Raw genomic sequence first — 57,671 nt, 5'->3', positions numbered from 1 at the left:
TGGAAAATCCTTGTTACCCATAAGCCGCCTTATTTCACCAATCCTTTTGGTGGAAATGCCATCATGAAAGAAAAGCTTCCGCCAGTTGTCGATGAATTAGGAATTGATATCGTATTCTCCGGCCATGATCATTCCTATGGCAGAACGAAAAAATTGAAGGCAGGCAAAGAAGACCCGAACGGAACGGTTTATGTAGTCGCCGGTACAACAGGTAAGAAACACTACGATGCCGTGGCAGATGAGAATTTTGACTATGTCAATATGGAAAACATTGCTGTTTCCATGCAAGCCAAGGTAGACAAAGATCAAATCACCTTCACCACTATTACTTCTGATGGTGAAACCTTTGATCAATTTACCGTCATCAATCCTGATTATCACGAAGAAGAAGAGGTTGAATAAGGAGAAAATAGAAAGAGTGCCAGACACCATCGGGTGGTGCCTGGCACTCTTTTCATTATTTCTATAAACTTCGTGCGGCGACAGTCACCGCTCGAACTTTTCCGTCCTGCCCTGCTGCGAAGAGAATGTTTCCTAATGAAGCAGGAGTAGAATAGGTATACCCTGTGGAGAAGTGGTATCGGTCAACGACTGAACCATCTTTTGGATTTAGTCCTATAAACCATACCATTTGCAAAAACAGGAGATGCGTTAAATATCCTTTGTTGTGTTGTAATCATCCAGCGCACTACACCGGTTGCAGGTTCAACCGCAAATACTTTGCCCCATTCATCGGCAAGAATTAAAAGTGGCTCTGGTTGTGATAGAATCAGCGGGCTTGAGTAAAGGAAGCCACCCTTAAGCCGCCAAACTTCTGCACCGGTCGCGCAATCCAGAGCATAAGCATTTGTTACATCTCCAACCAACACTAACTGGCGGTCATATGGACCCTTTGGTAAAACCGCTGCCTTGGATGCCCATGGGCTGTAAAGCAGTGTACGGTAAGGGGCAGCTTTAATTGCCAATGGTTTGGTCCAAATGGCCTTCCCAGTTGCCACATCCAACACCCGGACTTTGCCGTCCCCAGCACCGATAAATGCAAAGCGCCCGTTTATTCCTTCCTATAAGTAGATAGTGTGTTTCGGGCGTATAGACATTAGAGGAAATTTAAAAACGTGTATAGGCTTTAAGTCTATACACGTTTGTTATGGTGGAAAGTTTTAATTACTCAATCTTTATGCTAAACAAAACATCATTGAAGGAATCACCGGGACAATTCTGATTGGTTTTGGTATTAGACTATTTCTTGAAAAAAGCTCATAATTAGGTCATTCGACTTTTAATTTAATTTAAAATGTGCCAGGCACCCCTAAAAATAGGAGCTACCTGGCACTTTCATAATGTCCAATTTCTAGCCGGGATATTTTATTTAGTATGATTCTTATCAAACGACATTCAAATTAGGAATGTCGTTTTTTTTAAATCCTAATCATTAAGCCTTGTTTAACAAAACTGTCACAGGAAAGTGGTTGGTTAAAATTTTTGTTAATTGGATGGTTTTTTGTGGGTATATAAATACTATAATGAATTTATTTAGAAAATCGATGTCCTTAAAGGATAATCTATTGTTGAAGGGGGATACTGTGTTAGTTATTCTCCCATTTCTAAATAGGTTAAGAATATTCGTCTAAGAGGTGTAACATGAGTGTTTTGTATGTTTTAGTTATTATTATTTTATTAATTTCAATTGTTTCAACACTATTAATCACAGGAAAAAGTGATGAAAACTATAGCAGTTCCACAAAAAGAAATACCACAAATTTAACGTTAATTTATGTTGTGATCATTATCTTATCCTTAATTTCACTTGGAGTGTATATTAGATTTTTCGCATAAATCGCTATTGTTTTGTTACCTATTGACTTAATAATTCGATAGGTTATTTTTTATGGATTTTTCTATAGAAATAACTCAAGAGTAAAAATGTGAAATAGAAAAATAATAAAAGGTATCAATAGAAAAATAAAATCATAAGGGTGTAGTCAATGGACTGGAAACCAGATCGTAAAGCTAAAAAAGCTATCTATAAACAGCTTGCTGAATACATTGAAAATGGAATTGCAAATGGTACATTTCCGCCTGATAAACCATTACCATCAGAAAGATACTTAGCTAAGGAACTTCACGTAAACAGAAGTACAGTGGTTTCCGCCTACGATGAGTTAGAATCAAATGGACTGATTCAACGAAATAGAGGAAGCGGGACAACCATAAGCAAGGATATCTGGGGGATTACGAAGAAACGTATTCCGAGCTGGAACAGGTACATTGAAGCAGGATCATTTTTACCAAATTTACCTGTTACCCAAAGAATCCGAAAAGAAGCAGTCGAACATAAACTCATTAATTTAGCCAGTGGTGAACTATCCGAAGATCTTTTTCCCTTAGATTCTTTAAGACAGATAACGGCTTCTAGATCGTTTATCGGTAGCTTAGGATATGACCATCCACAAGGTAACCATATTCTTAGGGAGACCATTACAAAGCATGTAAAGCAATTTCGGAGAATTGAATCCGATCCTTCTTCGATATTAATTACATCTGGCGCCCAGCAGGCTTTACACCTAGTAGTACAGTGCCTGTTAAAGCCTGGAGATGCAGTGGCTTTAGAGGACCCTTCCTATTCGTATAATCTTCCGATTTTTAAATCAGCCGGAATACATCCATATTTTCTTTCAGTTGATAAGAATGGGATTAACCCAGATGAATTATTAACTTTACATAAAAAACATCGAATTAAAATGATATTCTTAAACCCTTCATTTCAAAATCCTACAGGGACCTTACTTCATGAAAAACAGAGGAAAGCGATATTAGAAATATCCTCTGAACATGGGATTCCTGTGGTGGAAGACGATCCATATAGTCTAACATCTTTTACGGGTGAAGAGGTTACAACATTAAAATCGATGGATATTCATGGCAACGTCTTATATATAAGCTCTTTATCAAAGATTGTTGCTTCAGGGTTAAGGATTGGCTGGATTATCGGACCAAAGCCAGTCATTGAAAGGCTATCCGACGCGAAACAACAAATTGACTTCGGGCATGCAAGCTTTACTCAATGGATTGCAAATGATTTTTTAGAATCGGAAAGTTTTCATTCACATATCAATCATTTGGTGAAGGAGTTAGAAAAACGAAGGGATCAAATTATCACTAGCCTTAATTTTTATCTAAAGGAACAAGTTGAATTTTCAATCCCTCAGGGAGGCATTCACTTATGGTGCCGGATAAAAAAAGACTTTAACGAAATGCAACTACTGGAGGAATCCATAAAAAGGGGAGTTATTTATGTCCCTGGTTCCACGATGGGATCCAAAAAGGGGTTTGTACGGTTTACATTCGCTAGGGAAGATGAGGAATCAATACATGAAGGAATTAAAAGGTTTGCAGAAGCTCTTAATTCTCTTTAACAACGATTCCTGCTTATATTTTCTTTGCCAAGAATCATGATTTAATCATGGTTCTTTTTATTTTGAAGTAAAATGGACGGTTAAAAAAGTGTCCAATTGGATGGTTATAAGATTTTAAAAACCTTTATTATGGAGAAGTGGATTTATTACTGCGTCCACTTAAATAGAAAAGTAATGATGATTGGTTTAACGTGTGAAATGATTCACAATTATTTTTTCACCATAGTAAGTGAGGTTTTTATCCTTTTAGAGAAGAACGTTTTGAACTAATTTACTTCGGTATCATTTATTTAGAAGCAAAGGGAGTAAGCCAAAATGTCTAATGCTGCAGAAACACTTGAAGGATGGTACTGCTTTAACGATTTTCGCAAAATAAATTGGAAGAGCTGGAGGTCCTTGAACGAGCATCAACGTCTAGAAATTCTTGAGGAAATAGTAGAGCTGTGGGACGAATGGACCGATAACGAAGAGAAAGGGAAAGGCAGTCATGCCCTCTTTCAAATTGTAGGGCATAAAGCAGATATCATGCTGATGTTCCTTCGTCCAACCTTAGAAGAATTATTTCGGATTGAACTAGCTTTCAATAAAACAAAATTTGCTGAGTATACAGAACAATCTACATCGTATATATCGGTAGTAGAACTTAGTAACTATCTACCTAAGGGGGAAGATCCATATAGTAAACCGGAAATAAGAACACGATTGTTTCCGAAAATTCCTACCACCGACTATATTTGTTTTTATCCCATGAATAAGCTTCGCAGCGGTAGTGATAATTGGTACATGTTATCAACCGAAGACCGTAATCAAATGATGCGAAGCCATAGCTTAATTGGAAGAAAGTACGCGGGGAAAGTAAAACAGATCATTTTAGGATCTGTCGGATTTGATGATTATGAATGGGGCGTAGCTCTATTTGCAGAGGACCCTATCCAATTTAAAAAACTTATTTATGAAATGCGTTTTGATGAAGTAAGTGCGAGATTTGGTGAGTTTGGTTCCTTTTTTATAGGAAAGTATGTGTCTAAACAACACTTTAATCATCTATTGCAACTTTGATTACGACTTCAATATGCAGATGAGAAAGGGTGTGTAAAAATTGGTTGACCAATTTGAAACTCCGTTATTTACAGCCTTAAAAAAACACGCAGAAACAAATCCGATCCAATTTCATATCCCAGGACATAAAAAAGGAAATGGAATGGATCCTGATTTTAGAGAATTCATTGGCGAAAATGCTCTATCAATCGACTTAATCAATATAGGACCTCTTGATGATTTGCACCTTCCTAAAGGAATTATAAAACAGGCGCAAGAGTTAGCTGCCAAAGCATTTGGTGCAGATTATACCTTCTTCTCTGTACAGGGTACTAGCGGGGCCATTATAGCCATGATTATGTCTGTTTGCGGACCTGGTGATAAAATACTGGTGCCTCGAAATGTTCATAAATCTATCATGAGTGCCATTGTTTTATCAGGAGCAATTCCTATCTTTATTCATCCTGAGGTTGATTCCTATTTTGGAATCTCACATGGAATTACACCAGATTCTATCGAACGGGCATTAGATTTTCATCCTGATACGAAAGCAGTTCTTGTTATTAATCCAACCTATTACGGTGTTTCGGGTGATTTGAAAAAAATAGTAAAAATTGCTCATTCCAGGGATACTCCTGTACTAGTAGACGAAGCCCATGGGGCACATATTCATTTTCATAGGGAATTGCCTTTATCTGCTATGGAGGCTGGTGCTGACATGGCTGCAACTAGTGTTCATAAGCTAGGAGGTTCCCTTACTCAAAGCTCAATATTGAATTTGAAGGGGAAACTTGTGTCTCCTAAAAGGGTACAATCTGTTTTAAGTATGTTAACAACAACCTCGACTTCTTATTTACTACTTTCATCTTTAGATGTGGCAAGAAAATCACTGGCAACTGAAGGACAAGCACTTCTAGAGGAAACGATTCGAAAAGCAGAAGAAACACGCTCGAAAATTAATGAAATTCCCCATCTTTATTGTTTGGGACGTGAAGTTTTGGAATCAAGCGCGGCAGTAGCAATGGATCCAACTAAGCTGCTAATCTCAGTAAAAGAGCTTGGTATCACAGGTTACGATGTGGAAAAATGGCTTCGTACTCGATTTAATATTGAAGTGGAATTATCTGATCTCTACAACATTCTCTGTATCGTCACTTCTGGTGATACGGAGGAAGATTTATTAACATTTATACAAGCCTTAACCGAACTATCCCAAGAATACAAAACACAGGTGGACAAGAATGTAGACAGCTCGGTTTTGTTGCCTGAGATTCCTTCGTTAGCATTGACACCGCGAGATGCTTTTTATGCGGAGACAGAAGTGATTCCTTTTAAAGAGTCAGCAGGAAGAATCATTGCAGAATTTGTAATGGTTTATCCACCTGGAATTCCTATTTTTATACCAGGAGAAATTATCACCCAGGATAATCTAGTATATACAAGGAAGAATGTTGAAGCTGGGCTTCCTGTACAAGGTGCTGAGGATATGGAACTAAAAAAAATACGTGTGATTATAGAACAGTTAGCCAATTAAATAAAAAAACGATAAGGCGGCGAATTAGATGAACTTAGCAAAATTAATCGATCATACATTACTTTCACCTGACACTAAAGAAAAAGATATCATTAATTTATGCCAAGAAGCAAAACAATATGGCTTTGCATCTGCAGTTGTAAATCCTGCATGGGTAAGCTTATCAGCAGAACTTTTGCGCGATTCGGATGTAAATGTCTGTACGGTTATAGGATTTCCATTAGGTGCGAACACGCCCGAAACAAAGGCATTTGAAACCAAAAATGCGATTGAAAACGGAGCCGTAGAAGTAGATACAGTGATAAATATTGGGGCATTGAAAGACAAAAACGATGCACTAGTTGAGGAAGATATACGATCAGTTGTGGAGGCTGCAAAAGGAAAGGCACTAGTAAAAGTTATTATTGAGGCATGTCTATTAACGAATGAAGAAAAAGTACGAGCATGCGAATTATCAGTAAAAGCTGGAGCAGACTATGTCAAGACTTCAACAGGTTTTTCTTTGCATGGAGCAACTGTTGAAGATGTTGCGATTATGAGAAAAGCAGTTGGACCAAATGTTGGAGTTAAGGCATCAGGAGGAGTTAAGAATAGTGAAGATATGAGAGCAATGGTAGACGCTGGAGCAACAAGAATTGGGACCAGCTCCGCTATAAAAATACTAGGTTAGTTGAATGATTGTTTAAAACTTTGTTATCTTCATTAAATTTTGTAGTAAAAGGTGGGGAATCATTTGTTTTTTGCATATTTATTTGTAACAGTTTATATTGTTGGAAGTACTTGGGCGACACAAGCTATCATGAAAGGTACCCAAAATGCTGATGAAGAATTTTTGAAGATTCATAATGTAAAATAAAGGATGAGAAGAAACATATAAGCTTTTTAATAACATACTAGCAGAGTAATTTAATAGTTATTTAGAGTAATTTCTTAAAAAGAAAACTGCTTAACTAGCTACCGATAGTAAAGCAGCTTTCTTTTTTTTCGATGTTTATGCTTTCCTTCATGGCGAGCTACTTACTTTTTATCAATTCTGATTTAATATAGGGGGAAAAAATTGATGAAGAAAATTGTTAAGATTATAACGTCGTTTTTCTTTGTTCTTCTGCTAACCAGCTGCGGAGAAGGAATAAAAGATCCTCTGAATTGGGAGCTAACCAACTTTTCGGCCATAACAGAAGAAGGAAAAAATATACGTTTAACCGATTTAAAGGGGAAGGTTTGGGTTGCAGATTTTATCTTTACCAATTGTGCCACCGTTTGTCCACCTATGACCGCTAATATGACCAAACTGCAAGGGATGTTAAAAGAAAAAGAATTAGATGTGGACATCGTCTCATTCAGCGTAGATCCAACCGTAGATACACCTAAGAAATTAAAGGAATATGTCATGAAATTTAATGGAGATATAACAAAATGGCATCTATTAACCGGATTTTCACAAGAATTTATTGAAGAATATGCTATGAAGAATTTCAAAACCATTGTAAAAAAACCAGACACAGATAACCAAGTCATCCATGGTACTTCTTTTTTTCTTATAGATCAAGATGGGAATGTCGTCAAAAGTTATGATGGAATGGATGTTCCTTATGACGATATGATTAAAGATATTGAGATTATTACTAAGTAATTAGATTCTGATGGTGTGGCGAAACTGTTGAAAATAATGTTGTCTTTTCGGGAAAGGATGGTTGAAAAAATAGATAATTGGATGGTTATTTTATCTGAAGTTTCTTTATTATAGATTAAAAGGTAATCTTAATGATTGCTTTCTAATTAAAGGTCTGTTCAGGAAGGAGTAGATTTGACAATTTTTATTACAGGGATAGGTAGGAGACCTTGCAAATTTTAGCTGCGAACTTGGGTATTAAGGAACAGTATATAAGATAATTAAAATGGTGGTATATATCTATGAAATCGTATCTTTCCTCCCGAATCGAACAAATAAGACCTTCTGGTATTCGTCGATTCTTTGATTTGGCTAATAGTATGGAAGGAATAATCTCATTAGGAGTTGGAGAACCGGATTTTACCACACCGTGGTCTATATGCCATGCTTCCATCCAATCTATTGAACAGGGATTTACTTCCTATACAGAAATAGAAGGTCAAATAGAACTACGTAAGGAAATATCGTCCTATATGAGTAACCGTTTTAAAGTTTCCTACTCACCTACTACAGAAATAATTGTTACGGTAGGAGGTAGTCAAGCATTAGACAGTTCATTGAGGGCTATTATAAATCCTGGTGACGAAGTGATGATAGTAGAACCAAGCTATGTTGCTTATAGGGCGTTGGTTTCAATGGCTGGGGGGAATCCTGTACCAATTGTTACTTCTTTTGAAAATGAGTTTAAACCTCAACCCGAACAAATTAAACAAGCGATTTCCCCAAGAACAAAGGCAATTATTCTTTGTTTTCCGAACAACCCTACAGGAAGTTTGTTGAACCAACAGGAATTAGAAGCAATAGCTGAAATTATCGTAGAACATGATTTGTTAGTTATTACTGATGAAATCTATGCTGAGTTGACATATGAAGACGACACCTTTTACTCGATAGCCTCTATTAAGCGAATGAGAGACCGGACCATTCTTGTATCCGGATTTTCAAAAGCTTTTGCAATGACTGGATGGAGATTAGGTTTTATATGTGCTCCAGAATGGTTAACGCAACCGATATTAAAGGTCCTTCAACACACAATCATTAGTGCTTCAACCATAACTCAATATGGAGCGATTGAGGCGTTAAAAAATGGACAAGAATATATAGTTGAGATGAGAAATTCCTATCGTAAACGTCGGAATTTTTTAGTAAAACAACTGAATGAAATGGGTTTACATTGTCATTTGCCAGAAGGGGCTTTCTACGTTTTTCCATCGATTCGCCAAACTGGGCTAACGTCAGAACAGTTTGCGGAAAAACTTTTAACTCGATATAAGGTAGCGGTTGTACCCGGAAATGCATTCGGTGATAGTGGAGAAGGGTATATACGCTGCTCTTATGCAACTTCAATGGAAAAACTGAAAGTGGCGATGGAAAGAATGAGAAAATTTGTTGGGGATGTAAAATAAGACCCTAAACCGATTTGAGAAAATCATTTGTATTAAATCCTAATAAATAGTTGTCCGTTCAAAAATATGTTTTATAAAGGAAGAGGAAGAATTATGGCTAATGACAAATTAGATCAATTAAGAACGAGAGTTGACGAATTAAACTTGGAGTTATTGACGCTCATGAATGAAAGGGCACGACTAGTTCAGAGAATTGGAGAGATTAAAGAGAATCAGGGGGTATTCCGTTACGATCCAGTCCGTGAAAGAACGATGCTCGATACCATTAAAGAAAATAATGATGGACCATTCGACAATTCAACAATCGATCATATTTTTAAGGAAATTTTTAAAGCTAGTTTGGATTTACAAAAAGATGATCATAAGAAAGTATTACTTGTTTCACGTAAGAAAAAGCCTGAAGACACTATTGTTACATTAAAAGATGAAGAAATTGGGGACGGAAAGACTCACTTTGTCTTTGGACCATGTTCAGTTGAGTCATATGACCAAGTAGCATTAGTTGCAAAATCGATGAAAGAAAAAGGTCTAAGGCTTCTTCGCGGTGGAGCCTATAAGCCTAGGACTTCTCCATACGATTTCCAAGGATTGGGTGTAGAAGGATTAAAAATATTAAAACGTGTTGCTGATGAGTTTGATTTGGCTGTTATTAGTGAAATTGTAAGTCCTGCAGATATTGAATTTGCTTTAGATTATATTGATGTGATTCAAATTGGCGCTCGGAATATGCAAAACTTTGAATTATTAAAAGCAGCAGGTGCAGTTAAAAAGCCTGTTTTATTAAAGAGGGGGTTTGCAGCAACAATTGAAGAATTTATCAATGCTGCAGAGTACATTATGGCTCAAGGTAATGATAAAATCATTCTTTGTGAGAGAGGCATTAGAACTTACGAAAAAGCTACAAGAAATACGCTTGATATTTCTGCCGTTCCTATTTTGAAACAAGAAACACATTTACCGGTTATGGTAGATGTTACTCACTCAACAGGTAGAAGAGATTTACTTCTACCAACAGCTAAGGCTGCGATTGCTATTGGAGCAGATGGCGTTATGGCTGAAGTTCATCCGGATCCTGCCGTTGCCCTATCAGATTCTCAACAGCAAATGGATCTTGATCAATTTAATAAATTCTATAATGAATTACTTGCATCTAACTTACTCATGGTATAGGAATGTTACCAATTTTTATTAACAATGAAGAAACGCAGAGCTCTTTGTTTTTGCGTTTTTTTTTGTTTATGGAAGCCTGTTTGTTTCTTGAAATTTTATAGTTGAATGAGGCTACTATGCTTGTTGGTATTGTAACGGTTAATCAATAAATGCTTAAAGAATAAAAATATTGATAAAATTGGATGGCTAAAATAGTATGGATTTGGATGGTATAATCTTTGGTCTTTCTATTATCATAGGAATAGGAGGAATCGAAGTATGGCTATATTTTATTTATTTGACTTTCGCTCACTGTGGAGCCCGTTTTTCTCCATGTATTTATTCTTGATATTATTTCTATATTACCTAATTACAGTGAAATATAGGAAATGTTTTAAACAGAGTGAACCTCTTTCAAAAAATCAGGCGGCCTTTTTCATAGGATTCATTCTTCTTTTGTATCTGATTAAAGGTTCGCCCATTGACTTGATGAGCCACATGATGCTGACGATGCACATGGTTCAAATGGCGTTCCTCGTATTAATTATACCCATTCTCTTTATTAAAGGGATACCTGACTGGTTATGGAAAACGGTGATAAACATCAAGCTGATAAAACCTTTGTTTCGTTTTTTTACTAAACCGTTGATCTCTATGCTTTTGTTTAATGTTTTATTTTCATTCTACCATATCCCGCTGATTCTAGATTTTTCAAAAACGAATAATTTCTATCATGCTCTCATGCATTCACTATTATTCTTTCTTGCCATTTTCCTGTTTTGGCCTGTACTAAATAATTTGAATGAATCCATAGCAATGTCAGGAATTCTTAAGACAGGATATATTTTTGCAAATGGTGCACTAATGCTGCCAGCTTGTGCGCTAATAATCTTTGCAGATAAACCCATATATCAGACTTATTCCAACCCTGAGACGTGGTTTAATGCATTGGCTTTATGCGCAACACCGTCATCATTATTAAGGCTCGAATCCGCCGGCCCGGAGCTGTTGAAAATCTTTAATCCATTAGGTCCTCTTCATGACCAACAGCTCGGTGGCATACTGATGAAGACGGTACAGGAAATTGTATATGGGGTCATTATAGCTATAATTTTTGCTGATTGGTACCGTAAGGACCAAAAGGAAGCACTAGAAGAAGAAAGAAAGGCGTACAATCTTAAAAATAATAACAAGGAAATCGCAAATCAATAAATATAAGGTGATAACAAGGACGCAAGGCTAAAAAGCTCTTGCGTTTTTTTTATGAGAAAAATTATTAAATAATAATAATAATAATAATATGTGATTTGAATCACTTATTCGAGGTTATATATTTTATATAATCACTATGTAAATAGTGTTAACTACAAAAAGGAGTGTTTTTCATGTTAGATAAAAAGGCAATTGATATTGTTAAATCCACAGTACCCGTATTAGAAAAGCATGGGGAAGCAATTACTACTCGCTTCTATCAATTAATGTTTGGTAACCATCCTGAATTACTCAATATTTTTAACCATGCAAACCAAAAACAGAGCAGACAACAAAAGGCGCTTGCAAGTGCCGTCTATGCAGCCGCAATGTATATTGATAACCTTGAAGCGATTCTTCCAGTGGTTAAGCAAATTGGGCAAAAACATAGAAGTCTTGGAATTAAACCAGAACATTATCCGATTGTCGGAAAGCATCTTTTATTAGCCATTAAGGATGTTTTGGGAGATGCAGCTACCGATGAAATCATGGATGCGTGGGGAAAGGCATACGGCGAAATTTCTAATGCATTTATCAGTTTAGAAGCTGAGATGTATAACGAGGCGTCTAGTCAGCTAGGTGGATGGGACGGTTTCCGCAGCTTTATTGTTGATCGTAAAGTAAAAGAAAGTGAAGTCATTACTTCTTTCTACTTAAAACCAGAAGACGCAAACGAGCTTGCTTCTTTTCTACCCGGTCAGTACATCAGTGTTAAAGTAGAAATGGAAGGGGAGGAATATACCCATATCCGTCAATATAGTTTATCTGATTCTCCAGGAAAAGACTATTACCGAATTAGTGTAAAGAGAGAAGCAGGTACATCCCAACCTGATGGAATCGTTTCTAACTATCTTCATGATAAGGTGAAAGAAGGGGACATTCTAAAGGTAAGTGCACCTGCAGGAGACTTTGTTCTTGATACTATCCGTAATACCCCTGTTGTATTGTTAAGTGGAGGTGTTGGTTTAACTCCAATGGTTAGTATGTTAAAAACAGTCGTTGATGTACAGCCAGAACGGAATGTTACCTTTATCCATGCATCTCAAAATGGTAAAGTTCATGCACTAAGGAAAGATGTAGACGCGGTGTCAGCGCTTGATAATGTTAATTCAGTTGTTTTTTACGATTCACCAACTGAAGAAGACCGGGTTAACAATCGATTTAATGTAGAAGGGTATGTAACACGGGATTGGCTTGAAAAAAATGTACCCGTTAAGGATGCCGACTTTTATTTCTGTGGTCCAGTGCCGTTTATGAAAGCAATCAATCGGTCCTTAAAGGAATTGGGAGTTAGAGAAGAACAAATCCATTTCGAATTTTTTGGTCCTATGGACAGCCTCGAAGAACAAGAAAAAGAAGAACTTGTTACTGTATAAGGTTTTGTAAAACATGTTATTCAAAGACCGGTTTCCAATGGGAATCGGTTTTTTGTTTGACTACTTGTCACGGAATATAGCACTAATTCGTTATATATATGAAGGTGAAGAAGTTTTAGGAGAGATATCACAAAACTATTTTTTTGAGGTGGAAGTATGGCAAAAATTACTGTAGGAACAGAAAATCAAAAACCCATTGAACTATATTTTGAGGATTATGGCAAAGGAAAGCCAATTGTATTAATTCACGGATGGCCGTTAAGTGGTCGATCTTGGGAATACCAAGTTCCTGCTCTCGTTGAGGCTGGATACAGAGTCATAACTTATGACCGTCGAGGGTTCGGGAACTCATCTCAGCCATGGAATGGTTACGATTATGATACATTCGCTACTGATTTACATCTGTTACTAGAGCATCTGGATCTCCAAAATGTGACATTGGTTGGATTTTCTATGGGGGGTGGAGAGGTAGCTCGCTATATTGGAATCTATGGAACAAATAGAGTAGAGAAGGCTGTATTTGCAGGAGCTGTACCACCATTTCTTTACAAGTCAGCAGATCATTCTGAGGGAGTATTAGATGATTTAGCAATTCAAAGATTTGAAGAAGGAGTAAAAAGTGATCGCCTAGCATTTCTTGATGAATTTACGCGAGTATTTTTTGCTGTTGGAGACAGAACTGACTTAGTCAGCGAACCATTCCGACTTTACAATAGGGATATTGCAGCAGGTGCATCACCTAAAGGGACACTAGATTGTATAGCTGCTTTCTGTAAAACGGATTTCAGAGAGGATTTAGCCAAATTTGATATACCTACCCTTGTTATTCATGGTGATTCGGATGCGGTTGTTCCATTTGAATATAGTGGTAAGCGAACACATGAAGCAATTCCAAATTCTAAGCTAGCTTTAATTAAGGCTGGTCCACATGGGTTCAATGTAACACATGCCAAAGAATTTAATGAAGCACTGCTATCATTTTTTAGGGCTAATTAAAAATGAATATTTTTCTTTTCAATTGATTGCTAGAAAGGAACGCAAATCATTTGAATCTGAAGTAAGCAAATGTAAGTCTATTAGAAATCAAATGATTCAAGTAAGTTACGAAGAATGTCACAAAGAGAATCATAGTTTCGTTATATATTTGAGTGCCATTAGTGATTGGAGTGAAAACAACAGTAGAGTAAAAGACAAGAATAAAATCAACTTTAGCTGCAATGGATATTTGTCTAATAGTATCATTGTTTTGCTCCGATTTTTAAAATATTAAATACGGTTGGAGAGTGAATTATGAAAAAAATAGTGATTATCGGTGGGGGATTTGCAGGTTTTTGGAGTGCAGCAGGGGCCATTCGCAGGGCGATTGAACTTGAAAAGGAGAATGAAGTAGAAGTTACCGTGGTAAGTAGAGATTCTTTCTTAAATATGCGCCCTAGAAATTATGAATCTGATTTGTCTCAAGTTCGTATACCATTCAATAGAATCCTTAAACCAATCGGGGTGAAAAATATTGAAGGCAACGTAGAAGGTATTGATTTCGATAACAAAACAGTGACCGTCTCAAGCACTTCTGATATTTTAACATTGCCATACGATAGGCTAGTTCTTGCTGCAGGGAGCATTTTGCAAAGACCCAATATCCCTGGTCTTAAAGAGCATGCTTTCTCTGTTGATACTTTCCAGGAGGCAAGTGAACTTCATCAACACTTAGATAATTTGGTATCAAAAAGATCTTTAGAAGGATGCTATACAGCCATCGTTGTTGGCGCTGGTTTTACTGGTCTAGAAGTCGCTACAGAAATGGTCTCCATTCTAAAAGGTGTTGCAGAAAAAAATGGGGATGACCCTTCTGCTGTTCGTATTCTATTAGTTGATCATTCTGACATTGCTGCGGAATTCAGCGAAGAAGCTCGTGCAGTAATTAAAGGTGCTCTATCTGATTTGGGTATCGAGTCATTCACAAAAGTAGCAGTACAAAGCATTTCAGAAGATGGTGTGGTACTAAGTAATGGTGAAAAACTTCCTGCGTTAACTACAATTTGGACAGCAGGAGTGAAAGCAAGTCCTCTAACCTCTCATTTCCCAGTGGAACGTGATAATTTCGGCAGGTTGCCTGTTGATCAATTTTTACGTGTAAAAGGTACTGAGGATGTGTTTGCTGCAGGTGACTGTATCAGAGTATTGACAGATGAAACTAATGCTGCGGTGATGTCATGCCAGCATGCCTCACCTCAAGGAAAATTTGTAGGTTATAATGTTGTAAGTGACTTGTTCGAAAAAGATTCATTACCTTACGCACAGCCTTACTATGTTACATGTCTTGATCTTGGAGAATGGGGAGGATTGGTTACAGATGGATGGGATAGAAAAGTAATGATGAAGGGAAAAGACGCCAAGGAAGTTAAAATAGACGTTAACACAAAATTTATCGCTCCTCCTTTGGATGATAAGGAAGAAATACTAAAAGAATCCCAACCAAATTATATAAATAAGCTTGAGGATTTTTTGCCTTACCGCTTTAGAGAAGCAACTGTTTAATTTACAAATAAATTAGACCTTTAAAACGACCCTTAAGTATAGTTAAATTAAATGATCACAAAAAATTTGCAATGAGGAGAGCCCTGCAAAATTGCCGTAATTTTAAAGAACCGTAGGGTTCTCCGGAGTTTAAGTGGTTGAGATTGGAATTAGGTTGCCTACAGAAGAAAAAAATGCAGATAGCCTCCCTTGGGACGCTATCTGCATTTTACTTACTTTCACTTAGGAGGAGGTTTCACAATAGAATTACGTCAGTTGGAGTATTTTTTGCAAATATGTAATAGTGGTAGTTTTACTAAAGCTTCGGAGGTTTTGGGTGTTTCACAACCAACTTTAAGTCAGCAAATACGTGTCTTAGAAGGTGAACTTAATATACCTTTATTTAATCGAATTGGAAGAGGCATCAAGATTACAGATGCTGGTAAGATACTATTTGATAAAAGTGAATCGATCATGCAGCTGCTTGATGAAGTACATAATGAATTCTTTGAATTAAGAGAAATGAAAAGAGGTTTCATTACCGTAGGAGGATTATTGGAGGACCTCAACTATCTAACACCTCAAATTACGCAGTTTCACCAGCTTTATCCTAACATCTTTGTAAAAATCATAGAGTCAGAAGATGTTGTAAACCAAATAGTTGAAAATAATATTGATATTGGTATTACACGTTGTACACAGGTTCCTGATACATTAACAATCACTCTTTTGTATAGTCAAGAGTTCGTTCTTGTTGTGGAAAAAAATCATCCTTTTGATAAAAAACCATTTGTTACCTTTCAAGAATTAGTAGGACTTAGTAGAATAATGGTTTCAAGCAGTTGTCGCGAGGTGATTGATTTATACATTAAAACTTTAGGATTATCATTATGTGAAGTAAGTATAGTAACCAAATCTTTGTTTTCTCTATTGAGTCTAGTACGTAATGGCTTTGGGGTTGCCATAGTACCAATCTCCATTGTTGACTTTATAAAGGAAGACACATTAAGCGTGGTTCGTATTGTTGATCCAATACCAAGTCAAGATATTAATCTTATTCACCGTGATGATAAAATTTTAAGTTATGCGGCGCGTGATTTTATTAATAGGTTAAAAGACACGGAAAAACATTAAAATAATAAATTACGTATAAAGATTGGTAAACCCTAAGTAGCTAGGAGCTGAATAAACTCCTGGCTTCTTAGCTTTCACAAATTCTTATGGTACAACTACATCCATTATTTCGGGATAAGAAGCCATGCATATAATCAAAAAAGACAAATTAATTTGTGAGATTAATTTGTCCAAAATCAGAAAGAATTCCTCCATCAATTGTTTGGGCGTGCAGGAAAAGGAAAAATCCCTAAGAGATACCGGGTCCGCCTTTTCTATATGTCTAATTTCCTTTTTCAATTCGGATGAAGAACGGAATCATGAGACTTAGAAATAGTATTCCGGACAATGATGCAAACGTAATCAAATGACCTCCAAATTTGACTAATTCGATTGATACAATTGGACCGATAGAGGCACCTATAAAAGCCATAAACATATGAAATGAAACAGCGGTACCACGGGAATGTCCGGCTAACTGTCCAATCAATGAGATTATAGTAGGAAGAGTCAAGGAAATACCGGTAACAAATATGACACTCATAATTAAAAGAAAATATAAATTTGAAGTGAACCCCTGGATTCCTAAACCAATACCAGATAGTGTTAAACCGGTCCATAAGATGTTTTTAAATCCAAATTTAGCAACCAGACGGCCTGTAAATGGAGAGATGAACATTCCAATAATACCAACAGCTCGAATCAATAGAATTTCCCGGTGGTTTAATCCAAAATCAGGACCACTTAGATAACTTTCGAGGGTTGTATAATAGCCAACTAGTGAAATAAAAAGCACTGTTGAAACAATATAGCAAATAGGCAGGCCATTTTGATTAAATATTGCTCCAATTTTAAAAAAAGAAGAGAAAAGCGTCCCTTCGGGCTTCTGGTTTGCATCCCTTGGTATATAATAGGCGATTAAAATAGCAGATATCAAATAAATCACAAATAAAATATAGTATGTATAAGACCAATCTAGTTTTAAAATTACGAAGCTACTAAAGATTTGGCCAACAATTGCGGCCATTAAAAATGCAGTACTAATAAATCCGATGATTGTTCCCCTTTTATTAGATGGGAAAATCTCCATTCCCAAAGCTAAAACAGAAGGAGGAAACATGGATGCCGCTAGTCCTTCGACAGCTTGAAGGATGACAAACGAAGCAAAACTACTGACACTCCCTATTAAAGGTGTTATAACTATAAGTAAAATCAGCCCGGTTATCATCAAGTGTTTTCTTCCGTATCGGTCGGACAAAATGCCAAAGATAAGACCTCCAATGGCAAAAGACAAAGAAAAAGCACTGCTTGTCCAAGCAGCCTGTGATAAGGTCACTTCAAAGGTTAGGGCAATTACTGGAACCAACGGAATGGTAAGATATAAAGAGGATACAACCACTAACGAACACCAGAAAAGGATTACCGTCATCATTGAATCATTCAAGTTGAACTCACTTTTCAAAAATTAACCCCCTTGCAAGTTTTTATACATGAGAAAAGGTAAGTCTGAAAAATCCTGACATACCCTTATCAAGTATCCAAAGTTAAAAATGATACTAATTAAGCAGCCTAAGTCCGTGGAATAACGGGCTTAGGCTGTTTTTTAAACCGTAAATAATAGAAATATCTATCGATTTACAGCATGCATTGTTGCTTCCATGACTTGGAATATATGTAGATATTTGAACATAGCAAATATATCCACTTATATGATGTTAGAATTTCTAATTTCCTTCGTGTCCACCAAACATAGTATGGGCATATAATACACCCGACCCGTAGGCTCCACCGTGGTCCATTACGATATCCATGACAGCATCGTAACTAGCTTGACGACTCCAATCACGCTGATATTCTAAAAGGACACTCTCCCATGTAACCGGAATGGCACCAGCTTGAATCATCCGTTGAATGGACATATTGTGCGCCTCAACAGATGTACCACCAGAGGCGTCTGTTACAATATAAACCTCGTAACCATCTTTAATTGCAGAAATTGTGGGGAGAGCCAGACACACTTCGGTCCACAAGGCTGCAATAACCAATTTCTTACGACCCGTCTTTTTTACAGCTTCCAAAAAGTTTTCATCTTCCCATGCATTCATGCTAGTACGGTCTATCGGTTTTTGTTCAGGGAAAACTTCTTGGACTTGTGGCTGTAGTGGGCCTGAGAATGTATCCGAAGCAACCGTAGTTAGTATAAGTGGTGCATTGAACACTTTCGCTGTTTTAGCTAATCCCACCGTGTTGTTGATAATAGTTTGTCGATCGTTGCTCTGTACCCCGAAAAGCATTTGAGGCTGATGATCAATAAGGATTACTACAGAGTTATCGGGAGTGAGCAAATCAGAATTGGCATGAAACATTTTAAATTCCTACTTTCGTTATATTAGATACAGCAGAATTCACAGATTATGACGTGCTGTTCTAATTTATAGTATTTGAATACCATTTCTTTAATCAATTGCAAATTTTCTATAATTCCCATAGGCGGAAACTATGATTCGTTTTACTATATATTTCATAGATTTTACCTATGCGTCCTATAGGAAAAACAATATTGATAGTTTCCTAACTATTTTATTAGACTTAAACAGGCGGAATGGTCAGCAAAAAAACTAATCACTTTAGGAGGTAGATAGTTAATGGGTTCTGTTTTTTTAGCTTTAGGTACAGGTATCATCATTGGCTTAATTTTTCAATCACTTCGTATTCCGTCTCCCGCTCCCCCTATGCTAGGGTTAATTGGTCTAGTTGGAATGTTCTTAGGGCAGCGGCTTGTTCCTTGGATTAAGTTATGGTTAAACCATCAATGATCGTTAACTGAACATTATTTTATAAGGAGGTAAATAGATTATGTCACTAGAAACAAACACCGTCGAGGCAGAAATATTGATTCACAATGCAAATATTGTGACTATGGACAAAGCAAATCCGATGGCTACAGCAGTTGCGATTAAGGGTGACCGTTTCTTAGCTGTGGGTAACGAATCTGAAGTAATGCAATACAAAGGATCATCAACTAAAGTGATCGATGCAAATCAACGACTTCTGATTCCTGGATTAAATGACTCCCACATTCATCTCATACGCGGGGGATTAAATTTTAACTTAGAGCTGCGTTGGGATGGAGTTCCATCAGTGGCTGATGCCTTGCGCAAGTTGAAACAACAAGTGGACCGAACTCCCGCACCTCATTGGGTTCGGGTAGTTGGCGGCTGGACTGAGTTTCAATTTCAGGAACGTCGAATGCCGACCTTGGAGGAAATTAATCGGATTGCTCCGGATACACCTGTATTTATTCTTAATTTATACCGTCAAGCATTCTTGAATAAGGCAGCTCTTCGTGCAGTTGGATATACAAAGGATACACCTAACCCTCCTGGAGGGGAGATTCAACGTGACAAAAAAGGCAATCCAACTGGAATGCTTATTGCTCGGCCAAATGCATCAATATTATATGCAACCTTAGCACGGGGACCAAAGTTGTCATTTCAGGACCAAATGAATTCAACACGTTTATTTATGAGGGAATTGAACCGGTTTGGTATCACGAGTGTAATAGACGCTGGCGGCGGTGCCCAGAATTACCCTGATGATTATCAGGTTTTTGAGGAATTGGATAAGCTTGGCGATATAACAGTCCGTACTGCGTATAACCTATTTACACAACATCCAGATCAGGAGTTAGACGACTTTAAAACATGGACGACCAGTACTAAACCATATACTGGTAGTCCTTACTATCGGCACAATGGTGCTGGTGAGATGCTTGTTTATAGCGCAGCGGATTTTGAGGATTTTGTCGAACCCCGCCCTGAACTGCCTGCCGTAATGGAATCGGATTTATTTAAGGTTACGGAGCATCTCGTACAGAATCGTTGGCCCTTCCGCCTACACGCAACGTATGGTGAATCAATCTCGCGATTCTTAGATGTTTTTGAAAAAGTGAACAAAGAGGTACCATTCAAAGATTTACGCTGGATATTGGACCACGCCGAAACAATTCGAGAACAGGACTTAGAACGTGTAGTTGAATTAGGAGGTTCGATAGCTGTACAAAATCGAATGGCATTCCAAGGAGAATATTTTGTGGATAGATATGGTTCTCAAGCTGCTGAAAATACTCCTCCTATAACAAAGATGCTTTCAGCTGGTTTGAATGTAGGTGTGGGTACAGATGCTACACGGGTGGCCAGCTACAACCCTTGGGTTTCCTTATACTGGCTGGTCACTGGAAAAACAGTTGGCGGGTTAAGTCTGTATCCAGCTTCTAATCGATTAGATCGACAACAAGCTCTTTCTATGTATACAGCTGGAAATGCATGGTTCTCCGCAGAGGAAGAATTAAAGGGACAAATCAAAGAAGGCCAATATGCAGACTTAAGCATACTTTCTGCTGATTTCTTCGATGTATCGGATGAAGAAATCAAACATATCGAGTCGGTATTAACAGTAGTCGGCGGAAAGATCGTCTATGGGTCTGTCGAATTTCAAAGACTATCGCCTCCAGCCCCGAAAGCTAGTCCTGACTGGTCACCGTATAATTACTTTGGGGGATATGATAATACTTCTATAATTGGAGGAAGTGGGTTAATGTCTCATAAGAGCCATCTGCATACCTGTAATCATCACCATCATCACGGCAGCGGGTTCTGTGATTTGGATTGCTTCGTCTTTTAATTCAAAATAGAAGTTTATTAGATTTATTATAACCATACAAAAGAGTTCAAATTAAAAACTAAACTAAAAAACAACCTCTCCATTTTTGGAGAGGTTGTTTTTTAACGACGCGTTGAACTCAAATCTTTCAAGTGAAAAAGTGAATTGTCACAAAAAGTATGTCAGATTCGTTATATATGAGAGTGTGATTAATGGATGGAGTGAAACAAAATAGGAAACCACATTTAGGGGATTTGTAAATAACATATTTTTTAAACTTGTACAAAATTAAACAAACAGGCTCATAAATGAACTTTTAGGAGAAGCCAATTTAATAAGAAAAAGGGGATATTACATGGTATATCAAGCTAATGAAAATCGATATGAAAGTATGAAATACAATCGAACTGGAAATTCCGGACTCTTACTTCCTGCAATTTCTTTAGGATTGTGGCATAACTTCGGAGGCGTTGATCCTTTTGAAAATGGTCGTGCTATGCTACGTAAGGCATTTGACTTAGGTATCACTCACTTTGATTTAGCAAATAACTATGGACCACCGGCAGGTTCTGCAGAAGAAATGTTAGGTTCCGTTTTAAAAAAGGACTTTGCTCCTTATCGGGATGAATTAATTATTTCAACTAAGGCTGGTTTCAAAATGTGGGATGGACCGTATGGAGATTGGGGGTCAAAGAAGTACCTTATTTCAAGTCTTGATCAAAGTCTAAAGCGTATGGGACTAGAATATGTGGATATTTATTATTCACATCGTCCAGATCCGAATACTCCACTTGAAGAAACCATGGGCGCTTTAGACCTTATCGTCCGTCAAGGAAAGGCATTATATGTGGGGCTATCTAATTACAATCCAGAACAAACGGCTCAGGCCATTAAAATCCTTGATAATCTCGGAACGCCCCTATTATTACATCAACCAAACTATTCAATGTTTAACCGTTGGATAGAAGATGGTTTACAGGATGTTTTAGAAGAAAATGGTGTTGGTTCTATTGCTTACATTCCATTAGCCCAAGGATTATTAACGAACAAATACCTAAATGGGATTCCGGCTGATTCGAGAGCCGCTAGTTCCACTAGTTTCTTAAGAAAAAATCAAGTAACGGAAGAATTTGTTAATAAAGCGAATCGACTAAATGATATCGCGGCAGAACGAGGACAGAGTCTTGCTCAAATGTCACTTGCATGGGTATTAAGAGGCGGACGTATAACGTCAGCGATTATTGGTGCTAGTAAAGTGAGTCAAATTGAAGAAAATGTTGGGGCATTAATGAATCTAGAGTTTTCAGATGAAGAATTGTTGAGAATTGAAGAGATATTAAATAGTAAGTTTGAGTAAAGTTATGAAAACCTACTTTCATTTTTTTATTTTGAAGGTAGGTTTTTGTTGCTAGAAAGTAGTTTACAAACTAATTAAATGACCAATATCTAACATGTAACTCTAATATAGAATTAATTAAAAAAGCTTAAACGGCTATCTCCTAGCCCTTTAAGCTTTTAAGTTATTTATAAGATAATGAAAGGTAATCATCCGCTGCTATTACAATCTCCATGGGCCACATTATTGCTCCGTTCTGATATATTTCATTTTATACGATCTCTTTGTGTGTTTTTTGTAATAAATTATTTCATATTCTTACATGTTTCAGCTTGTCAGGATTACGGACCATATAAATGTTGCGAATCATATTATTTTCGACATGAATCATCCCGACTGTGTGAATACCTTCGTTTGAACGAAGAATAAGAGCGGGTTGGCCGTTAATTTGACTGATTTCAATATGTGATATTCCCTCAATCATTGATGCCCGACGTACAGGGCCAAACAGAAACTCTGCAACATAATCTCGTGTTTCAATTGGTTCAACAGCCGCGGTTACTTTGCCACCACCATCTGAGACCAGTACAACATTTTGATCAAGCATAGATATGACCTGATTCAGGTTCCCTTGTTTGAGTGCTATTATAAAATCATGAACCAAATCTTGAGAAGCAGCTTCAGAATGAACTTCCTCTTCAGAATTAATCCCCATCTTTGCATTTGCACGGCTGAATAATTTGCGGCAATTCGCTTCGCTTTTTTCTATGAGTTCTGCTATCTCATGATATTCAAAGCTAAGTGCTTCACGAAGGACAAAAACGACACGTTCCGTTGGTGAAAGCTTTTCAAGTAGCACAAGTATCCCATAAGATAATTCATCGTCACGGATGACTGAGTCCATTGAATCTTCTTCAGAATTAGATAAGGGTTCAGGAAGCCATTCTCCAAAATATTGTTCTCGCTTCTTGCGAGCTGTTTTTTGTAAATCATAACATCGATTTGTTACCATTTTACAAAGATAAGCTTTAGGTTCACCCAACTTTTCCGGAGGTACGTCATATAATTTTAAAAAGACGTCATGGACAACATCTTCCGCATCTGAAACCGTTCCTGTCAGTTGGTAGGCGAGTTTAAACAGCAACTTTTTATATTTTTCGTACATTTCTTGCATATTTTCACTTCCATTCTCTTTCTACCATTCACTAATTCATAGCATGGGCTTCATATAAAACGAGCTGGGTAACAATTTTGTGACAAAATATAGTATTTTTTTCTTAAATAAATCTTTAACATATATATCATTTCCAACTACATTCCAAATATGTATATCTTAAAAATAATATGGAAAACGGTTAACAAGAGAGAGAATTTTAAAAACTCTTTAAATTCAACACCTTGTCACAGAATGAATCACTTTGTCGTTATATAGGTGTAGATGGAGAAGTAAAGGAAGCATTATTATAAAAGGTTAGCTGCTTCCAAAAGATCAACTAATACTTCATCTGAATTTAAAATCAAGGGGGATTGTAAATAGTAGGTAAACGTAGGGATAATCATTGAATAAGAACGAACCAATCTAATTCTAATTGGCTGCTTGTCACAGAATGGGACACTTAGTCGTTAAATATTTGAAGGCAAATGAAGGTGAAGATGACAGCGGATAAGGTACTTTTCATTCGGGAATAATCTTTACTGTTTGATCTTCTAGTTGTGTATTTACAGTTACATGTTCATACATTGATTACAATTAATAAGGAAAAGAGAGGTATACCAATTATGACTGAACGTATTAATTATATGAAAGAATCACCAGAATTTTTTAAAAAATTGATGGAACTTAGCATGCAAGAGAAGGAAAGTTCAATAGAAGAATCAATCCGTCATTTAGTGCACATCAGAGCTTCACAAATGAATGGATGTGGCTTTTGCTTAGATATGCACGTTAAAGAAGCTAAAATCCATGGTGAGAGAGAGCTTCGTCTTTACCACATCCCAATTTGGCGTGAATCAACACTATTTAGTCCACGTGAGCGTGCGGCACTAGCATGGACAGAAATTTTGACAAAGATGCCTGAGCATGGTGTACCTGATGACATTTATGACCGAGTTCGTGGTCAGTTTTCAGAAAAAGAGTTATCAGATCTTACCTTCTCAGTTATGACAATTAATGCTTGGAACCGTGTTAATGTTGCTTTCCAAACGGTACCAGGATCAGCTGACAAAGCGTATGGATTAACAAAAGCTGGCCTAAGCTAAGAGTTATATGAGCTAAATGTGAGTTTGATCTTCTAGTTGTGTATTTACAGTTACATGTTTATACATTGATTACAATTAATAAGGAAAAGAGAGGTATACCAATTATGACTGAACGTATTAATTATATGAAAGAATCACCAGAATTTTTTAAAAAATTGATGGAACTTAGCATGCAAGAGAAGGAAAGTTCAATAGAAGAATCAATCCGTCATTTAGTGCACATCAGAGCTTCACAAATGAATGGATGTGGCTTTTGCTTAGATATGCACGTTAAAGAAGCTAAAATCCATGGTGAAAGAGAGCTTCGTCTTTACCACATCCCAATTTGGCGTGAATCAACACTATTTAGTCCACGTGAGCGTGCGGCACTAGCATGGACAGAAATTTTGACAAAGATGCCTGAGCATGGTGTACCTGATGACATTTATGACCGAGTTCGTGGTCAGTTTTCAGAAAAAGAGCTATCAGATCTTACCTTCTCAGTTATGACAATTAATGCTTGGAACCGTGTTAATGTTGCTTTCCAAACGGTACCAGGATCAGCTGACAAAGCGTATGGATTAACAAAAGCTGGCCTAAGCTAAGAGTTATATGAGCCAAATGTGAAATGGATCATGAGGTAGTGGCATCATCGACTTCTCTTGGTGTCAACACGATTTCTGGTGAAGGGCTAGACTAAGAAATTTTCATAAATCAATAAAACAGAAAAACCGGTATCTTTAGGGATATGGGTTTTTCTGTTTTTTTGATATTTGAACGGAGCATATCTCAGAGGGAAAATTCAATAATTTTTCGGATGCTGTAATACGCACGTTGATATTAAAGGATGAAACCAAACTTTTACTAATAATTTAGATGGAATGACTGGATTGCAAAGCGTAGAGGATAACATTCTCTAGAATTTTTAAAAAACTCTTTTAATTAAACACCTTGTCACAGAATGAATCACTCAGTCGTTATATAGGTGTAGATGGAGAAGTAAAGGAAGCAGTTTACAAAAGGTTAGCTTCATCTATAAATCAACTAATACTTCATCTGAATTTAAACAATTATTAATCAAGGGGGATTGTAACTAGTAGTAAACGTAGGGATAATCATTCAAATCTTCTAGTTGTCTATTTACAGTTGCATGTTTATACATTGATTACAATTAATAAGGAAAAGAGAGGTATACCTATTATGACTGAACGTATTAATTACATGAAAGAATCACCAGAATTTTTTAAAAAGATAATGGAACTTAGCATGCAAGAGAAGAAAAGTTCAATTGAAGAATCAACCCTTCAGTTAGTTCACATCAAAGCTTCACAAATGAATGGATGTGGCTTTTGCTTAGATATGCACCTTAAAGAAGCTAAAATCCATGGTTGCTTTCAAAATGGTACCAGGATCAGCTGACGAAGCGTTTGGATTGACTAAAGCGGGCCTTAGCTAACCATTTGTAAGAGCTATGTCTAAGTATACTAATGAACTGTATCCTTAGGGTTCCTTCGCTTGGATAATCAGTTTTTGCAGCACTTTCTATGGCACTCGGTGTAGAACAGCTGGCAAACCGTTCGTTTGACGCCCGCTTTTGTACAGCCTATTTCCATAACAAAACCTCATCTCTAATTTGATAAAAACAGTAGTTATTGATGGTTGTAGATTAATTGGAATAAAACTTTGAACAAATCTTATTGAGCTAAAAAATCAAAGAAAAAGGTGATATGCTTTGTCAACAGTACTATATATAACAGCACATCCATTGAATGAAGAAAATTCCTATAGTCTAGCAGTAGGTAAAGAATTTATTGAGACTTATCGTGAAAATAATCCGAATGATGAAGTCGTTCATCTTGACCTGTTTAAAATGAATATTCCTCAAATTGATGCGGATGTACTTGGCGCTTGGGGTAAATTGCGTAAAGGAACTGCTTTTAATCAATTGTCTAGTGTTGAACAAGCTAAAGTGGGTCGTCTAGGTGAATTAGTTGATCAATTTGTTGGAGCGGATAAGTATGTATTTGTAAATCCAGTGTGGAACTTCTCATTTCCACCAGTTATGAAAGCCTATATTGACTCCATTTGTGTTGCAGGTAAAACCTTTAATTATACCCCTGGAACAGGACTAGTGGGTTTACTGAATAGTAAAAAGGCAGTTCATATTCAAGCAAGTGGAATGGTGTTGTCTCCGGGCACTGATTTTGCCGGAATGGAAATAAGTGATCGCCATCTAGGTGTCATTGTGAAGTTCCTAGGAATATCAAACTACGAAACTATCTTTGTTGAAGGTATAAATGCAGATCCTGATCTAGCTACTTCAATTAAAGAAAAAGCTATTAAAAAAGCAAAAGATGTTGCTAATAGATTTTAATAAATCTTAAAACCAACCCGTATTAAGAAAAAAATATTATACTTTGTCACAAAATTGCTCCTCAGCTCGTTTTATTCGTAACCTTGCTTACGGTAGGAATCCTGTGGGTTCTTTATAATCTCACAGCCAACTTTTTTTTCGAATGATTTGTGCAATACTTCACAAACGTATTAACCGTTGGAGATTCCACTGTTACTATAGGTAGGGTAGCCTCTTTAGCTCCTTATATTTAGGATATTACTATACGCAAAGGAGAATTAGAAATGTCAGAAACAATTACTCAAACAAAGCCTAAACAAGAAACACTATACTTGTCAGCAAATCCAGAACAACTTGATATCCTTGAACGGCTATTAAAACATGAGGTTCAGGAGTCCTTGACTACGTTAGTAGATCAGCTTCCAAAATTGACTGAACTTGTAAATATTTTGACTAAGTCATATGACTTTGCTCAATCTGTCGCTACTGATGAAGTACTAAAAAATGATACTGTTGGAGCGATACAAGAAATATTAGAACCTGTAACACACACAGTAAAAAAAATCGCATCAATTGCTATTGAAGCAAAAGATCGTGCAGAGGAAAGCAACGAAGTGTTAGGCCTTTTTGGTCTTTTAAAAATGTTAAAAGATCCACAAGTCCAGAAGCTATTCCGTTTTGTAAACACTTATCTACAAATTACTGCAGAACGAGATAATAAATAATACTAGTTAATATTCAAAAGTAAGAACGGAGGATTAACTATGTCTAAACATATCGTCATCTTAGGGTCGGGTTATGGCGGACTTCTAACTGCTTTAACCGCTCGCAAATATTTAAATAAAGCTGAAGCACAAATAACAGTGGTAAACAAATATCCAACTCACCAAATTATCACTGAACTGCACCGCCTTGCAGGGGGAACAATTGCTGAACAAGCTATTTCTATACCTTTAGAAAAACTTTTCAAAGGAAAAGATATTGATCTTAAAATTTCAGAGGTTGAATCTTTTTCAGTAGACAATAAACTAGTGAAGCTTGCCGATGGTTCTACTTTAACTTATGATGCCCTTGTTGTTGGTTTAGGAAGTCAAACTGCTTACTTCGGCATTCCAGGACTTGAAGAGAACAGCATGGTGTTAAAATCTGTTGCTGATGCAAACAACATTTACAATCATTTTGAAGATCGCATCCGTGAATATGCTCAAACGAAAAATGAAGCAGATGCAACAATTCTAATAGGCGGCGGTGGATTAACTGGTGTTGAATTAGTTGGTGAAATCGTTGATAATATACCTAAAGTTGCTAAAGGCTATGGTGTTGATCCTAAAGAATTGAAAATCATGCTCGTAGAAGCTGGTCCAAAAATTCTCCCAGTTTTACCTGATAAATTAATTAAAAGTGCAATGGCTAGTTTAGAAGCCCGCGGCGTTGAATTCTTAATAGGTCTTCCTGTAACAAATGTTAAAGGAAATGAAATCGGCTTAAAAGATGGCCGCAAAATCGTAGCAAATACTTTCATTTGGACAGGTGGAGTACAAGGCCTTCCTATAGTTGGAGAATCAGGTCTTGAAGTAGATCGTAACCGTGCAACTGTTAATAGTTTTCTTCAATCTAATTCACATAATGACGTATTTATTGTCGGTGACAGTGCTGTTGTCTTTCCTCCAGAAGGTGGTCGTCCATACGCACCTACTGCACAAAATGCTTGGCAAATGGGTGAACTTGTTGGTTACAATCTATTTGCATACTTACAAGACAAAACATTTGAAGAGTTTGCACCAATTAACTCAGGTACACTTGCAAGCTTAGGTCGTAAAGATGGTGTTGCTACTATTGGAGCCAACTCAATTCCACTTAAAGGGCTGCCAGCTACTCTAATGAAAGAAGCAAGTAACATACGTTATTTGTCACATATTAAAGGACTGTTCAGCTTAGCCTATTAAATCTTAATAATAAAATTGCTAAATAATGAATAAGTTTTTGTTTCATAGAGGTGATTCAAACACAAATTGCTTGATCAGCCACCACTAACGATGAACTTTTTGCGATTGTAGCCTATGCTAATTCCATTTGAAGTCAATAATGGAATTAGCAGGTTATAGTCGTTTTCTTTTTGGTAAAGATACCCCCGTGACTCGAACAGGTCAAATACATCTACGAGTACTTCTGATTGTTACTATAACATATGGTATTCGCTATAAATGGAAAACCCGTATCATGTATGATTAAATAAATTTTTATCATACATAACATTTCAACTACATTCCAAATATGTATACCTTTAAAATAATATGGAAAAACGGTTAACCTGATAATTAATAAAAAAGAAAGAGAATTTTTTAAAAACTCTTTTAATTGAACACCTTGTCACAGAATGAATCACTTGGTCGTTATATAGGTGTAGATGGAGAAGTAAAGGAAGTAGTATTACAAAAGGTTAGCTGCTTCCATAACATCAACTAATACTTCATCTGAATGTAAACAATTATTAATCAAGGGGGATTGTAAATAGTAGGTAAACGTAGGAATAATCATTGAATGGGAACGAACTAACCTAATTTTAATTGACTGCTTGTCACAGAATGAGTCACTTAGTCGTTATATATATGAAGTCAAATGTAGGTGAAGATGACAGCGGATAAGGTACTTCTAATTCGGGATAATCTTTACAGTTTGATCTTCTAGTTGTGAATTTACAGTTACATGTTTATACATTGATTACAATTAATAAGGAAAAGAGAGGTATACCAATTATGACTGAACGTATTAATTATATGAAAGAATCACCAGAATTTTTTAAAAAATTGATGGAACTTAGCATGCAAGAGAAGGAAAGTTCAATAGAAGAATCAATCCGTCATTTAGTGCACATCAGAGCTTCACAAATGAATGGATGTGGCTTTTGCTTAGATATGCACGTTAAAGAAGCTAAAATCCATGGTGAGAGAGAGCTTCGTCTTTACCACATCCCAATTTGGCGTGAATCAACACTATTTAGTCCACGTGAGCGTGCGGCACTAGCATGGACAGAGATTTTGACAAAAATGCCTGAGCAGGGTGTACCTGATGACATTTATGACCGTGTACGTGGTCAGTTTTCAGAAAAAGAGTTATCAGATCTTACCTTCTCAGTTATGGCAATTAATGCTTGGAACCGTGTTAATGTTGCTTTCCAAACAGTACCAGGATCAGCTGACAAAGCGTATGGATTAACAAAAGCTGGCCTAAGCTAAGATTTATAGGAGCAATGTGATGTGGACCATGACGTGGTGGCATCACCAACTTCTCTAAGTGTCAACACGATTTTCTGATGGAGGGCTAAACTAAGGGATTTTCATAAATCAATAAAACAGAAAAACCGGTATCTTTAAGGATATGGGTTTTTCTGTTTTTCTGATCATGAGTTCTATAAGCAAATATATCGAAGAGAACAAAGCATAACTCAGAGGAAAATTCAATAATTTTTCGGATGTTGTAATACGCACGTTCATATTAAAGGATGAACCCAAACTTTTACTAATATATTTAGATGGTTAACCACATAAAGTAAATTATTCAATTTATAGAAATACGGATACATATCTGTTGCTCTCATATTCCCAAGATACACATGGGAACGAAAGACTAAAAGTGCCAGTATGGCAATATCCAAAAGAATTGTGGTCGGATAAAAAGTTTCATTATGAAGAAGAAGAACAGGGGGAAATGTGAGAAAAAATAACTTGCAAAATTATAGAGTTGATGAAACAAGCGTATTAAGGTTGAGTAAAAACACTATACTAATTCAATGAACAAGGGTTTTAATCGAAGGTCTCTTTTGAATTTTAGTGATCTATCTTCTATATTAGAGCGCCATTCTTGATAAGAAGGCGTCCTTCTTTATCGGCCAGATTGTGGAATAAAACTTTATAAGGAAATTAGATATATTGTTAAAGTATGGAGAAGATTGTAAAGAATTGTACTAAAGCTAACGGAGCAGCTATATTAAATAAGAAGAGAATAAGGGAAAATCCGAGTCAAGCTGATTTATAAACATCTTGACTCGGATTTTATTGATGATTTTTTAGTTCTAATTAATAAAAGTACTACATCATCTTTCAATAGTTCTTTTTGCAGTTGTTTAATATTTATGTCTGCTGGATTTACTTTACTGTCTAAAGCAAGTGAAGCTGCTGTCCCGGCTGCTTGTCCAGTAGCCATAGCACTAGGAGTTAAACGTGTCGTAGCTAATGCCCCATGAGAAGCAGACATACATCTACCTACTACTAAAAGATTGGTAATCTTCTTAGGTACTAAACAGCAATAAGGAACATCAAAAGCTCCGTCACCCTTTACCTATCCAATCTCTATTCCTTTTCCACTAGGAGCGTAAATATCAATTTGGTATCCACTTCTAGCAATAACATCATCAAATTTTAAAGCCAATATCACATCCTCTTTTTGTAAGATATATTTACCTTCAATAATACGCGACTTGCGAATCTATTTGAGCACCTACACTTAAAATGGAAACTTGTTCAAATCCTGGTATCCATTCTTTTAAAAAGTCAGCAACCATTAAAACTTGCTTTCTACCTTCATATTCAGCTTTCGTTAAATCTTCCACTTTTGTAGCATCTAGTCCTTGAACTCTTGTCATATTGATAAGTACTTCATCTTCTGCAGGTCCTGTAGAAAATAACACTTGATCTCGATTGATAGTAAATTTGCTTGCTCCCACTCTTTATAGAAACCCTGAACAGCCGTCAATGGTAGATTGGGCAAGTCTTTAATTGGTGTTTTACTTAGGAAGTTATTTGGATTCTGTATCATATAATCTTTTACTTTACTTAGATTCACACCTCTCATTCGAAATTTCATTGTCATAGGTTGAGTTTTTTGATCTTCATCTCGTCCTTTGAGAGTAGGTGCCCCGGATAAATAAGCAATATCAGCATCACCTGTTGTGTCGATAAAAATGCTGCCTTGAATTTGATGACGGCCAAATTTTGACGAGATTTCAACGTGTTTTATCGTGTTGCCTTTTGTTTCAACATGTTCTACGAAATTGTGTACTAGAAGATTAACGCCAGCCTCTTCCAACATTTCTACAACAAGTATTTTATAAACTTCAGGATCATATGGAGTAACACTATAGACAAACCCACAAGTATCTCGTAAATGTCCCGGAGGAGCATTCAATCCTTTAATCTTTGAACAATTTCTCCATACCAAACAAGCCGAAAATCGGAAAATCAAAAGATTAAAAGATTAAAAGATTAAAAGAATAAAAGAGAAAGGGAGAGTAGCTGAGCCGGATGCTATTATTGTTTATTTTTGCTTTTTAGGTGGAGGAGGGGACAGTCCCCGAGAGCATTAACGCTTTAAAGTATTATAAGTGGTCTGACCCTGTTGGTGTAACGCTGCGCGTGGGTATGTTCGAAATGTATAATGGCAACATTATTATCAGATGTATAAAAAAGGAATGGGGATGTTATATTGATTCCAGTAGGAGTTTCAAGCAGACATATTCACTTAAAACCAGAACATGTTAAGGCATCGGTGCTGAATTAACTGTATTAAAAAATCTTTCCCAGCCTGGAGAATTTGCGGCAAACGAAACAGTAAAGGTAATAGGGTCAAAAGGAGAGTTTCCTACGGTAAGAGTTTTGGGGCCGGTAAATTTGGGAACGATAATGTAAGTGAGTACGTTTCGGGAGTGATAAAAATCTATAAGAAACAGGAACGTGTATTAGTTTGGTTGAGTTTTATTGTTGCATTTATTATAGGTCTATCGTTCATTGGACGGATTTTTTCGGGCTAGAGAAAGGTGATTGGCAAAATGGTAAATGAAGAAGCGGTATTTTTCAGCCGTGTCCTCACAGAATTAACATTATCGTTTCATATCATCTATGCAACCATTGGTGTTGGTATTCCATTGATGATCATGATTGCCCAATGGGTAGGGATAAAAAAACAGGATGAACACTATATCTTATTAGCCAGACGCTGGACCCGCGGCTATGTGATAACGGTTGCCGTCGGTGTGGTGACAGGCACCGCAATTGGCTTACAGCTTTCACTGCTTTGGCCGAGTTTTATGGAATTGGCGGGGAATATAATTGCTTTGCCGTTATTTATGGAAACCTTTGCGTTTTTCTTTGAAGCGATTTTTTTAGGTATCTATCTTTATACATGGGAACGATTTGAGAATCAGAAAAAGCATCTGCTTCTATTGATTCCTGTTGCAATTGGCGCTTCTTTTTCAGCTGTTTTTATCACGATTGTCAATGCATTTATGAATGCTCCCCAGGGGTTTGATTTGGTAAAGGGGCAGGTGGTCAATGTGAGTCCGATTGTGGCCATGTTTAATCCAGCAATGCCGACAAAAGTGGCCCATGTTCTTGGGACAGCCTATATGACTGCGGCTTTTGTTCTGGCGTCTATCGCCGCTTTTCGGCTTTTAAAGGGGTCTAACCATATCTATCACAAAAAAGCTTTGCATTTGACGATGAAATTAGGATTGGTTTTTTCGATTGCTACTGCCATTATTGGTGATTTCTCCGGAAAATATTTGGCAAAATACCAGCCAGAGAAATTAGCAGCAGCTGAATGGCATTTTGAAACACATGAGGGTGCACCACTGATTTTGTATGGTGTTCTTGATAATGGGGAAGTAGAGTATGCGCTTAAAATTCCGTTTGCCCTCAGTATTTTAGCTCATAGCAATCCTAATTCGGAAGTCATTGGACTTGATCAATTTAGGAAAGATGAAGTTCCGCCGCTCTATATCCATTACCTGTTTGACACCATGGTGACGATTGGAATGTGGATGACTCTGTTATCATGTGTTTATTTGATCGGAGTTTGGAAAAAGTGGAGTCTGGTCTCATCCAACTGGTTCCGCTGGCTGGTGGTTTTAGGGGGACCGCTATCAATCTTGGCCATTGAAGCAGGCTGGTGGCTGGATGAAGTAGGACGTCAGCCTTGGATTTTACGAGGAATTATGAAGACCAAAGATGCAGCTACAACGGCTGACGGGGTAGATTTAATGCTGGTCCTATTCTCTGGCCTATATCTTATCCTTGGAATTGCAAGTGTGGTCGTTCTAGCGCGGATGTTTAAAAAGAATACGGTTGAACAGGAATTGTCAGACCGTGCATCCGAAGGGAGGGTAACCTGATATGACGCTTGAAGTCATTGGAATATCAGTGTTATGGTTGTTTCTTTTTGGGTACGTAATCATTGCTTCGATTGATTTTGGAGCGGGATTCTTTAATGCCTATAGTATTGTCACCAATCGCCAGCATATCTTGACTAAAATCATTCAGCGGTATTTATCGCCTGTTTGGGAAGTCACGAATGTTTTCCTCGTGTTTTTCTTTGTTGGGATTGTTGGCTTTTTTCCAAAGTCAGCCTACTACTATGGAACCGTCCTGCTTGTACCTGCAAGCTTTGCCATCATTCTATTGGCGATCCGCGGGTCGTATTATGCGTTTACCACTTACGGTGGATTGAAACATAAACGCTATGCTGTCCTCTATGGACTTTCTGGATTGCTGATTCCAGCCTCTCTATCGATTGTGCTTACAATTTCTGAAGGAGGCTTCGTAACACTGGAAAATTCAGGGCCACTGATTGATTATGGGAAGTTGTTTATGAGCCCATTAAGCTGGAGTATTGTCGTATTAAGCCTATCAGCAGTGCTATACATTTCAGCAGTATTTTTAACCTGGTATGCCCATTATGCAAAAGATGAGCAGGCTGCTAATCTGATGCGTAAATATGCTCTCATTTGGGCAATTCCATCGATGATTACAGCTTCTGGGATTATCGTAGAGCTTGCTGGACATAATCCTGAGCATTACGAGCGATTAATCAATTTATGGTGGCTGTTTGCCTTGTCGGTTGTCTTTTTCGCAGGGACCACCTATTTGATTTGGAAGCGCCGAGGGTATGGTACGGCCGTTTGGCTGATGATTGGCCAATTTCTGCTTGCTTTTTTTGCCTATGGAGTCTCTCATTATCCTTATTTACTGTATCCCCATTTAACCATTTACGATGGTTTTACGAATAGATCTATGGCGATTTCATTGATTATCGTTTTTATTGCCAGTCTTGGATTACTCTTACCGTCCTTGTATTTGCTGCTAAAATTATTTTTGTTCAACAAAGAATATGTCCAAGGAAAACGAAACAATCATGTGTAAGGAGCGTCAGTAATGTTAGAAAAATTTCTTATCTTTTATGCCCCCTTATTAGTGGTCGTTCTTTCGATTGCAGTATCTTTCTGGTTAGCAGCAAAAGATCAATCGGTTGAAAAATAAAACGGAAGGAGAGCGCAGTCTTATTTTTAATCAAGTATTAACTTTTGCATTGGATATGCATATAGATACTGATGAAGCAAATGCGTCCGGATTAAAAACAGGATATGTCAATGATAACATTAATAATGATAACGATATAATGAAGATGTTGTGGTTGAAGTTGTTAATGATATATATATAGGCTGCCCTTGAGCAGCCTCCATTAGCATAAGAGCGCCAGTTAAAGTTTATTCCTCGTACCACCCTCGAAATTATCTTTTATCACATAATCCTCTTCTTAAGAAATAGTTTATATTCTTGTATATTATATCAATACCAGGATATTGAAGATTTATTAAATCGTTTGAGAAAGAAACTGGTCAAACGTAGAGGAGTGGATTCCGAAGAAAAGTACCGCCGGGATAAAAAGGTATACGTACATACAAAAGAAAATAACAGCTTGATAGACTCAGGTACTCTTACGCCTATGTTAAAAAGAATGCAGGACCAAGAATTAGACATTCGTGATGGTCTGGAGAGGATGAAAGAGCGGTTTTTGTTAGCTTGACTAACAAATGGTACTAAAAGCCATGCATACTTATAATCAAAAATAACGAAACAAAAAGAACCTATTTGCAGCCGCAGTGCAAATAGGTTCTTTTTTACTATTCTACTGTTGTTTCTAATGAAACCTCAATGTTCCCTCTTGTTGCTTTTGAATATGGGCAGAACTCATGAGCTTCTTTCACTAATTGTTCGGCTACTTCTTGAGAAACACCATTAATATGTGCATGTAGAACTACACCGATTTTAAACCCATCGTCCACTCCGTCTTTCAATAAACTTACTGCCGCTGTAACAGATGACTCAATTTTGTGTTGGTTTTTTCTGGCAATCAGATTTAAAGCCCCATCGAAACAAGCTGAGTAACCTGCTGCGAATAGTTGTTCAGGATTTGAGCCTTCTTTCTTGTTGTTTGGTGACGGCATAACAAGATTCAAATCAATGATTCCATCGTCTGATTTTACTCTTCCTTGACGTCCACCTTGTTTGCTCTTGATGTAAATAGCACTGACAAATAATCACCTCATAAATAATATTTCAAAAAAAAAAATATTTTTGGAAAGGAGATACAATTGAAAAAACATTTTTTTAGAAAAATATCTTTGAACTAACATATAATTATTAATCTATAAAATAAATTATTTGAAAGATACTAGAGAAATAAAGGGGTTTATTAGATTTAGTTATGTTGACTAGAAAAATTTAGGTAGGGAAAAGAACAATATGTATTTCCTTTTACTAGTTTACTCAGTTTTTCTATCTTTTTAAGTGGATGGTTTAAAAAATAATAAATTGGATGATTACATTTTTTATATTTTATTTATTATTACGAAGTAAGGATTATTCGTTTGATAGTCTATTATGGGATATTAAAACTTTTAATTCCTACTAAATAGATAGAGTTAATTGAGTTATTAATAATATATTAGGAGGAGTATATCTTGAAAAAACAGCTTTTGTTTATTGTGATGTTTTTAATGAACGTCAACATATTAGCAGGTTGCAGTGGAAAAGACAATCAGTCTGATGGCGTATTAAATAAGGAAAGTTTGATAATTGGTCTTGCAGCACCACTTTCGGGTGATTCCGCGGAATACGGTGATGCTTTCAAAAAAGGAGCGGAACTGGCTATTAAACTTGCGAACGATGCTGGTGGTATTGATGGGAAAAAAATTGATTTGGTAGTAGAAGATGACAAAGGTGATCCAAAGGAAGCGGTAAATATTGCAAATAAATTAGCAAGCGATAAATCGATTCTTGCTGTTATTGGTCATTTTAATAGTTCCGCTACATTAGCGGCTGCTCCCATTTACAATAAGAATAAAATAGTAGAAATCTCACCTTCGTCTAGTTCACCAAATGTGACGGATGCTGGGGATTATACATTTCGTGTCATAACAACTGATGCCTTTCAGGGTGAATATGTGGCTAAGTGGACGAAAGAAGAAAAGTTTAAGAATGTAGCCATTATTTATGAACAAACAGATTTTGGGTTAGGGTTATCTACTGTTTTTAAGAAATCTGCCAAAGAGAATGGACTTATCGTAGTGGCAAACGAATCATATGTGGCTGGCCAAACAAAGGACTTTTCGTCTATTTTAACAAAAGTGAAGGAAGCAAAACCGGATGTTATTTTTGTGGGGGGATTATATAACGAAGGTGCTTTAATTGCAAAACAAAGCAAGCAGTTCGGTTTAAATGTTCAAATTATGGGTGTGGACAGCTTTTACTCTGATGCCTTAATCAAAATGGGGGGTGAAGCTGTAGAAGGAGTCATGGCCCCTGGTTTCTTTAATCTAAATAGTGATAATGAAAAAACAATACAGTTTGTTAATGCCTATAAAGAAGCTTATAACGAAAATCCGGGAACCTATGCAGCCTACACCTTTGATGCCACATCCATTGTGTTAGAAGCGATAAAGAAAAATGGCGCAGAACGAGAAAAAATTAAAGAATTTATTGCTACATTGAAAGGCTATCAAGGTGCAACAGGGATTCATGATTTTGATGAAAATGGAGATGTATTAAAAGAACCTGAAAAATTAATTGTAAAAGATGGAAAATTCCAATTATACAAGTAGTAACTTTTCCGGGTAAGGACTTATTGCTTACCAGGAATTATTTGAGAGAGGAGGTGCTTTATGCTCGAACAACAAATTATAAATGGTTTAACAATTGGTTCCATTTATGCATTAATCGCTCTTGGCTATACAATGGTTTACGGAATATTAAAAATTGTAAACTTTGCTCACGGAGACATTTTTATGATTGGCAGCTTTTTTGGCTTATTTTTAATTCAATATGTAGAAGCTCCTTTTTATTTAATCCTTATCCTAGCATCTGTCTTAACAGCAGTACTTGGAATAATTATTGAAAGATTTGCATATCGACCACTCCGAATGGCAGATCGAATTGTACCATTAATTAGTGCAATGGGGGTATCGATTTTCTTATCAAACCTTGCACAAAAGATTTGGGGGGCTGGAACACATCCATACCCTGATTCATTTAAAACTCACACGTTCAAATGGGGTGGCGTCTCACTTTCTTCAATCCAATTGTTCATTTTGGTTTTATCGTTCCTTTTAATGGTAGGACTACAATTATTTGTAACGAAAACTAAGATTGGCACGGCAATGCGTGCTACATCGATGAGTATCACCAATGCTACCTTAATGGGGATTAATACAAATTTTATCATCATGCTGACGTTTGCCATTGGGGCAATATTGGCAGCAAATGCTGGGGTTTTGGTAGGAATGTATTATGATGCAGTTTATCCAACAATGGGTTATACATTAGGTTTAAAAGCCTTTACAGCAGCGGTATTAGGGGGAATTGGAAGTATTCCTGGGGCTGTATTGGGCGGACTTCTTCTAGGTGTAGTTGAAAACTTAGCGGCTGGGTATATTTCTTCACAATACCAAGATGTGATAGCTTTTTCCATTTTAATTTTAGTATTAGTGCTTAGACCAACTGGTATTCTTGGTAAGAAAGAAATAACTAAAGTGTAGGTGGGATTGTTTGAAAAATAAAAGATTTTTCTCATTTTTAATTGCTCTTTTTCTGTTAACGTTGCCGTTATGGCTGGTACAAATTAATGATTATTTTGTACATATTGTCATCATGATTGGTGTTTATGTAATGTTAACACTGAGTCTTAACATTATAGTTGGCTACGCAGGGCAGTTTGCTCTTGGCCATGCCGCATTTTATGGAATTGGTGCCTATGTTAGTGCTCTTTTAATGATCCGTTTGCATCTCTCTTTTTGGCTTGTTTTGTTAATATCTGCAATAGTTACCGCTTTTTTTGGCTTATTATTAGGCACTCCAGTCATGCGGCTAAAAGGTGACTATTTGGGAATTGTGACGCTTGGGTTCGGAGAAATTGTTCGGCTGATATTTGTAAACTGGGTGGATGTTACTAATGGGCCAATGGGAGTCCCTGGGATTCCTTCACCTGAGATTTTCGGATATACCTTCAGTAGCAAAATTGAATTTTATTACTTAGTGTTGATACTAACCGCATTTTCAATCTTTGTGATTAACAGGCTTGTCCATTCAGGAATAGGTCTTAATTTATTGACAATTAGAGAAGACGAGATTGCTGCGGAATCCGTTGGAATTCGCCCAACTAAATATAAATTACTTGCATTCACTATTGGGGCTTTTTTTGCAGGAATTGCAGGGTCATTTTGGGCAACCTATATTTCTTTTATTAGTCCTGAAACTTTTCAATATCTAGAATCGGTTACTATTCTTGCAATGGTTGTACTAGGGGGAATGGCAAGTGTGCCTGGGTCCATTCTGGGGGCTGTAATTTTAACCATCACTCCAGAAGTCCTTCGTTTTGTAAGTGATTATCGGATGATGTTTCTTGGTGTCGGTATCGTGTTAATGATGTCGTATAAGCCATCTGGGTTTTGGGGAGAAAACAAACGAAAACGCAACTTCTACGGTATAACAGGGAGGTAGGACACATGGAAGAGGTTTTAAAACTTGAGGGTGTATCGGTAAGGTTTGGAGGATTGACAGCTGTTCACCAAGTTGATCTAAGCGTGAGAAAGGGAGAAATAATAGCTTTAATTGGACCAAATGGAGCTGGGAAGACAACCCTTTTCAATTTACTTACCGGACTCTATCAACCTACTAGCGGCATCATTTATTACAAGCAACGTAAAATAAACCATTTAAAGCCTTTTCAGCGGGTTAAAATAGGAATTGCTAGGACATTCCAGAATATCCGTCTTATTAAAAGTTTTACCGTTCTGGAGAACGTATTAATTGCCCATCAGAGCTGCAATGCTGAAAAGGTATGGGAATCCATCTTCGTGACAAAAAAAGTCAAAAAAAAACGGATTGATGTGGTAAATGAATGCATAGAAATTCTTAAGATGGTGGGACTTGACCATAAGATTTATGAATATGCTCATCATCTGCCATATGGTGAACAACGTCTTCTTGAAATAGGTCGAGCGTTAGTGACAAATTGTCAGCTTCTTTTACTAGATGAACCTGCTGCGGGCATGAATTCAATAGAGAAGCAAAAATTGATAGAGATTATTAAATCATTATCCAATAGATTGAATATTGAAATTCTCTTAATTGAACATGATATGCGGCTTGTCATGAATATTGCAGATCGAATTGTGGTGTTAGACCACGGTGAAAAAATTGCAGAAGGTACTGGTTCCGAGGTTAGAAATAATCCTAAGGTTGTTAAGGCATATCTTGGAGAGGAGAAGGAATATGCTTAAAATTGAGGGATTATCTATTAACTATGGAGTAGTACCGGCAGTAAAAAATATTAGTATAGAAATCCTTCAGGGAGAAGTTGTGACTCTCATAGGAGCCAATGGTTCTGGTAAATCCACTACTCTCCGGGGAATTTCTGGAATTATAAACCCACGTAAAGGAAAAATTCTTTTTCAAGGAACCGATTTAACCAAAATGAACGCACATAAAATTGTAAAGATGGGTATTTCTCAGGTTCCTGAAGGCCGAGGGATCTTTACAGATCTAACAGTACTTGAAAATTTGCAAATGGGTGCATTCATACGAAAGGACAAGGATGGCATAAAAAAGGACATCGAAGAAATATTCCAACTTCTCCCTCATCTTAAAGAGCGAAAAAACCAACCTGCAGGGACGTTAAGCGGTGGGGAGCAACAAATGCTGGCTATTGGCCGTGCCATTATGACCAAACCTAAACTATTATTATTAGACGAACCCTCAATGGGCCTAGCTCCAATTATGGTTAAGGGAATTTTCGGAATAATAAAAAAGATAAACGAAGAGGGGACAACCGTCCTGCTTGTTGAACAGAATGCCAATATGGCGTTATCGATTGCTCATAGAGGCTATGTACTCGAAACAGGCAAAATAGTTGCGCAGGGAACAGTTGAACAGTTACAAAAAAACGATGTGATCAGAAAAATTTATTTAGGAATGGATTAGAGAAAGGGGAAAGAAGATGGATATTGAAAAAACACTGGACAAAGAAACCTTAAAGCCTGTTACTATGTATGAAACCACAGCAAAGCTATTGAATCATCTATTGAATGCGGTTAGTGCACGTTTCGGTGAAGAGGGCAGGAATGTGTTAATAGAAGGGGTTAAGGTGCTAACAGAGGAGCAGGGCGTAGAACTAGCTCAGAGTCTAAATATCCTTAAAGAAGAATTAGATCAAAGTAATGTCTTCTTTTATGAAACATTCTTAGATTCCAAACAAATTGAACTAACATTTAACAATTATACAAAAGCACAAGAAAGAGCTGGCATTGAATCTATAACGATGTTTTCTATTATGGCCAAGCTATTTGCACAGGTCTCCAAGGCAGTGGTTGATTGTTTTGGTGAAGAAGGGCGTGAAGTAATCATGGAAGCTGTCCGTACATTCGGAGAAGAACGAGGGCGAAATATTGCAAAACGTGCAGCAATGGCCGGGGAACCGAACGAGATAGACCACTATCTTTCCAATTATGATATGGGTAGAAGTGAACTATTTCAGTATGAGACATTATTCCATCCAAAAGAAATTGAACAAACATTTACGAAATGTGCTTTTGCAGAACAGTGGATAAAAGACGGAATGCAAGAGTATGGAATTCTATACTGTCAAATGATTGATCCGGCCATTGCGAAAGGGTTTAATCGTAATTTCGAGGTAGTGCACGATCAATATATTCTAAAAGAAGGAGTTTGCCATTTTCGTTTTCAAATGAAAAAAGAAGAGATTAAAAATTAAATCCTTGAAGTTTACTACAATGCATTAGAATGGTTAACATCTAAATGATACCTGCCGCTTGGATGTTTTATCGAATAATAAATTAGAGGTGATTCGGTGATAAATCAAGATAGAATTTGGGATCGTCTTTTTAAATTAAGCAAAATTGGTAAGCAAAAGGATGGAGGGATTACTCGTTTATCATTTACTAAACAGGAGAGAAAAGCAAAAGATTTAGTTATTTCTTTTATGAAGGAAGCAGGTCTCGCAATACGTGAAGATGAGGTAGGAAATTTGATTGGTAGAAAAGAAGGAAGAAACATTAACGACCCGGTGGTAATCATAGGTTCTCATCTTGATTCAGTACCAAATGGCGGGAATTTTGATGGTCCACTCGGTATCATTGCAGGTATTGAAGTTTTACAAACTATGAATGAGAAAGGAATAATCCCAGATCATCCCATTGAAGTGATTGCATTTACGGATGAAGAAGGTACACGGTTTGGACTAGGGATGATTGGCAGCCGAGGAATAGCTGGAACTCTTAATAATGAACAGTTGCAAAAAGAAGATGAACATGGCATTTCGATTTCTGAGGCAATGAAAAGAGTTGGACTGGATCCCAACAATATTTCCAGAGCTACAAGAGTCAAAGGGTCAATCAAAGCTTATATAGAACTGCATATTGAACAAGGGAAGGTTCTAGAATCAGAAAATTTACCGGTAGGAATTGTTTCGGGGATAGCCGGACCGTTATGGAATAAATGGACCTTAATGGGTGAAGCGGCTCATGCAGGGTCGACTCCAATGCAAATAAGAAAAGATCCTTTGGTTGCTGCAGCGATAATCCTTCAATTCATTGAAGAGGAAGTTAAAAAACACAAGAATGCTGTTGGAACAGTTGGGAAGATATTAGTTAAACCCGGGGGAGTTAACGTTATTCCAGGTCTAGTCGAATTTACATTTGATTTACGAGAAATAGATGAAAAAGTTCGTGATGAGATTGAACAAAATATTATTTCAAAAGCAAATAAAATATGCCAAGAACGTGGAATTGAGCTTTTCATTGAAGATTTGCAGCGTGTAGCCCCTGCTATCTGTTCTAAAGAAATTCAAGAAATAATTGAAAATTCTTGCCAGAAAAATGAAGTACACCCCTTCATATTGCCTAGCGGTGCGGGGCATGACGGAATGCAGTTACATCCTATATGTCCTATAGGAATGATATTTGTTCGTTCAAAAAACGGGATAAGTCATAACCCTGAAGAGTGGAGTTCAAAAGAGGACTGTGGAATAAGTGCAATTGTTTTGTATCATTCTATTTTACAACTATCTGATAAAAAAATTAACTTTATATGCTAACCTGATTGGTCAGTGTCCTTTTGTTAAATATATCTGGTTCTCAGTACATTAAGTTACAGGGTTAAACATCGAATTAATTGATGGTGTAGAATTAGTGAGAATGTCGCTTGATTCGATATGAGTAGAATGCACATTATATAGTAACATATGGAATACTGATTTACTGCTTTATTTCACTTTTTATTTCGCTATGCCTTCACGAAGCCATTATGATCTGAATTCAGTTCATTTAATCGTTAACAAATCGAGGGTAATGAGATCCTGTCGAATAAACGAGAATTCTTAAAAAAAATCGTATTAACTGATGGGGAATGGACTCATGTCGATTTAACGGATAAAAATATTTTTGTCACTGGAGATTTCTATCTAGTCTATGTACAGCCTGAGGCGTCAGTCACAGGTACAATGCCAGGTCTTAAAACTTGATCTAAATAGCCCTTTCCATGATCGTAATTGGGAGCTGGATAAAGGAACTTGGAAGCAAGATACGAATCCGGAAAATGGAAATATAATGATTCGCGCGGTCATCAACAATGAGATCTCAGCACCTGCAATTAAAACACAACAGGATAATACGTATACGAATCAAGCTAAGGTTCAAGTAAAGGGGACAGCGATTCCAACCATTCAAGTTCAAGGCAAATAAATTGTTGTCAATGTAAAATTAATTAAGATAGATTGAAATTTATCAGATAGTAGGAGTGACAGTTCACCATCCATACAAATGCGTGAACTGTCGCTTATCATAATTATCTCGGTATTGATAGACGGATCAGATCCAGTTTTTCTCGATAGACGTGGTGGAAAAGGGACTACGTTATATGTTTTTCCAATATTGTAATACATATAAAGAATGTAGCAGGAAATGTTAGTTGAAATTTATGAAGATATTTCGTCACAAAATTGCCCTTCAACCCGTTTTATTTGTAGAACCTCTTCGAAATTACATCTTAGAGAAGAATGGGAGTGGAAAAATCCAAGAATTGTAAAAGCAATAAAAGGATTGCTTTTTAAACTCGCATACTTATCATGATGATCTTGGGATAGAAAGACGGCTAGTACCATTCTATATAAAAATGAAACCTTCAAAGGGGTAAAAAATCTTGGAACTAAGACAATTAGAATACTTCATGGCCCTATGTGAAGAGCTGCATTTTACAAAGACGGCTGAAAAACTAAGAATTGGTCAACCTACCTTGAGCTATCAAATTAAAGCGCTAGAGGATGAACTGGGTGTTCGTTTATTTAATCGTTTAGGAAAAAAAATAACCATCGCGGAAGCTGGCGAAATCCTCCTGAAACATTGCAAAATAGTGTTCACAAATTTAAAATTTGCCACGGAACAAATAGAGGACCTCCGAAAGGTGAAAAAAGGGAAATTAGTGATTGGGGCACTTTCTGGTGACTTAAGTCTTATAGCCTCCAAGGTTTTGTTAGAGTTTCATTCTGAGTACCCTCACGTTCAGATCCAGTTTTTCTCCATAGATGACCCGGTAGAAAAGATAAAACATAACGAAATTGATTTGGCTCTAACCTTCATGCCAAGACCAGAAGAGTGTTCTATCCAAATTCCTTTATACGAGGATGATTTCTATTTAGTCGCGAGAACGGATCTTGCTTGGTCTGAGAGAGACGAAATTGAGTTTCGTGAGATTCAGGATATTCCGCTAATATTAAATCCAATAGGTCATTGTTTTAGGGAATTATTTGCTGATGCGTGTCTTTCTGCTGGGTTTGTCCTCGAGCCTATCATTGAATCAACCGATACAAAGGCGATATTGGATCTAGTCGAGGAAGGGGTAGGGGCTTCCATTATATCTGGTACACTCTTTTCGCTGGAAAATACAGGGGGGTTAAAGGCTATCAAAATAACGAATCCAGCTATCATCAGGGAAGTGTCTATTGTCCACCATAAACAAAAATATATTGGAACTGTCGCAAAGGGTTTTATCGAAATATTAGTGAATTTTATAAATGAGAATAAGGTATTAGAGGACAGCTATAAAGAAACACAGTTATCCAAAGCTTGACAATAGAATCCGGCAAAAAGTTTGGTTAAATAGTAAACTGTTAATCCATTAACATATACAGAATATATAATTCAAAACTGAGGGAAGAGGTATACAGGCATGAAAAAATTATTTGCAGCCACTGAATGTGCACCATTTTTTAAAACGGATGGTCTTGGTGACGTTGCCGGAGTACTTCCTAATGAACTTGTCAAACAAGGTGAAGAAGTACGAGTTATGTTGTCTTATTTCACACTGATGAAGGATGAATATAAGGAAGAGCCTACAGATATGCCACGACAAGTAAAATCGGTTAGATGTTTTTCATATCGATGAACATCATATAAATGAAAAGAGGTTGCTACTTGTGAAATTAACCAAAAAGAAGTTCCAAACAGATTTTAAAAATCGATTGCATGAAAAATTCGCAATTGAAACTGCGGATGCAAATGCACAGGAATTATTTGAATCTCTCGGTTCGGTAATTAAGAACTATATTTCTGAGGATTGGCGCGATGTACGTCGGTACCAGATGGAAAATCAAACCAAGACTGCCTATTACTTCTCGATCGAGTTCTTACCAGGAAAAATGCTTCGCAGTAATTTGCTAAACTTAGGGATTTTAGATGTTGTACGTGATGGATTATCAGAATTAGGTTTGGATTTTGATATGATTGCCGAAGCCGAAAAAGACATGGCACTCGGAAACGGTGGACTCGGTCGTCTCGCATCTTGTTTCATGGATTCTCTAGCATCGATAGGTCTCCTAGGATTTGGAAATGGTATCCGTTACAAATACGGTTTGTTTAAACAACAATTCATCAATGGTTATCAAGTAGAATTTCCAGATGATTGGCTCCGATGTGGAAATGTTTGGGAGGTCCGTAAAGCCCATGAAGCAGTTGAAGTAAAAATGGAAGGAAATGTATGGCTAAAAGAAGACGAAGCGACAGGAGATTTAACACCGGTTTATGAAAATCCTAGAGTTTTGTTAGCGGTACCATACGACACGGCGATGGTTGGTTATGAAAATGGACAAGTCAACAACCTTCGTCTGTGGGATGTAGAAATTCCAGAATCTGAAGAAAGAAAATACTATTCAATCAACCAGCGTCGTCAAATCCAAGATATTACTGGTGTGCTTTACCCTGATGATTCGACTTACGAAGGTCGCCAATTAAGACTTGTACAGGAATATTTCTTTACTTCAGCAGGGCTTCAAACGATTGTCAAACATTATTTGAAACTTGGAATCCCGCTTGATGAAATTCACACAAAAATTGCGGTACACATTAATGATACGCACCCAGCTTTAGCAGTTGCTGAGTTTATGCGTTTACTGATTGACGAGCATAAGATGGATTGGGACCATGCTTGGAATGCGACTGTTAAAACAATGTCATATACCAACCACACCATTCTTCAAGAGGCCTTAGAAAAATGGCCAGTGGATATGGTTAAATTCCTAATTCCACGCGTTTATCAAATCATTGAAGAAATCGACCGTCGTTATGTAGAAGAAATGAGTAAAGTTGCTGACCCTGAAATTGTAGGACGTACACGAATTATTCAATGGGGACAAGTGCATATGGCGTACTTAGCTATCATCGGTTCTCATTCAACAAATGGGGTTGCTAAAATCCACTCTGACTTGTTGAAAGATGTCGTGCTTCATGATTTCTATGTACTTTTCCCTGAGCGCTTTAATAATAAGACTAACGGGATTGCCTTGCGTCGTTGGTCCCAGATTGCAAACGAACCAATGTCTAAGGTATTGGATGAAACGATTGGTAAGGAATGGCGTGCAGATGCAAGCAAAATTAAACTTTTAGAAAGCTATGCAGACGATAAAATAGTTCAAGATAAACTTGCACATGCGAAACATCAAAACAAAGAGTGTCTTGCCGCATACATTAAAGAAGCTACTGGTGTTGTAGTGTCACCAAATGCGATTTTCGATGTACAAGTCAAGCGTCTTCATGCGTATAAGCGTCAGCTTTTAAATCTCTTACATATCATCAAGTTATATCTGGATTTGAAAGAAAATCCTGATTTAAATATTTCGCCACGCGTATTCATTTTTGGAGCAAAAGCAGCACCGAGCTACTACTATGCAAAATCGGTTATCAAGGTGATTAACGAAGTCGGTAACATAGTCAATAACGACAAAGCATTGAAAGATAAATTGAAGGTTGTCTTTTTACCGAACTATAACGTTTCACTCGCCGAAATTATTGTACCGGCAGCAGATGTTTCAGAGCAAATTTCACTAGCCTCTAAAGAAGCTTCTGGTACTTCAAACATGAAGTTTATGCTAAATGGTGCAGTGACAATCGCTACGCTCGACGGGGCCAATATTGAAATTAAAGATGCTGTTGGCGATGAAAATATCGTTATCTTTGGGATGGATAAAGATGACGTGTATGCCCACTATTATGCACATGATTATCATGCCTGGGATGTATATGATGCTGATCCAATCATTAAACGCGTGGTGAATGCACTTGTTGATGGAACGATTCCAAATATTATTCGTGAAGGTCAAGAAATCTTTGATGCGTTGATTAAATATAACGATGAATATTTCAATCTTCTAGATTTCCATGCATATGTTGCGGCGCAAGTAAAAATCGACACGTTATATAAAGATCAAAAAACATGGCGTAAGATGAGTTTGATGAACACCGCAAATGGTGGACAGTTCAGTTCTGATGATACGGTTAAAAAATATGCAGAAGAAATTTGGCATATCGTACCAGCTAAATAATCATTCACGGAACAAATAGGTCAAGGAAAGCAATGTTCAAGAAACTTGGGCATTCCACTTTTTCATAACTTTTGACCGTAAGTGAAAGGGGCAAAAGGCCTTGAATGAGAAAAAAGAAGTTGGAGAAAAAGCTGTAGATTTTGTGAAAGAAAGGATGGTAGTTGGACTAGGAACTGGCACCACTGTACATTATACAATTTCTAAGCTTGGAAAATTAGTTCAACAAGGATTTAATATTAAAGGAATCCCAACGTCCAAATAAACAGAAAAACTAGCAAAAGAAGTAGGTATTCCGCTTGTTTCCTTTAATGAGATTGATCATATTGATCTTGCCATAGATGGGGCGGATGAAGTGAATCCTGAATTAGACCTTATTAAAGGAGGTGGCGGAGCCCTTTTAAGAGAGAAAATAATCGCAAAAGCAGCAAATAATTTTATAGTAGTGGCTGACTCACAAAAAGTGGTGAATAAATTAGGATCTTTCCCTCTACCAGTTGAAGTGGTGCCATTTGGATTTGAAATGACAATGAAACATATACGCGAGCTTGGAGGCAGTCCAAAGTTACGACAAAAAAATGGGGTTCCTTTTATAACCGATAACGGTAACTATATTATTGATTGTGTTTTCTCAGGATTAAAGTTTACTGAATATTTTGGAAAATATATTAATATGATACCTGGTGTGGTCGATAATGGACTATTTATTGGAATGGCTGACATTGTCATTACATTGGATCGAGATAAGAATATTATCATTTATGAGCGGGGCAAGGATTGGAAAAGAACAGAAAAATGTACTTAGTTGTGAATTTAGTAATACTGTTCAGTGATTACAAACTTGTTTGACATTTAATATAGTGATAATTGTTATCAATTATTAGGAGGACTTAAATTGGAATCAATGACCTTTGTTTTATTTGGGGCAACAGGGGATTTGGCTAAAAGGAAAATTTTTCCTGCTCTTTATAATTTGTATTTAGATAAAAAATTGCCTCAACCTATATCTGTTATTGGACTTGGAAGAGGTAACCTATCTCATATTAATTTTCAAGAAAAAGTAAAAGAATCTATAATAACCTTTTCACGCCGTTTAGAACATGTAACTGCCGAAATGGGAGATTTCCTAAATGCTTTTCGGTATAACACTTTAGACGTTAACAATACAGGAGATTATCAAAAATTACTGCGGTTGGTTAAGCAAAGAGAAGAGGAACTGCAAATAAAGGAAAATCGAATGTTTTATCTTTCTGTGGCCCCAGAATTTTTTGACATTATCGCTTTAAATATCAGGGATAGTGGATTAGGAGCAACGAATGGTTGGAAACGTTTGATGATAGAAAAACCATTTGGTCATGATCTTCAATCTGCCCGACAACTTAATAATAAATTTAGTTCTGTATTTGAAGAAGAAGAGATATATCGAATTGACCACTACTTAGGTAAGCCAATGGTTCAGAATCTAGAGGCCCTAGAATTTTCAAACCCAGTCCTACAGTCAATTTGGAATAGAAAACATATCGCTAATGTTCAAATTACCGCGAGTGAAACGGTTGGGATTGAGACAAGAGCAGGTTATTACGATCAAGCAGGGGCAATACGCGATATGGTTCAAAACCATATGCTGCAAATCTTAATGATGACGGCCATGAATCTTCCTAAAAAATTCAATGCTTCTGAAATCCGGAATGAAAAAAGGAAGGTAATGGAATCTCTCCTCTCATTAAAAAAAGAAGATGTACATACCCACATTGTTCGTGGCCAGTATATTTCAGGTGAGATTAATGGTCAGAGGGTTCCAGGGTATAAGGATGAACCTGGAGTGGATCCCAATTCCAACACTGATACATTTGTAGCAGCTCGAATTTGGATTGATAATCCGTTTTGGTCTCGTGTCCCCTTCTATATTCGGACAGGAAAAAGAATGAGGGAAAAGTCTACTCGTATCGTAATCGAATTTAAAAATACTTTAGACCTACAGTATAACCAAAAAGTAGAGCCTAATTTATTTATCATCGAAATAAGCCCAAGCGAAAATGTCTCACTTCAATTGAACAGCAAGAACCCGATGAATAATGGAAATATTGAACCTGTTAGAATTGATTTTTCATGTGAGGATTCAGGAGGCAATGGCTCAGGAGTGCCTGAGGCTTATGAAAGGCTAATTTATGATGCTTTAATTGGAGATTCCACATTCTTTGCCCATTGGAAAGAAGTCGAATTATCGTGGGAATGGGTACAACCGATTCTTGATGCATTTGATGAAAATCTACTGCCATTACATGAATATTCATCGGGTTCCTATGGTCCGGATGCCGCAAATGCCCTGTTATTAGAAAATGGGTTTAAATGGTGGCAAGATGAAAAAATTCAAGAAAACAAAGAGAATGTACTTCTAAATTAAGGTATCAAGGAGAAATAGTAAAATGTCACAAAATATTGAGAACTTAGCAGTTTCGACCATTCGAACATTATCTATCGATGCCGTCAATGCGGCAAATTCAGGTCATCCTGGTCTCCCAATGGGTGCAGCACCAATGGCTTATGCCTTATGGGCCAACCATTTGAATCATAATCCTGGCAATCCAAAATGGTTTAACCGATCAAGGAATTTGAAAAGTTTGCTGCTGACTGGAAAACGGTATAAAAGCCATTAAAAGCATACGGCAAATGGAGTTAACGCCCTTACATAACAAAATTAACGGAAGAGGAGAACAACCATGTCAATTACTTTTGATTATTCTAAAGCGTTGTCTTTCATGCAACAGCATGAAGTGAGTTATTTAAGTGATTTTGTAAAAGCAGCACATAACATGCTACACGATAAAACTGGCCCAGGATCTGACTATCTTGGATGGGTGGATTTACCGCATACCTACGATAAAGAAGAATTTGCAAGAATCAAAGAGGCTGCTAGAAGAATTCGTAATAATTCAGAAGCTTTAATCGTAATAGGGATCGGCGGCTCTTATCTTGGCGCAAGAGCTGCGATTGAAGCTCTATCACATACGTTTCATAACCAAATGGATGACAAAACAGAAATTTATTTTGCTGGACAAAATATCAGTGCCACCTATATCTCACACTTATTTGATGTGTTGAAGGACAAGGATATTTCAGTGAATGTAATTTCAAAATCAGGTACAACAACAGAGCCTGCCATTGCGTTCCGTATTTTCCGGGATTATATGGAGGGGAAATATGGAAAAGAAGAAGCGAGAAAACGTATTTATGCTACAACTGATCGCGCTAAAGGAGCATTAAAAACTCTTGCCGATGAAGAAGGATATGAAACATTTGTAATTCCTGATGATGTTGGGGGAAGATACTCCGTATTAACAGCAGTAGGGTTACTACCAATCGCTACTGCAGGTCTGGATATTGATAAAATGATGGCAGGAGCTGCGGATGCAGCGGGTAAGTATAATAATCCCAACTTGACAGAAAACCATAGTTATCAGTATGCAGCAGTCAGAAATGCGCTTTATCGAAAAGGGAAATCAATTGAACTTCTGGTTAATTTTGAACCTTGCCTTCATTATGTTTCTGAATGGTGGAAACAGTTATTTGGTGAGAGTGAAGGAAAAGATCAAAAAGGTCTCTATCCTGCTTCTGTAGATTTCTCCACTGACCTCCATTCGATGGGACAATATGTCCAAGAAGGACATAGGGGACTTATTGAAACCGTTGTATCTGTAAAAGAACCTAAACTTGACATTACCATAGAGGAAGAGGCTTCTAATCTTGATGGTTTGAATTATTTAGTTGGAAAGACAATGGACTTTGTCAATAAGAATGCCGCACAAGGTACGGTTTTAGCGCATGTGGATGGAGGAGTTCCCAATTTAAAAGTGGAGATTGACAAATTAGACGAATATACTTTTGGTGGAATGATTTACTTCTTTGAAAAAGCGTGTGCTATTAGTGGTTTGTTGATGGGGGTAAATCCATTTGATCAGCCTGGAGTAGAGGCATATAAGAAAAACATGTTTGCTTTACTTGGAAAACCAGGATATGAAGCAGAAAAAGAGGCTTTGTTAGATCGTATTAAAAAATAAGAGTGTAATTGCAACTGGTGTTGCAACTGGTTTAGACGGACTGCCCTTCATCCGTAGAGTAAATGTTGTTAACACGTTTATTGTCAGAAAAGAAAAAGTTTTATCAGGAATATGATAATTTTGCACATATAATTGAAAATTGTAATATATATTTTCAATAAGCTGGCAATAGACTAATCATTAACTCTATAAAAAATTATTATTCTACTAAGGTAAACAATAACGTTAAAAGAGCCAATCACAACTTTTTGATTGGCTCTTTTAAATAGGACTGGTTACATTTGTGGAGAATACTTATGTATTAAATGAATCATTATATCTATAACAAAGAAACGTGAGGGGAGAAGAAGACAATTATTATGCCAGCGACTTAAACCGGAATAATACAAATGATAGAATTTTTATCATTGGATATGATGGAGCAATTCTTCATGCTAACATGATAGTTTAATTATATATATAACAAATGAAATATGAGGTCATAAAAATGAACTTAATAGAATCTAAAGTAATCCAAACAGAGTTTGAAACAGAAATATTTCTCGATGAAAGTTCCCATATTGAACTTAGCGATTTTCATTATCCTGATAATAACTATCCTATCTTTGAATTTTTTGTAGGTGTAGACTTCATTCGGATAAGGAATAATGAATTTTATGGAACGAAAAAAAGCTACTTTGGTATAAAAATTACTGACGATTTTCAATCTATATTTATATTTGAACCAAGTCAACAAAGCATTTTTGCTATCAAGAACGATCAGGAAATGGAAGCTGTAAAGGAATTAATTTATTATTTATTAAACGAATCTCCCCATTTTAGAAAATTGTTAATAAACAGGATCAATGAGATAAAAAAAACAAATATAGTTTGTACAAAAGAAATTAATGAATTAAAAGCTGAACTGGAATTATTAGAAAATTTAACTAAATCACGTTATGAAGATATTATCTTTATTACATACAAAAGAAAATAACAGCGAGATAGACTCAGGTACTCTTACGCCTATATTAAAAAGAATGCAGACCAAAAATTAGCGATTCGTGATGGTCTGGAGAGGATGAAAGAGCGGTTTTTGTTAACTTGACTAACAAAAGGTACTAAAAGCCATGCATACTTATATTCAAAAATAACGAAACAAAAAGAACCTATTTGCAGCCGCAGTGCAAATAGGTTCTTTTTTACTATTCTACTGTTGTTTCTAATGAAACCTCAATGTTCCCTCTTGTTGCTTTTGAATATGGGCAGAACTCATGAGCTTCTTTCACTAATTGTTCGGCTACTTCTTGAGAAACACCTTTAATATGTGCATGTAGAACTACACCGATTTTAAACCCGTCGTCTACACCGTCTTTCAATAAACTTACTGCCGCTGTAACAGATGACTCAATTTTGTGTTTGTTTTTTCTGGAAATCAGATTTAAAGCACCATCGAAACAAGCTGAGTAACCTGCTGCGAATAGTTGTTCAGGATTTGAGCCTTCTTTCTTGTTGTTTGGTGCCGGCATAACAAGATTCAAATCAATGATTCCATCGTCTGATTTTACTCTTCCTTGACGTCCACCTTGTGTTGTTGCTCTTGATGTAAATAGCACTGACATATAATCACCTCATAAATAATATTTCAAAATTAAAATTTTTTTGGAAAGGAGATACAAAAGCTCTTTCTAAATAAAAGTTAATATGCTTAAACGGCTATGTACTAGTCCTTTAAGCTATTAAGGTATTTGTAAGATAGTGGAAGGTGTTCAGCCCCTGCTATTACTATTCCATTGGGCTTACAATTGTTCCATTCAGATATATTTCATTAAATAGTATCTCTTTGAGTGTTTTATGTAAAAAATTATTTCATATTCCTACATGTTTCAGCTTGTTTGGGTCTTGGTAAAATATATGTTGGCAATCATTTTATTTTCGACATGAACCATCCCGACTGTGTGAATACCTCCATTGGAACGAAGAATAAGAGCGGGTTGTCCATGAGTTTGACTGATTTCAAAAACTGATTTTCCCTCAATCATTGCTGCCTGACGTACAGGGCCAAACAGAAACGTTTCAACATGATTTCGTGTTTCAATTGGTTCAACAGCGGCCAATACTTTGCCACCTCCATCTGAGACCAGTACAATAATTTGATCATAGATACGACTTGATTTTGTTTTCCTTGTTTGAGTGCTTTTATTAAATAGTTAACTATTTCTTGAGAAGCAGCTTCAGAATGAACTACCTCTTCAGAACTAATACCCATCTTTGCACTTGCACGGCTGTATATCTTGCGGCAATTGATATCGCTTTTTCCTATGATTTCTGCTATCTCATGATATTCAAAGCTAAGTGCTACACGAAGGACAAAAACGACGCGTTCCGGAGGTGTAAGCTTTTGAGCTAGCACAAGCATCCCGTAAGACAATTGATCATCACGGAGGACCGAGTCAATTGAATCTTCTTCGGAATTAAGAAGGGGCTCTGGAAACCATTCTCCAAAATATTGTTCGTGCTTCTTGCGAGCTGTTTTTTGTAAATCCCGACATCGATTCGTTACCATTTTACAAAGATAAGCTTTAGGTTCACCCAACTTCTCCGGCGGTACGTCATATAATTTTAAAAAAACGTCATGTACAACATCTTCCGCATCTGAAACGGATCCTGTCATTTGGTACGCGAGTTTAAACAACAACATTTTATATTTTTCGTACAGTTCTTGCATATTTTCACTTCCATTCTATTTCTACCATTCACTAATTCGTAGCAGGGGCTATGAATATAACGAGATAAGAGGCAATTTTGTGACAAATTTAAATATTCTTTTTCAAATAATTTGACGACTTGTCACAGGACGAAGCACTGATTTCTCGAGTATTCGGGGAGAAATAGACAAAAATTATGATAAGTATTATCATTGCCTCAGATTCGAGATAATTATATTCGAGGTTTCTTTATTAAAAGTTAGTACAAATTTAAGGATAATTAGTCACAAAGTTGCCCTTTAACTCGTTTTGTTTGTAGATCCTCTTCGATTATCCGGAACCCCGACAAGCTGAAGCATGTTAGGGTATGAGGTTTCACAAAAAAAGAACCCATTGGGGGTGGATGATAAGGCTTGTTAGATTAGTTACATATTATTTACTAGGGGTTATTTCAATTATTTGCGTGAGTGTTTTTACACAATATATTTCTACTATAGGAATACCCGAATCGCCTGAATATTTTGAGCAATTATACGACTTCTTCGTAAGCTTGTTCAAGCCAGAGTCATGGATTTATATAAAGGATGGTTCCGCCAGTGGTGCTCCGATGATGGAGATTATGTGGCCTGCCTTTATCTATTCGACGCAAATCCTGGTGGGTGCACTCGCATTAGGTTTCGGTGTTGCTATCTTCTTTGCCTTAGGATCAACTTTTTTACCTAAATTAGTGCTTCGTCCAATTAAAAGAATTCTCGATTTGCTAGAGTCGATTCCGGACATGATTGTAGCTACGCTCTTACAAGTATTGGCTATAGCCATATTCAAAGCAACCGGAATAACGATTTTTGAAGTGGCCAGTTTTAAGGAAAAGGCTAATTTAGCGCCGATTATTACATTGGCCATCCTGCCAGCAGTGTCGATGTTCAAAATATTGCAGGTTATGATTGAGGAAGAATTCTTGAAGGTGTATGTTACTTTTGTAAAAAGCAAAGGAATAAGCAAATTCAACATCTTGATTAAGCATATCATAAAAAAAATCATGCCGATTTCGTTTAATCATATGAAGATTATTATTTGGGGAGCACTATCCAGTCAATTTATTATTGAAAGGATTTTTAATGTTCACGGACTAACCTACTTCCTGCTTGATGCCTTTAAACCGATGATGGTTTTCGTCACCCTTATGCTGATTTTTACCCCCTTTTATTTTTTCTTTCAGCTAATTGATTTCTGGCTGAAGGAGGAGAAAACACTGTCTTACGAGACTAGAACAAGTGATTGGCGTCCCAGTAGTATAGCGGTAGGGATAAAGATGTCTAGAGAAAATATTGTTTTTACGATTAAATCTATTAATCTGTAATCTGCGAAAACTATCGCCATTACGTCCGATTCTAAACGTCCTCTTCACATTCGGGAGACACTTGAAAAATTGGAAATTTACAGTGGGAATCTTATTTTTTATTGTCACGATTGGCTACAGCATCATCTATTCCGTTACTACCGATAATCATGTCGACCAAGTCCGCCTCCATTATGCGGAAGACGGCGTAACGCTGATTAGCGCGATGCCGCATGCGCCGACAAAACCATTTTTCTTTGGCTCTGACAAACTTGGTTTCAGTCTTTTGGATCAATTAGTCATTGGCGCAAAATATACCTTAATTTTTGCCTTATTAATTGCTTTACTGCGTGTGGTCGGCGGACTGCTATTTGGGGTGATTTACGCTTTTCAACTCAAACCACGGACCCAGAATTGGCTTGGCAAGTTGATTGACTCTATTCACTTCCTGCCATTAAGTCTAATAGCCTACATTCTGCTGGCACCGATCTTACTGCCAGTGCTAGATGGATACGGCTATGTCTTTACCTTTACTTTTACAGAACGCATCCTTTTAGAAATGTTGATCTTAACGATTTTGGTGGTTCCATTAATCACTGTTTTATTAGGAAAAGAGATACAGCGCGTTATGGAAAATGAATTCATTGCAAGCGCAAAAGTATTAGGCGGAAGTAGATTCCATTTATTCTGTCGTCATGTTTTCCCGCACATCGGCCCACGATTAACCATCTTGTTTGGGCAGCAGTTTATTCAAGTTCTACTAATCTTTATTCATTTAGGGATTTTCAAATTTTTCTTTGGCGGGACAAAACGCTCCTTTGATCCAATGGAAGCCGATCCGCCAATGTCGATGACCAATGAATGGTCAGGATTAGTTGGTGAAATCGGCCGAATTGCTCTTAGCTCAGGACGATATTGGTATCTGTGGATTTTAGTTGCCTTTATGTTTGCGATCTTCGCAATGCAGCTGATTATTCAAGGTGTCAAAGAAGTCCAGCAAGAAAAGGTTGGGGTTTTATATAAAGTACCAAAAGCCTGTCGTAAAAAAGCTCCTTCAAAAACAAAAGAAGCGCAATCATACGAAATTTCAAAACAAAGCTTCAAAAGAATCGGACGGGGTTTTTAAAAGTATGGCTGTGGTAAAACTCATCCTTTATTGGAGAGAATCAGCAGGCTAGATTGACAATGCCAAAACGTAAAAACCGCTCATTTGAGCGGTCAGATTGTCGAGAAAGGTATCTTTCTCGGCAATTTTTATTTTTCTGCCTGCCCAAAGGCCTGTTGATTTCCGCTCCAGGTGCTTCGCTTTCCGC

Annotated in this window: 54 protein-coding genes and 5 pseudogenes (1 of these 59 running past the window's edge); 49 read left to right on the top strand and 10 right to left on the bottom strand. The window is 36.9% G+C overall.

The window, feature by feature from the left end:
- On the top strand, nt 1-402 hold the 3' portion of the coding sequence (locus tag ACIQAA_RS31230) for a phosphodiester glycosidase family protein (RefSeq protein WP_402627495.1). Its footprint begins 3,708 nt before the window's first position; 402 of the gene's 4,110 nt are visible here — the last part of the coding sequence; the start codon falls outside the window, past its left edge; the stop codon is at nt 400-402.
- Nucleotides 403-584: 182 nt separating this feature from the next.
- Here the strand turns inward: ACIQAA_RS31230 and ACIQAA_RS31225 are convergent, their stop codons facing one another.
- The gene (locus tag ACIQAA_RS31225; protein ID WP_402627512.1) at nt 585-1,034 is read right to left on the bottom strand and encodes an outer membrane protein assembly factor BamB family protein; all 450 of its coding nucleotides are present in this window, start codon (nt 1,032-1,034) and stop codon (nt 585-587) included.
- Nucleotides 1,035-1,641: 607 nt separating this feature from the next.
- On the opposite strand from ACIQAA_RS31225, the gene ACIQAA_RS31220 reads away from it, so the two are divergent.
- The 13 genes from ACIQAA_RS31220 (at nt 1,642) to ACIQAA_RS31160 (ending at nt 16,493) form a co-directional block, all read left to right on the top strand.
- Nucleotides 1,642-1,836 carry a hypothetical protein gene (locus ACIQAA_RS31220; RefSeq protein WP_402627492.1) on the top strand — a complete coding sequence of 65 codons (195 nt, stop codon included), beginning with the start codon at nt 1,642-1,644 and terminating at the stop codon, nt 1,834-1,836.
- Between the two features lie 149 nt (nt 1,837-1,985).
- Nucleotides 1,986-3,416 (top strand): MocR-like pyridoxine biosynthesis transcription factor PdxR, encoded by a 1,431-nt coding sequence (gene pdxR / locus ACIQAA_RS31215; protein ID WP_402627489.1) that lies wholly within the window; start codon nt 1,986-1,988, stop codon nt 3,414-3,416.
- A gap of 315 nt (nt 3,417-3,731) precedes the next feature.
- Entirely contained in the window at nt 3,732-4,475 is a 744-nt protein-coding gene (gene hemQ / locus ACIQAA_RS31210) for a hydrogen peroxide-dependent heme synthase (RefSeq protein ID WP_402627487.1), read from the top strand.
- A 40-nt stretch (nt 4,476-4,515) separates the two neighbouring features.
- On the top strand, nt 4,516-5,988 hold the full coding sequence (locus ACIQAA_RS31205) for an aminotransferase class I/II-fold pyridoxal phosphate-dependent enzyme (RefSeq protein WP_402627484.1): 1,473 nt from the start codon (nt 4,516-4,518) through the stop codon (nt 5,986-5,988).
- A 28-nt stretch (nt 5,989-6,016) separates the two neighbouring features.
- A complete protein-coding gene (gene deoC / locus ACIQAA_RS31200; RefSeq protein WP_402627481.1) occupies nt 6,017-6,658 on the top strand; it encodes a deoxyribose-phosphate aldolase in 642 nt (213 codons plus the stop codon).
- Nucleotides 6,659-7,048: 390 nt separating this feature from the next.
- Complete coding sequence (locus ACIQAA_RS31195) at nt 7,049-7,621, top strand: SCO family protein (protein WP_402627478.1); 573 nt, start codon at nt 7,049-7,051, stop codon at nt 7,619-7,621.
- 281 nt (nt 7,622-7,902) lie between these two features.
- Complete coding sequence (locus ACIQAA_RS31190; RefSeq protein WP_402627475.1) at nt 7,903-9,066, top strand: aminotransferase; 1,164 nt, start codon at nt 7,903-7,905, stop codon at nt 9,064-9,066.
- Between the two features lie 93 nt (nt 9,067-9,159).
- Entirely contained in the window at nt 9,160-10,236 is a 1,077-nt protein-coding gene (locus ACIQAA_RS31185) for a bifunctional 3-deoxy-7-phosphoheptulonate synthase/chorismate mutase (RefSeq protein ID WP_402627472.1), read from the top strand.
- 258 nt (nt 10,237-10,494) lie between these two features.
- Entirely contained in the window at nt 10,495-11,427 is a 933-nt protein-coding gene (gene ctaG / locus ACIQAA_RS31180) for a cytochrome c oxidase assembly factor CtaG (RefSeq protein ID WP_402627469.1), read from the top strand.
- Between the two features lie 173 nt (nt 11,428-11,600).
- Nucleotides 11,601-12,842, top strand: a complete 1,242-nt coding sequence (hmpA, locus tag ACIQAA_RS31175) for an NO-inducible flavohemoprotein (RefSeq protein ID WP_402627467.1) — start codon at nt 11,601-11,603, stop codon at nt 12,840-12,842.
- A gap of 156 nt (nt 12,843-12,998) precedes the next feature.
- Complete coding sequence (locus tag ACIQAA_RS31170) at nt 12,999-13,838, top strand: alpha/beta fold hydrolase (RefSeq protein ID WP_402627464.1); 840 nt, start codon at nt 12,999-13,001, stop codon at nt 13,836-13,838.
- Nucleotides 13,839-14,132: 294 nt separating this feature from the next.
- On the top strand, nt 14,133-15,380 hold the full coding sequence (locus ACIQAA_RS31165; RefSeq protein ID WP_402627462.1) for an NAD(P)/FAD-dependent oxidoreductase: 1,248 nt from the start codon (nt 14,133-14,135) through the stop codon (nt 15,378-15,380).
- Nucleotides 15,381-15,620: 240 nt separating this feature from the next.
- Nucleotides 15,621-16,493: a LysR family transcriptional regulator gene (locus ACIQAA_RS31160; protein ID WP_402627510.1), complete on the top strand. Its 873-nt coding sequence runs from the start codon at nt 15,621-15,623 to the stop codon at nt 16,491-16,493.
- Nucleotides 16,494-16,755: 262 nt separating this feature from the next.
- Here the strand turns inward: ACIQAA_RS31160 and ACIQAA_RS31155 are convergent, their stop codons facing one another.
- Entirely contained in the window at nt 16,756-17,934 is a 1,179-nt protein-coding gene (locus ACIQAA_RS31155) for an MFS transporter (protein WP_402627459.1), read from the bottom strand.
- Between the two features lie 262 nt (nt 17,935-18,196).
- Nucleotides 18,197-18,838, bottom strand: a complete 642-nt coding sequence (locus tag ACIQAA_RS31150; RefSeq protein WP_402627456.1) for a hydrolase — start codon at nt 18,836-18,838, stop codon at nt 18,197-18,199.
- Between the two features lie 279 nt (nt 18,839-19,117).
- On the opposite strand from ACIQAA_RS31150, the gene ACIQAA_RS31145 reads away from it, so the two are divergent.
- The 3 genes from ACIQAA_RS31145 to mgrA all read left to right on the top strand — a co-directional run bounded on the left by ACIQAA_RS31145 (nt 19,118) and on the right by mgrA (nt 22,491).
- Nucleotides 19,118-19,288: a XapX domain-containing protein gene (locus ACIQAA_RS31145; protein ID WP_402627453.1), complete on the top strand. Its 171-nt coding sequence runs from the start codon at nt 19,118-19,120 to the stop codon at nt 19,286-19,288.
- Nucleotides 19,289-19,328: 40 nt separating this feature from the next.
- On the top strand, nt 19,329-21,155 hold the full coding sequence (locus tag ACIQAA_RS31140; protein WP_402627450.1) for an amidohydrolase: 1,827 nt from the start codon (nt 19,329-19,331) through the stop codon (nt 21,153-21,155).
- A gap of 334 nt (nt 21,156-21,489) precedes the next feature.
- Entirely contained in the window at nt 21,490-22,491 is a 1,002-nt protein-coding gene (mgrA, locus tag ACIQAA_RS31135) for an L-glyceraldehyde 3-phosphate reductase (RefSeq protein WP_402627447.1), read from the top strand.
- A 289-nt stretch (nt 22,492-22,780) separates the two neighbouring features.
- Here mgrA and sigJ read toward each other — a convergent pair whose 3' ends face one another.
- A complete protein-coding gene (gene sigJ, locus ACIQAA_RS31130; protein ID WP_402627444.1) occupies nt 22,781-23,644 on the bottom strand; it encodes an RNA polymerase sigma factor SigJ in 864 nt (287 codons plus the stop codon).
- Nucleotides 23,645-24,249: 605 nt separating this feature from the next.
- On the opposite strand from sigJ, the gene ACIQAA_RS31125 reads away from it, so the two are divergent.
- The 7 genes from ACIQAA_RS31125 to ACIQAA_RS31095 all read left to right on the top strand — a co-directional run bounded on the left by ACIQAA_RS31125 (nt 24,250) and on the right by ACIQAA_RS31095 (nt 30,297).
- Nucleotides 24,250-24,729, top strand: a complete 480-nt coding sequence (locus ACIQAA_RS31125; RefSeq protein ID WP_402627441.1) for a carboxymuconolactone decarboxylase family protein — start codon at nt 24,250-24,252, stop codon at nt 24,727-24,729.
- A gap of 104 nt (nt 24,730-24,833) precedes the next feature.
- Nucleotides 24,834-25,313 carry a carboxymuconolactone decarboxylase family protein gene (locus ACIQAA_RS31120; protein ID WP_402627441.1) on the top strand — a complete coding sequence of 160 codons (480 nt, stop codon included), beginning with the start codon at nt 24,834-24,836 and terminating at the stop codon, nt 25,311-25,313.
- 595 nt (nt 25,314-25,908) lie between these two features.
- On the top strand, nt 25,909-26,127 hold the full coding sequence (locus tag ACIQAA_RS31115) for a carboxymuconolactone decarboxylase family protein (RefSeq protein WP_402627438.1): 219 nt from the start codon (nt 25,909-25,911) through the stop codon (nt 26,125-26,127).
- 313 nt (nt 26,128-26,440) lie between these two features.
- Nucleotides 26,441-27,082 carry an NAD(P)H-dependent oxidoreductase gene (locus ACIQAA_RS31110; RefSeq protein WP_402627436.1) on the top strand — a complete coding sequence of 214 codons (642 nt, stop codon included), beginning with the start codon at nt 26,441-26,443 and terminating at the stop codon, nt 27,080-27,082.
- Nucleotides 27,083-27,345: 263 nt separating this feature from the next.
- A complete protein-coding gene (locus ACIQAA_RS31105) occupies nt 27,346-27,786 on the top strand; it encodes a DUF1641 domain-containing protein (protein ID WP_402627433.1) in 441 nt (146 codons plus the stop codon).
- A 39-nt stretch (nt 27,787-27,825) separates the two neighbouring features.
- Entirely contained in the window at nt 27,826-29,007 is a 1,182-nt protein-coding gene (locus tag ACIQAA_RS31100) for an NAD(P)/FAD-dependent oxidoreductase (protein ID WP_402627430.1), read from the top strand.
- An 810-nt stretch (nt 29,008-29,817) separates the two neighbouring features.
- The gene (locus ACIQAA_RS31095; RefSeq protein ID WP_402627427.1) at nt 29,818-30,297 is read left to right on the top strand and encodes a carboxymuconolactone decarboxylase family protein; all 480 of its coding nucleotides are present in this window, start codon (nt 29,818-29,820) and stop codon (nt 30,295-30,297) included.
- Between the two features lie 793 nt (nt 30,298-31,090).
- On the opposite strand, the pseudogene ACIQAA_RS31090 reads toward ACIQAA_RS31095, so the two are convergent.
- The 3 genes and pseudogenes from ACIQAA_RS31090 to ACIQAA_RS31080 form a co-directional block, all read right to left on the bottom strand.
- Nucleotides 31,091-31,495 (bottom strand): annotated as a pseudogene (locus ACIQAA_RS31090) (FAD-dependent oxidoreductase).
- 28 nt (nt 31,496-31,523) lie between these two features.
- The gene (locus tag ACIQAA_RS31085; protein WP_402627425.1) at nt 31,524-31,703 is read right to left on the bottom strand and encodes an FAD-dependent oxidoreductase; all 180 of its coding nucleotides are present in this window, start codon (nt 31,701-31,703) and stop codon (nt 31,524-31,526) included.
- On the bottom strand, nt 31,700-32,245 hold the full coding sequence (locus ACIQAA_RS31080; RefSeq protein WP_402627422.1) for an FAD-dependent oxidoreductase: 546 nt from the start codon (nt 32,243-32,245) through the stop codon (nt 31,700-31,702). The genes ACIQAA_RS31085 and ACIQAA_RS31080 overlap by 4 nt, the downstream gene beginning before the upstream one ends.
- Before the next feature lie 294 nt (nt 32,246-32,539).
- On the opposite strand from ACIQAA_RS31080, the pseudogene ACIQAA_RS31075 reads away from it, so the two are divergent.
- The 6 genes and pseudogenes from ACIQAA_RS31075 to ACIQAA_RS31050 form a co-directional block, all read left to right on the top strand.
- Nucleotides 32,540-32,724: pseudogene (locus ACIQAA_RS31075) on the top strand (PduL/EutD family phosphate acyltransferase); the annotation flags it as partial.
- A gap of 161 nt (nt 32,725-32,885) precedes the next feature.
- Complete coding sequence (locus ACIQAA_RS31070) at nt 32,886-34,226, top strand: cytochrome ubiquinol oxidase subunit I (protein ID WP_402627420.1); 1,341 nt, start codon at nt 32,886-32,888, stop codon at nt 34,224-34,226.
- 1 nt (nt 34,227) lies between these two features.
- On the top strand, nt 34,228-35,253 hold the full coding sequence (locus ACIQAA_RS31065; protein WP_402627417.1) for a cytochrome d ubiquinol oxidase subunit II: 1,026 nt from the start codon (nt 34,228-34,230) through the stop codon (nt 35,251-35,253).
- Between the two features lie 12 nt (nt 35,254-35,265).
- Nucleotides 35,266-35,370, top strand: a complete 105-nt coding sequence (cydS, locus tag ACIQAA_RS31060) for a cytochrome bd oxidase small subunit CydS family protein (protein ID WP_373459811.1) — start codon at nt 35,266-35,268, stop codon at nt 35,368-35,370.
- Nucleotides 35,360-35,551 (top strand): annotated as a pseudogene (locus ACIQAA_RS31055) (hypothetical protein); the annotation flags it as partial. The gene cydS and the pseudogene ACIQAA_RS31055, both read left to right, overlap by 11 nt.
- Nucleotides 35,552-35,713: 162 nt before the next feature.
- Nucleotides 35,714-35,917 carry a hypothetical protein gene (locus ACIQAA_RS31050; RefSeq protein WP_402627414.1) on the top strand — a complete coding sequence of 68 codons (204 nt, stop codon included), beginning with the start codon at nt 35,714-35,716 and terminating at the stop codon, nt 35,915-35,917.
- A gap of 97 nt (nt 35,918-36,014) precedes the next feature.
- On the opposite strand, the gene ACIQAA_RS31045 is transcribed toward ACIQAA_RS31050, so the two are convergent.
- On the bottom strand, nt 36,015-36,350 hold the full coding sequence (locus ACIQAA_RS31045; RefSeq protein ID WP_402627412.1) for an Ohr family peroxiredoxin: 336 nt from the start codon (nt 36,348-36,350) through the stop codon (nt 36,015-36,017).
- Nucleotides 36,351-36,854: 504 nt separating this feature from the next.
- Between ACIQAA_RS31045 and ACIQAA_RS31040 the strand changes: the two genes are divergently transcribed.
- From ACIQAA_RS31040 to ACIQAA_RS30960, 17 genes and pseudogenes are all read left to right on the top strand, one after another.
- On the top strand, nt 36,855-37,994 hold the full coding sequence (locus ACIQAA_RS31040; RefSeq protein ID WP_402627409.1) for an ABC transporter substrate-binding protein: 1,140 nt from the start codon (nt 36,855-36,857) through the stop codon (nt 37,992-37,994).
- Between the two features lie 60 nt (nt 37,995-38,054).
- Nucleotides 38,055-38,927: a branched-chain amino acid ABC transporter permease gene (locus ACIQAA_RS31035; protein ID WP_402627407.1), complete on the top strand. Its 873-nt coding sequence runs from the start codon at nt 38,055-38,057 to the stop codon at nt 38,925-38,927.
- Between the two features lie 10 nt (nt 38,928-38,937).
- Nucleotides 38,938-39,888, top strand: coding sequence for a branched-chain amino acid ABC transporter permease (locus ACIQAA_RS31030; protein WP_402627404.1), 951 nt, complete (start codon nt 38,938-38,940; stop codon nt 39,886-39,888).
- 5 nt (nt 39,889-39,893) lie between these two features.
- On the top strand, nt 39,894-40,670 hold the full coding sequence (locus ACIQAA_RS31025) for an ABC transporter ATP-binding protein (RefSeq protein ID WP_402627401.1): 777 nt from the start codon (nt 39,894-39,896) through the stop codon (nt 40,668-40,670).
- Nucleotides 40,663-41,370, top strand: coding sequence for an ABC transporter ATP-binding protein (locus ACIQAA_RS31020; protein WP_402627398.1), 708 nt, complete (start codon nt 40,663-40,665; stop codon nt 41,368-41,370). The genes ACIQAA_RS31025 and ACIQAA_RS31020 overlap by 8 nt, the downstream gene beginning before the upstream one ends.
- Before the next feature lie 16 nt (nt 41,371-41,386).
- On the top strand, nt 41,387-42,160 hold the full coding sequence (locus ACIQAA_RS31015; protein WP_402627395.1) for an L-2-amino-thiazoline-4-carboxylic acid hydrolase: 774 nt from the start codon (nt 41,387-41,389) through the stop codon (nt 42,158-42,160).
- Nucleotides 42,161-42,256: 96 nt separating this feature from the next.
- The gene (locus tag ACIQAA_RS31010) at nt 42,257-43,501 is read left to right on the top strand and encodes a Zn-dependent hydrolase (RefSeq protein WP_402627392.1); all 1,245 of its coding nucleotides are present in this window, start codon (nt 42,257-42,259) and stop codon (nt 43,499-43,501) included.
- Between the two features lie 373 nt (nt 43,502-43,874).
- Nucleotides 43,875-44,147, top strand: coding sequence for a hypothetical protein (locus tag ACIQAA_RS31005; RefSeq protein WP_402627389.1), 273 nt, complete (start codon nt 43,875-43,877; stop codon nt 44,145-44,147).
- 457 nt (nt 44,148-44,604) lie between these two features.
- Nucleotides 44,605-45,531 carry a LysR family transcriptional regulator gene (locus tag ACIQAA_RS31000; protein ID WP_402627386.1) on the top strand — a complete coding sequence of 309 codons (927 nt, stop codon included), beginning with the start codon at nt 44,605-44,607 and terminating at the stop codon, nt 45,529-45,531.
- 99 nt (nt 45,532-45,630) lie between these two features.
- On the top strand, nt 45,631-45,846 hold the full coding sequence (locus tag ACIQAA_RS30995; protein ID WP_402627383.1) for a glycogen/starch synthase: 216 nt from the start codon (nt 45,631-45,633) through the stop codon (nt 45,844-45,846).
- Between the two features lie 31 nt (nt 45,847-45,877).
- Complete coding sequence (locus ACIQAA_RS30990; RefSeq protein ID WP_402627507.1) at nt 45,878-48,277, top strand: glycogen/starch/alpha-glucan phosphorylase; 2,400 nt, start codon at nt 45,878-45,880, stop codon at nt 48,275-48,277.
- A 100-nt stretch (nt 48,278-48,377) separates the two neighbouring features.
- Nucleotides 48,378-48,539 (top strand): hypothetical protein, encoded by a 162-nt coding sequence (locus ACIQAA_RS30985; RefSeq protein WP_402627380.1) that lies wholly within the window; start codon nt 48,378-48,380, stop codon nt 48,537-48,539.
- A 12-nt stretch (nt 48,540-48,551) separates the two neighbouring features.
- Nucleotides 48,552-49,079, top strand: a pseudogene (gene rpiA, locus ACIQAA_RS30980) (ribose 5-phosphate isomerase A); the annotation flags it as partial.
- Nucleotides 49,080-49,169: 90 nt separating this feature from the next.
- Nucleotides 49,170-50,678 (top strand): glucose-6-phosphate dehydrogenase, encoded by a 1,509-nt coding sequence (zwf, locus tag ACIQAA_RS30975; RefSeq protein WP_402627377.1) that lies wholly within the window; start codon nt 49,170-49,172, stop codon nt 50,676-50,678.
- Nucleotides 50,679-50,700: 22 nt separating this feature from the next.
- A pseudogene (locus ACIQAA_RS30970) lies at nt 50,701-50,883 on the top strand (transketolase); the annotation flags it as partial.
- Nucleotides 50,884-50,994: 111 nt separating this feature from the next.
- Entirely contained in the window at nt 50,995-52,332 is a 1,338-nt protein-coding gene (locus ACIQAA_RS30965) for a glucose-6-phosphate isomerase (protein ID WP_402627375.1), read from the top strand.
- A 487-nt stretch (nt 52,333-52,819) separates the two neighbouring features.
- Nucleotides 52,820-53,308 (top strand): hypothetical protein, encoded by a 489-nt coding sequence (locus ACIQAA_RS30960; RefSeq protein WP_402627372.1) that lies wholly within the window; start codon nt 52,820-52,822, stop codon nt 53,306-53,308.
- Between the two features lie 208 nt (nt 53,309-53,516).
- On the opposite strand, the gene ACIQAA_RS30955 is transcribed toward ACIQAA_RS30960, so the two are convergent.
- Together ACIQAA_RS30955 and ACIQAA_RS30950 are read right to left on the bottom strand one after the other, a co-directional pair.
- A complete protein-coding gene (locus ACIQAA_RS30955) occupies nt 53,517-53,933 on the bottom strand; it encodes an organic hydroperoxide resistance protein (RefSeq protein WP_402627370.1) in 417 nt (138 codons plus the stop codon).
- A gap of 416 nt (nt 53,934-54,349) precedes the next feature.
- Nucleotides 54,350-55,039, bottom strand: coding sequence for a sigma-70 family RNA polymerase sigma factor (locus ACIQAA_RS30950; RefSeq protein ID WP_402627367.1), 690 nt, complete (start codon nt 55,037-55,039; stop codon nt 54,350-54,352).
- Nucleotides 55,040-55,422: 383 nt separating this feature from the next.
- On the opposite strand from ACIQAA_RS30950, the gene ACIQAA_RS30945 reads away from it, so the two are divergent.
- Complete coding sequence (locus ACIQAA_RS30945; RefSeq protein ID WP_402627364.1) at nt 55,423-56,379, top strand: ABC transporter permease subunit; 957 nt, start codon at nt 55,423-55,425, stop codon at nt 56,377-56,379.
- Between the two features lie 61 nt (nt 56,380-56,440).
- Nucleotides 56,441-57,484 (top strand): ABC transporter permease subunit, encoded by a 1,044-nt coding sequence (locus ACIQAA_RS30940; protein ID WP_402627361.1) that lies wholly within the window; start codon nt 56,441-56,443, stop codon nt 57,482-57,484.
- Nucleotides 57,485-57,671: the final 187 nt, after the last annotated feature.

This window comes from Neobacillus sp. NPDC093182 (genome assembly GCF_044754045.1).
Note: the sequence above shows the minus strand (reverse complement) of the source record. Positions and strands in the feature narration are given on the sequence as shown.

Coding starts and splice junctions, on each gene's coding strand:
- ACIQAA_RS31220 (WP_402627492.1), top strand. CDS start 1,642: ATGAGTGTTTTGTATGTTTTAGTTATTATTATTTTATTAATTTCAATT.
- pdxR (WP_402627489.1), top strand. CDS start 1,986: ATGGACTGGAAACCAGATCGTAAAGCTAAAAAAGCTATCTATAAACAG.
- hemQ (WP_402627487.1), top strand. CDS start 3,732: ATGTCTAATGCTGCAGAAACACTTGAAGGATGGTACTGCTTTAACGAT.
- deoC (WP_402627481.1), top strand. CDS start 6,017: ATGAACTTAGCAAAATTAATCGATCATACATTACTTTCACCTGACACT.
- ACIQAA_RS31195 (WP_402627478.1), top strand. CDS start 7,049: ATGAAGAAAATTGTTAAGATTATAACGTCGTTTTTCTTTGTTCTTCTG.
- ACIQAA_RS31190 (WP_402627475.1), top strand. CDS start 7,903: ATGAAATCGTATCTTTCCTCCCGAATCGAACAAATAAGACCTTCTGGT.
- ACIQAA_RS31185 (WP_402627472.1), top strand. CDS start 9,160: ATGGCTAATGACAAATTAGATCAATTAAGAACGAGAGTTGACGAATTA.
- ctaG (WP_402627469.1), top strand. CDS start 10,495: ATGGCTATATTTTATTTATTTGACTTTCGCTCACTGTGGAGCCCGTTT.
- hmpA (WP_402627467.1), top strand. CDS start 11,601: ATGTTAGATAAAAAGGCAATTGATATTGTTAAATCCACAGTACCCGTA.
- ACIQAA_RS31170 (WP_402627464.1), top strand. CDS start 12,999: ATGGCAAAAATTACTGTAGGAACAGAAAATCAAAAACCCATTGAACTA.
- ACIQAA_RS31165 (WP_402627462.1), top strand. CDS start 14,133: ATGAAAAAAATAGTGATTATCGGTGGGGGATTTGCAGGTTTTTGGAGT.
- ACIQAA_RS31150 (WP_402627456.1), bottom strand. CDS start 18,838: ATGTTTCATGCCAATTCTGATTTGCTCACTCCCGATAACTCTGTAGTA.
- ACIQAA_RS31145 (WP_402627453.1), top strand. CDS start 19,118: ATGGGTTCTGTTTTTTTAGCTTTAGGTACAGGTATCATCATTGGCTTA.
- ACIQAA_RS31140 (WP_402627450.1), top strand. CDS start 19,329: ATGTCACTAGAAACAAACACCGTCGAGGCAGAAATATTGATTCACAAT.
- mgrA (WP_402627447.1), top strand. CDS start 21,490: ATGGTATATCAAGCTAATGAAAATCGATATGAAAGTATGAAATACAAT.
- sigJ (WP_402627444.1), bottom strand. CDS start 23,644: ATGCAAGAAATGTACGAAAAATATAAAAAGTTGCTGTTTAAACTCGCC.
- ACIQAA_RS31125 (WP_402627441.1), top strand. CDS start 24,250: ATGACTGAACGTATTAATTATATGAAAGAATCACCAGAATTTTTTAAA.
- ACIQAA_RS31120 (WP_402627441.1), top strand. CDS start 24,834: ATGACTGAACGTATTAATTATATGAAAGAATCACCAGAATTTTTTAAA.
- ACIQAA_RS31115 (WP_402627438.1), top strand. CDS start 25,909: ATGACTGAACGTATTAATTACATGAAAGAATCACCAGAATTTTTTAAA.
- ACIQAA_RS31105 (WP_402627433.1), top strand. CDS start 27,346: ATGTCAGAAACAATTACTCAAACAAAGCCTAAACAAGAAACACTATAC.
- ACIQAA_RS31100 (WP_402627430.1), top strand. CDS start 27,826: ATGTCTAAACATATCGTCATCTTAGGGTCGGGTTATGGCGGACTTCTA.
- ACIQAA_RS31095 (WP_402627427.1), top strand. CDS start 29,818: ATGACTGAACGTATTAATTATATGAAAGAATCACCAGAATTTTTTAAA.
- ACIQAA_RS31085 (WP_402627425.1), bottom strand. CDS start 31,703: ATGACAAGAGTTCAAGGACTAGATGCTACAAAAGTGGAAGATTTAACG.
- ACIQAA_RS31070 (WP_402627420.1), top strand. CDS start 32,886: ATGGTAAATGAAGAAGCGGTATTTTTCAGCCGTGTCCTCACAGAATTA.
- ACIQAA_RS31065 (WP_402627417.1), top strand. CDS start 34,228: ATGACGCTTGAAGTCATTGGAATATCAGTGTTATGGTTGTTTCTTTTT.
- cydS (WP_373459811.1), top strand. CDS start 35,266: ATGTTAGAAAAATTTCTTATCTTTTATGCCCCCTTATTAGTGGTCGTT.
- ACIQAA_RS31035 (WP_402627407.1), top strand. CDS start 38,055: ATGCTCGAACAACAAATTATAAATGGTTTAACAATTGGTTCCATTTAT.
- ACIQAA_RS31025 (WP_402627401.1), top strand. CDS start 39,894: ATGGAAGAGGTTTTAAAACTTGAGGGTGTATCGGTAAGGTTTGGAGGA.
- ACIQAA_RS31020 (WP_402627398.1), top strand. CDS start 40,663: ATGCTTAAAATTGAGGGATTATCTATTAACTATGGAGTAGTACCGGCA.
- ACIQAA_RS31015 (WP_402627395.1), top strand. CDS start 41,387: ATGGATATTGAAAAAACACTGGACAAAGAAACCTTAAAGCCTGTTACT.
- ACIQAA_RS31005 (WP_402627389.1), top strand. CDS start 43,875: ATGTACAGCCTGAGGCGTCAGTCACAGGTACAATGCCAGGTCTTAAAA.
- ACIQAA_RS30995 (WP_402627383.1), top strand. CDS start 45,631: ATGAAAAAATTATTTGCAGCCACTGAATGTGCACCATTTTTTAAAACG.
- ACIQAA_RS30965 (WP_402627375.1), top strand. CDS start 50,995: ATGTCAATTACTTTTGATTATTCTAAAGCGTTGTCTTTCATGCAACAG.
- ACIQAA_RS30960 (WP_402627372.1), top strand. CDS start 52,820: ATGAACTTAATAGAATCTAAAGTAATCCAAACAGAGTTTGAAACAGAA.
- ACIQAA_RS30955 (WP_402627370.1), bottom strand. CDS start 53,933: ATGTCAGTGCTATTTACATCAAGAGCAACAACACAAGGTGGACGTCAA.
- ACIQAA_RS30950 (WP_402627367.1), bottom strand. CDS start 55,039: ATGCAAGAACTGTACGAAAAATATAAAATGTTGTTGTTTAAACTCGCG.
- ACIQAA_RS30945 (WP_402627364.1), top strand. CDS start 55,423: ATGATAAGGCTTGTTAGATTAGTTACATATTATTTACTAGGGGTTATT.